Annotated in this window: 50 protein-coding genes, 2 tRNA genes and 1 rRNA gene; 32 read left to right on the top strand and 21 right to left on the bottom strand. The window is 44.2% G+C overall.

What is annotated here, in order from left to right; all coding sequences use genetic code 11:
- Positions 1-114: 114 nt before the first annotated feature.
- Entirely contained in the window at positions 115-564 is a 450-nt protein-coding gene (gene rnhA / locus BQ5375_RS01670; RefSeq protein ID WP_022133096.1) for a ribonuclease HI, read from the bottom strand.
- Positions 565-1,185: 621 nt separating this feature from the next.
- Here rnhA and BQ5375_RS01665 point away from each other — a divergent pair.
- The 8 genes from BQ5375_RS01665 (at position 1,186) to BQ5375_RS01630 (ending at position 11,858) form a co-directional block, all read left to right on the top strand.
- A complete protein-coding gene (locus tag BQ5375_RS01665) occupies positions 1,186-3,132 on the top strand; it encodes a ribonuclease J (protein WP_076917333.1) in 1,947 nt (648 codons plus the stop codon).
- Between the two features lie 40 nt (positions 3,133-3,172).
- Positions 3,173-5,227: a DHH family phosphoesterase gene (locus tag BQ5375_RS01660; protein ID WP_083687465.1), complete on the top strand. Its 2,055-nt coding sequence runs from the start codon at positions 3,173-3,175 to the stop codon at positions 5,225-5,227.
- Between the two features lie 39 nt (positions 5,228-5,266).
- Positions 5,267-5,707 carry a 50S ribosomal protein L9 gene (gene rplI, locus BQ5375_RS01655; protein ID WP_022133100.1) on the top strand — a complete coding sequence of 147 codons (441 nt, stop codon included), beginning with the start codon at positions 5,267-5,269 and terminating at the stop codon, positions 5,705-5,707.
- An 86-nt stretch (positions 5,708-5,793) separates the two neighbouring features.
- Entirely contained in the window at positions 5,794-7,143 is a 1,350-nt protein-coding gene (dnaB, locus tag BQ5375_RS01650; protein ID WP_022133101.1) for a replicative DNA helicase, read from the top strand.
- Positions 7,133-8,515, top strand: coding sequence for a tRNA lysidine(34) synthetase TilS (gene tilS, locus BQ5375_RS01645; RefSeq protein ID WP_022133102.1), 1,383 nt, complete (start codon positions 7,133-7,135; stop codon positions 8,513-8,515). Before dnaB ends, tilS begins: the two co-directional genes overlap by 11 nt.
- Positions 8,512-9,060, top strand: coding sequence for a hypoxanthine phosphoribosyltransferase (gene hpt, locus BQ5375_RS01640; protein WP_022133103.1), 549 nt, complete (start codon positions 8,512-8,514; stop codon positions 9,058-9,060). Before tilS ends, hpt begins: the two co-directional genes overlap by 4 nt.
- 83 nt (positions 9,061-9,143) lie before the next feature.
- Positions 9,144-11,105, top strand: coding sequence for an ATP-dependent zinc metalloprotease FtsH (ftsH, locus tag BQ5375_RS01635; protein WP_235849969.1), 1,962 nt, complete (start codon positions 9,144-9,146; stop codon positions 11,103-11,105).
- A gap of 60 nt (positions 11,106-11,165) precedes the next feature.
- Positions 11,166-11,858, top strand: coding sequence for a tyrosine-protein phosphatase (locus BQ5375_RS01630; protein WP_022133105.1), 693 nt, complete (start codon positions 11,166-11,168; stop codon positions 11,856-11,858).
- 276 nt (positions 11,859-12,134) lie between these two features.
- Here BQ5375_RS01630 and BQ5375_RS01625 read toward each other — a convergent pair whose 3' ends face one another.
- The 3 genes from BQ5375_RS01625 to rpmB all read right to left on the bottom strand — a co-directional run bounded on the left by BQ5375_RS01625 (position 12,135) and on the right by rpmB (position 12,972).
- Positions 12,135-12,452, bottom strand: coding sequence for a YbjQ family protein (locus BQ5375_RS01625; RefSeq protein ID WP_022133106.1), 318 nt, complete (start codon positions 12,450-12,452; stop codon positions 12,135-12,137).
- Complete coding sequence (locus BQ5375_RS01620; RefSeq protein WP_022133107.1) at positions 12,433-12,636, bottom strand: hypothetical protein; 204 nt, start codon at positions 12,634-12,636, stop codon at positions 12,433-12,435. Before BQ5375_RS01620 ends, BQ5375_RS01625 begins: the two co-directional genes overlap by 20 nt.
- Before the next feature lie 147 nt (positions 12,637-12,783).
- Entirely contained in the window at positions 12,784-12,972 is a 189-nt protein-coding gene (gene rpmB, locus BQ5375_RS01615) for a 50S ribosomal protein L28 (RefSeq protein WP_022133108.1), read from the bottom strand.
- A gap of 242 nt (positions 12,973-13,214) precedes the next feature.
- Here rpmB and BQ5375_RS01610 point away from each other — a divergent pair, with 242 nt between their 5' ends.
- Genes BQ5375_RS01610 through BQ5375_RS01590 form a run of 5 tightly spaced genes read left to right on the top strand, consistent with a single transcriptional unit; the run spans position 13,215 to position 16,414 of the window.
- Positions 13,215-13,847, top strand: coding sequence for a site-2 protease family protein (locus BQ5375_RS01610; RefSeq protein WP_022133109.1), 633 nt, complete (start codon positions 13,215-13,217; stop codon positions 13,845-13,847).
- A gap of 12 nt (positions 13,848-13,859) precedes the next feature.
- The gene (locus tag BQ5375_RS01605) at positions 13,860-14,555 is read left to right on the top strand and encodes a segregation and condensation protein A (protein WP_022133110.1); all 696 of its coding nucleotides are present in this window, start codon (positions 13,860-13,862) and stop codon (positions 14,553-14,555) included.
- 21 nt (positions 14,556-14,576) lie between these two features.
- Positions 14,577-15,119 (top strand): SMC-Scp complex subunit ScpB, encoded by a 543-nt coding sequence (gene scpB / locus BQ5375_RS01600; RefSeq protein ID WP_022133111.1) that lies wholly within the window; start codon positions 14,577-14,579, stop codon positions 15,117-15,119.
- Positions 15,120-15,140: 21 nt separating this feature from the next.
- The gene (locus tag BQ5375_RS01595) at positions 15,141-15,953 is read left to right on the top strand and encodes a hypothetical protein (RefSeq protein ID WP_076917331.1); all 813 of its coding nucleotides are present in this window, start codon (positions 15,141-15,143) and stop codon (positions 15,951-15,953) included.
- A gap of 50 nt (positions 15,954-16,003) precedes the next feature.
- Positions 16,004-16,414, top strand: coding sequence for a GerW family sporulation protein (locus BQ5375_RS01590; RefSeq protein WP_022133113.1), 411 nt, complete (start codon positions 16,004-16,006; stop codon positions 16,412-16,414).
- 102 nt (positions 16,415-16,516) lie between these two features.
- On the opposite strand, the gene BQ5375_RS01585 is transcribed toward BQ5375_RS01590, so the two are convergent.
- The 3 genes from BQ5375_RS01585 to BQ5375_RS01575 all read right to left on the bottom strand — a co-directional run bounded on the left by BQ5375_RS01585 (position 16,517) and on the right by BQ5375_RS01575 (position 22,896).
- The gene (locus BQ5375_RS01585) at positions 16,517-19,369 is read right to left on the bottom strand and encodes a doubled motif LPXTG anchor domain-containing protein (RefSeq protein ID WP_022133114.1); all 2,853 of its coding nucleotides are present in this window, start codon (positions 19,367-19,369) and stop codon (positions 16,517-16,519) included.
- A gap of 215 nt (positions 19,370-19,584) precedes the next feature.
- The gene (ppk1, locus tag BQ5375_RS01580; RefSeq protein ID WP_083687462.1) at positions 19,585-21,732 is read right to left on the bottom strand and encodes a polyphosphate kinase 1; all 2,148 of its coding nucleotides are present in this window, start codon (positions 21,730-21,732) and stop codon (positions 19,585-19,587) included.
- Between the two features lie 30 nt (positions 21,733-21,762).
- Entirely contained in the window at positions 21,763-22,896 is a 1,134-nt protein-coding gene (locus BQ5375_RS01575) for a M20/M25/M40 family metallo-hydrolase (RefSeq protein ID WP_022133116.1), read from the bottom strand.
- A 189-nt stretch (positions 22,897-23,085) separates the two neighbouring features.
- Between BQ5375_RS01575 and BQ5375_RS01570 the strand changes: the two genes are divergently transcribed.
- On the top strand, positions 23,086-25,056 hold the full coding sequence (locus BQ5375_RS01570) for an elongation factor G (RefSeq protein WP_022133117.1): 1,971 nt from the start codon (positions 23,086-23,088) through the stop codon (positions 25,054-25,056).
- A gap of 37 nt (positions 25,057-25,093) precedes the next feature.
- Here BQ5375_RS01570 and BQ5375_RS01565 read toward each other — a convergent pair whose 3' ends face one another.
- The 5 genes from BQ5375_RS01565 to BQ5375_RS01545 all read right to left on the bottom strand — a co-directional run bounded on the left by BQ5375_RS01565 (position 25,094) and on the right by BQ5375_RS01545 (position 31,860).
- Positions 25,094-29,248, bottom strand: coding sequence for a doubled motif LPXTG anchor domain-containing protein (locus BQ5375_RS01565; protein WP_076917330.1), 4,155 nt, complete (start codon positions 29,246-29,248; stop codon positions 25,094-25,096).
- Positions 29,249-29,433: 185 nt separating this feature from the next.
- Positions 29,434-30,351 carry a CobW family GTP-binding protein gene (locus tag BQ5375_RS01560; RefSeq protein WP_022131596.1) on the bottom strand — a complete coding sequence of 306 codons (918 nt, stop codon included), beginning with the start codon at positions 30,349-30,351 and terminating at the stop codon, positions 29,434-29,436.
- Positions 30,352-30,610: 259 nt separating this feature from the next.
- Positions 30,611-31,033, bottom strand: coding sequence for a hypothetical protein (locus BQ5375_RS01555; RefSeq protein WP_022131595.1), 423 nt, complete (start codon positions 31,031-31,033; stop codon positions 30,611-30,613).
- Positions 31,030-31,584 (bottom strand): hypothetical protein, encoded by a 555-nt coding sequence (locus BQ5375_RS01550; RefSeq protein ID WP_022131594.1) that lies wholly within the window; start codon positions 31,582-31,584, stop codon positions 31,030-31,032. The genes BQ5375_RS01555 and BQ5375_RS01550 overlap by 4 nt, the downstream gene beginning before the upstream one ends.
- 30 nt (positions 31,585-31,614) lie before the next feature.
- Positions 31,615-31,860, bottom strand: coding sequence for a hypothetical protein (locus BQ5375_RS01545; RefSeq protein ID WP_022131593.1), 246 nt, complete (start codon positions 31,858-31,860; stop codon positions 31,615-31,617).
- 304 nt (positions 31,861-32,164) lie between these two features.
- Between BQ5375_RS01545 and BQ5375_RS01540 the strand changes: the two genes are divergently transcribed.
- The 10 genes from BQ5375_RS01540 to BQ5375_RS01495 all read left to right on the top strand — a co-directional run bounded on the left by BQ5375_RS01540 (position 32,165) and on the right by BQ5375_RS01495 (position 43,394).
- Complete coding sequence (locus BQ5375_RS01540; RefSeq protein ID WP_022131592.1) at positions 32,165-32,650, top strand: metallophosphoesterase family protein; 486 nt, start codon at positions 32,165-32,167, stop codon at positions 32,648-32,650.
- Positions 32,651-33,412: a biotin--[acetyl-CoA-carboxylase] ligase gene (locus tag BQ5375_RS01535; protein ID WP_022131591.1), complete on the top strand. Its 762-nt coding sequence runs from the start codon at positions 32,651-32,653 to the stop codon at positions 33,410-33,412.
- Positions 33,413-33,428: 16 nt separating this feature from the next.
- Positions 33,429-34,232, top strand: a complete 804-nt coding sequence (locus BQ5375_RS01530; RefSeq protein WP_022131590.1) for a flavin reductase — start codon at positions 33,429-33,431, stop codon at positions 34,230-34,232.
- 71 nt (positions 34,233-34,303) lie between these two features.
- Positions 34,304-34,379, top strand: a tRNA-Pro gene (locus tag BQ5375_RS01525).
- 178 nt (positions 34,380-34,557) lie between these two features.
- Positions 34,558-34,938, top strand: coding sequence for a hypothetical protein (locus tag BQ5375_RS01520; RefSeq protein ID WP_022131589.1), 381 nt, complete (start codon positions 34,558-34,560; stop codon positions 34,936-34,938).
- 215 nt (positions 34,939-35,153) lie between these two features.
- The gene (locus tag BQ5375_RS01515; protein ID WP_022131588.1) at positions 35,154-37,355 is read left to right on the top strand and encodes an alpha-galactosidase; all 2,202 of its coding nucleotides are present in this window, start codon (positions 35,154-35,156) and stop codon (positions 37,353-37,355) included.
- A gap of 157 nt (positions 37,356-37,512) precedes the next feature.
- Entirely contained in the window at positions 37,513-38,865 is a 1,353-nt protein-coding gene (locus tag BQ5375_RS01510) for an MATE family efflux transporter (RefSeq protein ID WP_022131587.1), read from the top strand.
- A gap of 28 nt (positions 38,866-38,893) precedes the next feature.
- Complete coding sequence (locus BQ5375_RS01505; protein WP_022131586.1) at positions 38,894-39,826, top strand: DMT family transporter; 933 nt, start codon at positions 38,894-38,896, stop codon at positions 39,824-39,826.
- Between the two features lie 64 nt (positions 39,827-39,890).
- Positions 39,891-42,929, top strand: coding sequence for a glycoside hydrolase family 2 TIM barrel-domain containing protein (locus BQ5375_RS01500; protein WP_022131585.1), 3,039 nt, complete (start codon positions 39,891-39,893; stop codon positions 42,927-42,929).
- A 6-nt stretch (positions 42,930-42,935) separates the two neighbouring features.
- Positions 42,936-43,394, top strand: a complete 459-nt coding sequence (locus BQ5375_RS01495) for a methylated-DNA--[protein]-cysteine S-methyltransferase (protein ID WP_022131584.1) — start codon at positions 42,936-42,938, stop codon at positions 43,392-43,394.
- Positions 43,395-43,436: 42 nt separating this feature from the next.
- Here the strand turns inward: BQ5375_RS01495 and BQ5375_RS01490 are convergent, their stop codons facing one another.
- The 6 genes from BQ5375_RS01490 to BQ5375_RS01465 are packed head-to-tail and all read right to left on the bottom strand — an operon-like array spanning position 43,437 to position 47,302.
- The gene (locus BQ5375_RS01490) at positions 43,437-43,760 is read right to left on the bottom strand and encodes a TfoX/Sxy family protein (RefSeq protein WP_022131583.1); all 324 of its coding nucleotides are present in this window, start codon (positions 43,758-43,760) and stop codon (positions 43,437-43,439) included.
- A gap of 36 nt (positions 43,761-43,796) precedes the next feature.
- A complete protein-coding gene (locus BQ5375_RS01485; RefSeq protein ID WP_022131582.1) occupies positions 43,797-44,687 on the bottom strand; it encodes an MBL fold metallo-hydrolase in 891 nt (296 codons plus the stop codon).
- Positions 44,688-44,713: 26 nt separating this feature from the next.
- Positions 44,714-45,049, bottom strand: a complete 336-nt coding sequence (locus tag BQ5375_RS01480; protein WP_022131581.1) for a branched-chain amino acid transporter permease — start codon at positions 45,047-45,049, stop codon at positions 44,714-44,716.
- Between the two features lies 1 nt (position 45,050).
- Entirely contained in the window at positions 45,051-45,749 is a 699-nt protein-coding gene (locus BQ5375_RS01475; RefSeq protein WP_022131580.1) for an AzlC family ABC transporter permease, read from the bottom strand.
- 39 nt (positions 45,750-45,788) lie between these two features.
- Entirely contained in the window at positions 45,789-46,916 is a 1,128-nt protein-coding gene (mutY, locus tag BQ5375_RS01470; RefSeq protein WP_022131579.1) for an A/G-specific adenine glycosylase, read from the bottom strand.
- A complete protein-coding gene (locus tag BQ5375_RS01465; RefSeq protein WP_205409028.1) occupies positions 46,913-47,302 on the bottom strand; it encodes a metal-dependent transcriptional regulator in 390 nt (129 codons plus the stop codon). The genes mutY and BQ5375_RS01465 overlap by 4 nt, the downstream gene beginning before the upstream one ends.
- Before the next feature lie 68 nt (positions 47,303-47,370).
- On the opposite strand from BQ5375_RS01465, the gene BQ5375_RS14295 reads away from it, so the two are divergent.
- From BQ5375_RS14295 to glpK, 5 genes are all read left to right on the top strand, one after another.
- On the top strand, positions 47,371-47,535 hold the full coding sequence (locus BQ5375_RS14295; protein WP_022131577.1) for a hypothetical protein: 165 nt from the start codon (positions 47,371-47,373) through the stop codon (positions 47,533-47,535).
- Positions 47,536-47,549: 14 nt separating this feature from the next.
- Positions 47,550-48,536, top strand: coding sequence for a pseudouridine synthase (locus tag BQ5375_RS01460; protein WP_076917329.1), 987 nt, complete (start codon positions 47,550-47,552; stop codon positions 48,534-48,536).
- Positions 48,537-48,605: 69 nt separating this feature from the next.
- On the top strand, positions 48,606-49,145 hold the full coding sequence (locus BQ5375_RS01455; protein ID WP_022131575.1) for a histidine phosphatase family protein: 540 nt from the start codon (positions 48,606-48,608) through the stop codon (positions 49,143-49,145).
- Between the two features lie 59 nt (positions 49,146-49,204).
- Positions 49,205-49,735 (top strand): HdeD family acid-resistance protein, encoded by a 531-nt coding sequence (locus BQ5375_RS01450; protein WP_022131574.1) that lies wholly within the window; start codon positions 49,205-49,207, stop codon positions 49,733-49,735.
- Positions 49,736-49,771: 36 nt separating this feature from the next.
- Positions 49,772-51,256, top strand: a complete 1,485-nt coding sequence (gene glpK / locus BQ5375_RS01445) for a glycerol kinase GlpK (RefSeq protein ID WP_022131573.1) — start codon at positions 49,772-49,774, stop codon at positions 51,254-51,256.
- Positions 51,257-51,303: 47 nt separating this feature from the next.
- On the opposite strand, the gene fliB is transcribed toward glpK, so the two are convergent.
- The gene (gene fliB / locus BQ5375_RS01440; protein ID WP_022131572.1) at positions 51,304-52,407 is read right to left on the bottom strand and encodes a flagellin lysine-N-methylase; all 1,104 of its coding nucleotides are present in this window, start codon (positions 52,405-52,407) and stop codon (positions 51,304-51,306) included.
- A 195-nt stretch (positions 52,408-52,602) separates the two neighbouring features.
- Between fliB and BQ5375_RS01435 the strand changes: the two genes are divergently transcribed.
- The gene (locus BQ5375_RS01435) at positions 52,603-54,168 is read left to right on the top strand and encodes an alkaline phosphatase (RefSeq protein WP_022131571.1); all 1,566 of its coding nucleotides are present in this window, start codon (positions 52,603-52,605) and stop codon (positions 54,166-54,168) included.
- 97 nt (positions 54,169-54,265) lie between these two features.
- Complete coding sequence (locus tag BQ5375_RS01430) at positions 54,266-55,426, top strand: YibE/F family protein (protein WP_076917328.1); 1,161 nt, start codon at positions 54,266-54,268, stop codon at positions 55,424-55,426.
- Between the two features lie 56 nt (positions 55,427-55,482).
- Here BQ5375_RS01430 and BQ5375_RS01425 read toward each other — a convergent pair whose 3' ends face one another.
- On the bottom strand, positions 55,483-56,562 hold the full coding sequence (locus tag BQ5375_RS01425; RefSeq protein ID WP_022131569.1) for a linear amide C-N hydrolase: 1,080 nt from the start codon (positions 56,560-56,562) through the stop codon (positions 55,483-55,485).
- 378 nt (positions 56,563-56,940) lie between these two features.
- Positions 56,941-57,017 (bottom strand) — tRNA-Arg (locus BQ5375_RS01420).
- 584 nt (positions 57,018-57,601) lie between these two features.
- Between BQ5375_RS01420 and BQ5375_RS01415 the strand changes: the two genes are divergently transcribed.
- Positions 57,602-57,671, top strand: a 16S ribosomal RNA gene (locus tag BQ5375_RS01415); the annotation flags it as partial.

The following is a 57,671-nucleotide window of genomic DNA, read 5'->3' as shown; positions in this document are numbered from 1 at the left end:
GAAACATCCTGTTCCTCAGGATATCTTGATTATATACCAAAAAAGTGTATATTTCAAGAGGGAGAAGCAGAACAACCGCAAAAAATATGATAATTTTTTGTTGCAGAACGAAGGTTATGCTTTGAATTTCTGGGATTGGGCGACCGCAAGCTGATCACAGCGTTCATTTTCCGGATGACCGGCATGACCCTTGACCCAGACAAATTCGACGTTGTGAACTTCCAGAAGGGAAAGAAGCCTGTCCCACAAATCAGGGTTGAGAGCAGGTTCCTTTTTATTTCTCATCCAGGAGTTAGCCTGCCATTTTTTTGCCCATCCTTTCTGGATGGCGTCGATAATATATTTGGAGTCGGAATAGAGGGTGACATCACAGGGTTCCTTGAGTGCGGAAAGTCCGGCAATGACAGCGCTTAATTCCATCCGGTTATTGGTTGTGGAAGGGTCACCGTCCGAAAGCTCCTTATTTACACCCTTATATCGGAGAATAACGCCGTATCCGCCGGGACCTGGATTGCCTGAACAGGCACCATCGGTAAAAATCTCGACATGTTTTCTTTGTGACATGGCAAAAGTCCTTTCTGAAAGTCAAAAGATCGGAACCTGTTATAATCAGATTGTAGGCTTTATCAGCTGATCTTAAACCGATTCCTCTGTTTATTATATCTGATTCAAAACAGCAGCACAAGAGTAAACAGGAAAAAGCGGAGAATCGCGCATAGAAAAGGTCAAACTTCCCATACTGCCAAGAGAACAGTCTGGGGCAGGAAAGAAGGCTGCAAGAAGTACAGCAATACCTTGACATCTTTGGGTGGTCAGGGTACAATAAAAAAGAATACTTTATGATGGGTTATTTGCGCAGTAACAGGATATGAGAGGTATTTGCGCTAAAATAACAGATATGCTGATTACAGGGATGGCCCTGTTTTGATAAAAATATTATTTTTCAGAAAGGTTATTCTGAAAGCAAGACGAATCCGAAAAGCTTTTTTGAACGGATGCTTTTTCAGGGAACGGAAAATACATGAAAAAGCCAGATAAAAAGATATTGTTCGGAACAAAACAAATTACTTCCATGTTTTCCGTTTGGGAAAGAACAGAACAAGTACTGACAGGAACAAACAAGGTAAACGTATGAAAGAACGGACCAACGTGGAAACAACCAAGACAACTAGGAGGAATGGTTACATGAATGAAAAAAACACCAACGCTCCGGCTTCTGCACCAAAAAAGGGGCAAAAGCCGACTAGGCGTTATAACCGAAAACCAAAACAGCCGGCAGATATGCTGGAACAGGCTGTTCAGAGCGCGATTGAGCTGGTAAAAGATTCGGTGGGAAAAGGCGGAAAAACAGCTAAAACAAAAGACACCAACAAAAAATCCGCACAAAATAAGGGAAAACAGGAAAACAATAAGGAAAAAACCACTAACAATCGCACAGAAAACAGAGGACGCAAGAAAAAGGATAATTCCAAAAAGCCAATTGTCCGCATTATTCCACTGGGCGGCTTAAATGAGATTGGAAAAAACATGACCGTGTATGAGTGCGGAAACGATATGTTCATCATTGACTGCGGTCTTGCTTTTCCAGATGAAACCATGCTGGGTATTGATATCGTTATCCCGGATTTCACCTATGTTATTCAGAACAAAGAAAAAATTCGCGGTGTCTTTATCACCCATGGACATGAGGACCATATCGGCGGTATCCCTTATCTGATGAAGGAGATCAACGCCCCACTGTATGCAACTAAGCTGACAGTGGGACTGATTAAAAACAAACTCAAAGAGCATGGACTGAGTAATCAGGTTCGCATGACCGAAGTAAAACCAGGAGACGTTATCAAGGCAGGCTGTATGTCGGTGGAATTTATTCGGGTAAACCACTCGATTCCGGATGCTTGTGCGATGGCAGTTCATACTCCAGCCGGCATTATTGTACAGACTGGAGACTTTAAGGTCGATTATACTCCAATTGAAGGCGGCGTCATCGATCTGGGTCGTTTTGGAGAGCTGGGCAAAGAGGGTGTTCTGGCACTTCTGCCGGATTCCACCAATGTGGAGATGCCGGGCAGCACGCCGAGCGAGCGTACAGTAGGAGAGTCGTTTAACAAACTGTTCCAGATGGCAGGCGATCGCAGAATTATCATTGCGACCTTCGCTTCCAACATCCACCGAATCCAGCAGATCATCGATTATGCTGCAAAATACGACAAGAAAGTTTCAGTTTCGGGACGCAGCATGGTCAATGTTGTGGCAACCGCGATTGAACTGGGTTATCTGAAGGTTCCAAGTGGTGTTCTGGTGGATATCGACGTGGCAAACCGACTGCCGTTTAATGAAGTGGTGCTGATTACTACCGGAAGCCAGGGTGAGCCGATGTCCGCTCTGAGCCGAATGGCAATGAGTGAACACCGCAAGGTAAAGGTGACACCGAACGACTTTATCATTATTTCTGCCCGTCCAATCCCAGGAAATGAAAAATTTGTCAACCGTGTTGTTAACGAATTGCTTCAGCTGGGTGCAGAAGTCATCTATGAAAAGATGTACGACGTCCATGTATCCGGTCACGCATGTCAGGATGAACAGAAACTGATGATGGCTCTGACAAGACCAAAATATATCCTGCCGGTACATGGCGAATACAAGCACCTGAGAAAATATGCAATGGTTGCAAAACAGATGGGAATTGACGAAGATCATGTTATCATCCCGGCAATCGGACAGGTGCTGGAAACAGACGGAGAAGTATTCCGTCTGGGCGGTGAGGTTCCATCCGGTGCTGTCATGGTGGATGGCCTGGGTGTAGGTGACGTTGGAAGCATCGTACTGAGAGACCGCAAACACCTTGCTGAAGATGGACTGATTGTGGTGGTAGCTGCAATCAATACCAAAACCAAAAAGATCGTGGCTGGACCGGACATTATCTCCCGCGGCTTTGTCTATGTCAGAGAAGCTGAGGATATGATCAATGGTGCGAGGGATCTGGCAAAGAATACACTGGAAGAGTCGATGAACAACGGCGTTCGCGACTGGACCAGCCTGAAAAACCGCATGAAAGACGAGGTCAGCCGCTATGTTTACAACAAAACAAAGCGCAGCCCAATGATCTTGACCGTAATTCAGGAAGCATAGTGATTTACTTGTCCTTTGTGAAGGAAAGAAAGTATGTGACATGAGAAAACGATTATTTTTATTTGTACCACTGATGGTGGTACTGGGACTGGTCAATGTGGCAGCACTGGTCACAGCGCTTTTGTCCCAGAATCTGTGGATGTATGCAGGATTATTTATTCTGCTTGTGCTGACACTGCTGGTTTTCTATCTTTTGATGTCGATGAACAAGAGCATCAACAAGTTTTATCAGACGATGGAAAAACAGCTTTCTCCGTATACCAATAAGGCACTTCGAGATTTCCCTCTGCCGGTCCTGGTGACACGCCGCGGCGGTGAGGTCATCTGGTACAACAACCAGATGAGGGAAAAAGTGTTTGGCGGAGAGGACTGCTTTGGTCACGGTCTGGCAGAGTATTTTCCGAGCATTAACCTTCAGGCAGACTGTCCGGCACAGGGATATGGTGTCGAATATAAAGGTCACCAGTATACAGCATATCATGCGCCGACCGGTGAGGAAGAAAATCGCCTGAATGTAATTTATCTGATCGATGATGATAAGCTTAAACGCATAGCCAAAGAGTATTTCTCTTCTCGTCCGGTAGCGGCAATCATCCTGATCGATAACTACGAGGAGCTTTTGCAGAGCGCACGTGAAAACGAGCGCTCCCAGATCATGGGTGAAATCGAGTATCAGATCGAATGTTATGTCGAAAACTATAACGGTGTCATCAAAAAACTGGAGAAGGACCGTTATTTTGTAGCCTTTGAAGAGCGTTATATGCGTTCGATTGTGGAAGAGAGATTTACCATTCTGGATACTGTGCGCAAAATTAACGCAAACGATAAGATGCCGGCAACCCTCTCCATTGGTGTGGGCAGGGATGCCCAGAGCCTGCTCCAGGCAGAGAAATTTGCAAGTCAGGCGCTGGATATGGCATTGGGACGAGGCGGCGACCAGGCTGCGGTCAAGAACAAGAACGGTTACGAGTTCTATGGCGGCGTTTCCAAGGGTATCGAGAAGCGTACCAAGGTAAAGACCCGTATCGTTGCCGCAGCGCTGAGCGAGCTGCTCGACTCCTGTTCCAATGTCCTGATTATGGGACATCGTTTTGCCGATCTTGACTGTCTGGGTGCCGGAGTCGGATTGTATTACCCAATCCAGCAGATGGGCAAGCAGGTTAAGATCATCTTAAACAGCCGTGCAAACATGGTAAAACAGCTGCATGCAAGATTGCTAGAACAGGGATTTGAAACGGCGTTTATTGAGCCGGAGGTAGCGCTCGATTATGTCAGCGACGATACTCTTTTGATTATCGTCGATGTACATACCCCACACTTTATCGAAGCTCCGGAAGTTTATAAAAAGTGCAAGAACGTGGTGGTAATCGACCATCACCGTAAAATGGTGGACTATATCGACAATGCAGTTATTTTCCACCACGAGCCATACGCTTCCAGTGCGTCCGAAATGGTTGCAGAGCTGGTGCAGTATTTCGGCGATAAATTTAAACCGAACTCTGCCGCAGCAGAAGCGCTGCTTGCCGGTATGATGCTGGATACCAAGAACTTTATTCTGCGTACCGGCGTGCGTACCTTTGAGGCAGCAGCTTATTTAAGAAGGATGGGCGCAGATACCGTCGAGGTAAAACGCTTGTTTGCTTCCACCATGCAGGCTTATCAGGAGCGCTGCAAAGTGGTTTCTTCGGCGAAGATCTATCGTCGATGTGCGATCTGTTCTGTATCGCAGAAGATTGATGAAATCAAGATTGTTTCGGCGCAGGCTGCCGATGAGCTGCTTGGAATCGAGGATGTTGATGCATCCTTTGTATTCTACTATGAATCGGACAATGTGGTTGCCTATTCGGCAAGAAGTATGGGTAAACTCAATGTTCAGATTATCATGGAAAAACTTGGCGGCGGCGGTCATCTGACCATGGCAGGCGCCCAGACAAAGGGCATTGACCTGGAAGAGGGCAGAGCCCGCCTGTTACAGGCAATTGATGAATATTACGATACCCTGGAGAACAAGGATGAGCCAAAAGCACTGACTCAGTCTGAGCCGGGACCGGTACAGATGGTGCCGGAAGAGGTAAAGGAAGAGAAGAAGGCTTAGTTTGTTTTCAGGAAAATCGATGAAAGGAAGAAGAGGACAATGAAAGTAATTTTAACACAGGATGTAAAGGGAAGCGGAAAGAAAGGCGAAATGATCAACGCAGCAGATGGTTATGCAAGAAACTTCCTGCTTCCAAAAGGACTTGCAATTGAAGCAAACAACCAGGCAATCGGTGAGCTCAAAGCAAAAGAGGCTTCCAAACAGCACAAGATCCAGGTGGAAAAGGAAGCTGCTATGGCTTCGGCAAAACAGCTGGAAGGCAAAAAGGTCGTTGTAAAAGCAAAAGCTGGTTCCAACGGCAAGCTGTTTGGCTCGGTTACCACCAAGGAAATTGCAGATGCAATCGCAGCTCAGTACAAGGTAACCGTTGACAAAAAGAAGATCAGCGTCAACGAAATTAAAGCATTTGGCAGCTATACCGCAGAGGTAAAACTCTACACTGGAATTTCTGCAAAGATGACTGTTGAAGTTGGAGAATAAATAAGAAAAAGGGAAAGCCGTCTCGAGCTGTTTGAGACGGCTGCCTGTCTGTATAATACTTTTGAAGGAAAGGAGGAATCGGACAGATGGCAGAGGAAAATCTTGACTTTAACATAGAACAATTGCCGTTCAGTTTGGAAGCAGAACAGTCGGTGCTGGGTGCTATCCTGATTGAACCGGAGTGTATCAGCCGAGTTTTGGAGCTGCTTGTTCCGGAAAGTTTCTACCGTCCGCAGCACCAGCAGCTGTTTTCTATCATGCTGGGAATGTTTACCTCGGCTCAACCTATTGACTTTATCACAGTTTTGGAAAAAGCCAAGGCAGAACGAATCTTTGCAAGCGACGGAGATGCGAAGGTCTATCTGACCCAGCTGGTTCAGGTTGTTCCGAGTGCAGCAAACGTAGAAGCCTACGCCAAGCTGGTGCAGGAAAAATACTATATGCGTACCCTCATCAATGTGGCAAAAAGCATCATTACCAATTCGGAAAAGAGTGATGCAGATGCCAGAGGATTGATGGAATTTGCTGAGCAGAAGCTTTATGAAATCCGTCAGGGCAAGGATGCGACCGGTCTGGTTAAGGTTGACCGCGCAATTTTTGAACTGTATGACAAGCTTCAGAGAATATCGGGGGACGACAAAAAACAGTATGTCGGAATCCCAACCGGTTTTTCCGCACTGGACAGTTTGACGACCGGACTTAACCGCACCGACCTGATCCTGCTTGCTGCCCGTCCGGCAATGGGAAAATCCTCCTTCATGATGAACATTGCATCCAATGTGGCAAAACAGGGGCATGCAGTGGCAATCTTCTCGCTGGAAATGAGCCGGGAGCAGCTGATTACCAGAATGCTTTCATCCGATGCGCTCATTCAGGGTTCCCAGCTGCGAAGCGGAAACCTGAGTGTGGACGACTGGACCAAGCTTGCACTTTCGGCACAGACTATCGCCAAGATGCCGATGTACATTGACGATACCGCAGGCATTACAGTAGCGGAAATGAAGGCAAAGCTCAGAAGAATTCGCAATCTGGGTCTTGTTATCATCGACTACCTTCAGCTGATGTCTTCGGGCAGACGAATCGATAACCGTGTACAGGAAGTTTCTGAGATTACACGAAATCTAAAGGTAATGGCAAAGGAACTGGATGTGCCGATCATCACCCTCTCTCAGCTTTCCCGAAGCCCGGATAAGCGTACGGGAGATCATCGTCCGGTATTGTCCGACCTGCGTGAGTCCGGTTCTATCGAGCAGGACGCCGATCTGGTCATGTTTTTGTACCGTGATGAATACTATAACGAAGACAGTGAGGATAAGGGTGTCGCTGAGTGTATCGTTGCCAAAAACAGACATGGTGCTACCGATACGGTAAAACTTGCCTGGGATGGTGAGCACACCCGATTTATCAGCAGGGAGCTGTTCCGCGATGCGCCATAAAGTATTACAGACCATACAGCGGTACCAGATGGTACAAAAGGGAGATCACGTTGTGGTCGCGTTTTCCGGCGGAGCGGATTCGAGCGCACTGCTCACTCTGTTGTGGCAGCTACGAGAGGAGCTTTTCATCACGGTCAGCGCCTGCCATCTCAACCATCATCTGCGGGGAGAAGAATCCAATCGGGATGAAGCGTTTGTGCGTCAGTTTTGCACCGAGCATCATATCGAGCTTTCGGTACGGGAAATTGATGCACAGCGCCTTGCAAAAGAGCAGGGAAAATCAGTAGAGGCATTGTCCCGTGAAGAACGCTATCGCTTTTTTGAAGAGACAGCACAGGAGTTTGGGACTTCCACCAAGATTGCAACGGCGCATAATCTTAATGACAACGCGGAAACGCTGCTGTTTTACCTTGCAAGAGGAACGGGACTGAATGGTCTGGGAGCGATTCCACCGGTCAGGGGCAACATTATCCGTCCGCTGATTGAATGTTCCCGGGAAGAGATCGAGAACTTCTGTGACGAACAGAATATTTTGTTTGTGACCGACAGCACCAACCTGACCGATCTTTATACCAGAAACCGTATCCGTCACCGCATTATGCCCGAGATGCAGCAGTTAAATCCTGCCTTTTTAAAAAGCATTCTTCACTTGAGCGTTACGGCTCAGGCAGAAAATCAGCTGCTTGACCAGATGTGCAGCAAGGAATACCAGAGGATTGCGCTGCATGACCGGATGTATGCAGTGGACCGCAAGGAGTTTTTAAAACTTCACCCTGCCATGCAGAGGAGGATATTGCTGCACATGATGACAGAGCTTGGTCAGGAACCGGATTTCTGTAAAGTTCGGGAAATGCAGCAGAGAGCTTTGCAGGGAAGCGGCAAGACAGAACTTTGTTACGGGACGGCACTTTGTGCGGATGAGAAAAGTATTTGGATTGATACGGCGGTTTTTTACCCAAATCAGCGTCAACCTTATTTTGAACAGCCGTTTGCGGAAGGAGAAACCGTCTTATTTTCAGGAAAAAGTGTTTGGGTGAATTTTTATTCAGCAGAAGAATATAAACTTTTCTTTAAAAAAGACCCCAGCATCTTAAAAAATGCAATTGATTGTGATAAAATGAAGAATATTGCGGTATTCCGCCAGCGAAAGGACGGAGACCGCATTGCGGTATATAATAAACAAGGTTCCAAACCTTTAAAAAAAATGTGGAATGAGGCAAAAACGCCTCAGGAAAAACGATGGAGGAGCGTTGTGGTCAGCGACAGTGAAGGTGTTGTGTGGGTGGAAGGCTTTGGCGTATCCAAAAGAGCAATGCCGGACGAAAACAGCAAACGAATTGCGCTGATCGAGATTAAGGAGGATAACAGATGAAAAAGATGCAGGATGACATTCTGAAAGTACTTCTTTCGGAAGAAGAAATTTTGGCAAAAGTACAGGAAATTGGAAGACAGATTACAGAAGATTATCAGGACAAAAACCTGCTGATGGTAAGTGTACTCAAAGGTTCGGTTGTTTTTATGGCTGACCTGATGCGTTCGGTAGACTGCCACGCAAGAATCGACTTCATGTCCGTATCCAGCTATGGAAGCGGAACCAAAACCTCCGGTGTGGTTAAGATTATCAAGGACCTTGACCTGAACCTGGAAGGATATGACCTGCTGCTGGTTGAGGATATCCTTGACAGCGGCAAGACCCTTTATTATCTCAGAGAGATTCTCAAAGAAAGAAACCCAGCAAGTATCCGTATTGCTACCCTGCTCAACAAGCCTGCAAGAAGAGAAGCTGACATTGCACCGGATTATTCCTGCTTTGAAGTACCGGATGAGTTTGTGGTAGGCTATGGCTTGGATTTTGCAGAAAAATACCGCAATCTGCCATACATTGGTGTCCTGAAACCAGAAGTGTATGAGAAATAAATCAGGAACAGTAAAAATCATTTTGAGATAGGAGTGAATCATTCGTGCCGAGAAAGTCCAAAGGAATTATCATGTACCTGGCTATGTTCGGTCTGCTCATCGTGCTGTTGTTTGCGATGATGTCGATGGATAAGCCGGTTTCGACCATGAAATATTATGAGGTACTTGATTATTTCAAACAGGGAAAGGTGGAAGAGTACCAGATTGACTATGACAACGGCAATCTGACCATGAAAATCGAAGGCAAAAATCAGCCGGTTGAGTATCAGCTCGCAAGCATTTCCCAGTTTAATGAAGATGTAAAGCCATACATCGATCAGTATGAACAGACAAATGATACTACCTTTAAGAGAAACTATCTGCCGGCAAAAGAGCCATCGCTGATTTCTGCATTGCTGCCGACCTTACTTCTGTTAGGCGGTATGGCGGTGCTGTGGATTTTCATGATGCGTCAGGCTGGCGGCGGAGGCGGCAAGATGAATACTTTCGGCAAGGCAAAACCAAAGCCGGTCGAAGACGGACGCCGCGTCACCTTCCAGGATGTTGCTGGTGCAGATGAAGAAAAGGAAGAACTGGTAGAGGTTGTAGAATTCTTGAAGGACCCGAAAAAATTTAACTCTTTGGGTGCAAGAATTCCGAAAGGTGTCCTGCTGATGGGCCCTCCAGGAACCGGTAAAACCCTGCTTGCAAGAGCAGTAGCGGGAGAAGCTGGAGTTCCATTCTACTCCATTTCCGGTTCGGATTTCGTTGAGATGTTCGTCGGTGTCGGTGCATCCCGTGTACGTGACCTGTTTGATCAGGCGAAAAAGACCGCACCAAGCATCATCTTTATCGATGAGATCGATGCGGTTGGACGTCAGAGAGGCGCAGGCCTTGGCGGCGGACACGATGAAAGAGAACAGACTTTGAACCAGTTGCTGGTTGAGATGGATGGTTTTGGTGCCAACACCGGTGTTATCGTAATGGCAGCAACCAACCGAAGAGATATCCTTGACCCTGCACTGCTTCGTCCGGGACGTTTTGACCGTCAGATCGTGGTTGGCTATCCAGATGTAAAAGGCAGAGAGGATATCCTGAAGGTACACACTAAGAATAAACCACTGGGTCCGGATATTGACCTGAACGTCATTGCAAAAACAACCGTTGGCTTTACCGGTGCGGATCTGGAAAACCTGGTCAACGAGGCTGCACTGCTTGCGGCAAGACGCGGCAGAAAAGCAATCACCATGGTAGATATCGAAGAAGCAACCATCAAGGTTGTGGCTGGTCCGGAAAAGAAGAGCCATGTTGTTCCAGATAAGGATAAGAGACTGACCTGTTTCCATGAGGCAGGCCATGCAGTCAGCACCTATTACTGTGAAACACAGGATAAGGTACATGAGATTTCGATTATCCCACGTGGTATGGCAGGCGGATATACCATGAGTCTCCCAGAAGAGGACCGCAGCTATCAGACCAAAAAAGGTATGCAGGAAAACATCGTTACTCTGCTGGGTGGACGAATTGCAGAAAAACTGGTGCTGGATGATATCTCTACCGGCGCTTCCAATGACTTGGAGCGTGCAACCAAGATTGCAAAAGCAATGGTTACCCGCTATGGTTTCAGCGATCGCTTAGGTCCAATTGTGTATGGACAGAATGAGAGTGAAGTATTCCTGGGACGTGACCTGGGTCACTCCAGAGACTATTCCGAAACAGTTGCAGCACAGATCGATGAAGAAATCCGTGCTGTTATCGATGATGCTTACGATCAGTGTGAACAGATTCTGAGCGAGCATATGGATCAGCTGCATAAGGTGGCAGACTTCCTGTACGAGTTTGAGAAAATCAACGGTGCAGATTTTGACCGCCTGATGAAGGGTGATTTTGCAGTGTTTGAAGAACATCGCAGCAAGAAGGAGAAAGACTCCAAAAAGCCTGCAATTGAACAGAACAGTGCAGAACCTCAGAAAGAGCAGCCAAAGGCTTCTGATCCGGTTATCAATTTCCCATCCGGACAGGACATTGATGAAAAAGCAGCTTTTAAAGCAGACGAAAAAGAATAATACAAAAAATCAGCACAGACCGTAGCAGGCTGTGCTGATTTTGTATCTGGAGGGAAAGAGATGCAAAGAAGGATCAAAGTTGGCCAGATGCTTAATCTCAGGGATCTGGGTGGGTATGAAACAGAGGATGGAAGGATAACAGCATGGGGAAAATTGTTTCGCAGTGACCTTCCAGCAGGGCTGAAACAGGAAGATATTGAGCACCTGTTGTACTTAGGAATTATAACGGTGATTGACTTGCGAAGCGATATGGAAAGAGAGCGTCAGCCCGATCCTCTTTCCAGCGAGGGAAATTTCTCCTATTTTCCAATCCCAGCGTTTGGAAACGGAAGGCTGCCGACCGAGAATGAAGAAGTACCAGACACTTATCTGGAAATTGCCTTTGGAAAGGAAAGCATGTACCAGGTATTTAAGTGTATCCTGAAAGCAGAGCAGGCGGTATTGTTTCATTGTACTGCAGGTAAGGACAGAACAGGTGTGACGGCAGCACTGCTGTTGTTGCTGGCAGGTGTCTGCAAGGAGGATATTATTGCAGATTATATCCTGACAGGTCCATACCTTCAGAAAAAGATGAAAGCTTTATGTAAGCAGTATCCCGAGATTCCGATTCACTACCTGATGCCCAAAGCAGAGTATATGGAGACTTTTTTGGAAAAATTTGAAACAAGATTTCCCAATATTTGCGATTATTTTGCGTGGCTTGGTTTTAATACAGGTGAAATAGAGCAGCTGAAGAAAAAAATAAAGGGATAAAAAAGAAAGAGCGCCTCTTGAGAGACGCCCTTCCTTTTGTGGGAAACAGGTAATAACTGGTTGTCAAGAATTAAGGAGCTGATTTGGAAAATGAATTTGATCAGCTATATAAGTATAATCGAATCGGATAGGTCTTTCAATTGAAATTCACGAAAATCAGATGAATCACTAAAACATTCAATTTTTTCACAGCAAATTCACCTAAGAGAAGAAAAAATTGGCCATCCATTTGGATGGCCAGACCAGACTTTCAAGCTGGCCATATAATAGGCTATTTTAGTCTTCGATAAATTTTACAGCGGTTCCATAAGCAATGATTTCAGCAGCTCCCTGCATAATAGCGGAGGAAGCATAGCGAACATTTACAACTGCATCAGCGCCCAGACTTTCTGCTTCATCGACCATGCGCTTGGTAGCGATTGCACGGGCTTCGTTCATCATGTTGGTATAATCGCTGATTTCACCGCCGACAATGGTTTTCAGTCCGGAAAGGATATCGCGGCCAATGTTCTTGGAGTGAACGGTGCTTCCGCGCACCAGGGAAATGGTCTGCAGTTTTTTACCCGAAATGTAATCAGTATTTACGATAATCATCTTCGTCCTCCTCTTTCAGTTCCCGAATACGAGCAATAGCGACAACAATCATCGCGATGCTCAACGGGAGAAAAATAAACAGCAGAAGGGGAAGCAGCAGCATCACGATCAGAAAATACAGTAAAATAATCACGGTGATCACAATTGTAATGATAATCCCGGAACGTTTATGATTTTGTTTCATCAATCTCCCCCTCTAAACAAGGCAGAACCGAAAGGTTTCTGACTGTTTAAGCAGATGATATCACCGACTTTTATAAAAGTCAATATAAAACAAGAAAAAACAAAAAGCCGTCACCTAAAAGGCAACGGCTTGCTTGTTTTGTGTAAACTAGATAGCGCGGGTTACTTTACCAGAACGCAGGCAACGGGTGCAGGCGTGGATGTGGCATGGAGAGCCATTAACAATTGCCTTCACACGTCTTACATTTGGTTTCCAAGTTCTGTTAGATCTTCTATGAGAATGGGAAACCTTGATACCGAAAGTAACACCTTTTCCGCAGATATCGCATTTAGCCATTAGTCTGCACCTCCTTCTAACTCTTAACAAGTCAACATTCGTATTTTATCAGATTTCTTCTGAAAATTCAAGCCTTTTTTCAACATTATTTTAAAAAAAGGAAAATTAACAATTTTAGACGAAAGCAATCCCTTGTTTTTTACTATTTTGGAAGGTATAATGGGATTCAAAAGGAAAAGAATTGTTCTCCAAAAGGTCAATTCCTCTTGGAGAAAATGGGAGAAAAATAAGGAGTCGATGTTTTGTTAAGTATTAGTCCAACTACTATTATGATTCGAGCGCTGGTACTGTTTACCGCGATGCCTGTCCATGAGTGTGCTCATGGCTGGATGGCTGACAAATTGGGAGACCGTACAGCAAGAAGTTCCGGAAGATTAACCCTTAATCCGTTTGCCCATCTGGATTTGTTTGGAAGCATCCTGCTTTTGCTGGTAGGAGTAGGCTGGGCAAAACCGGTACCGGTCAATCCCTATTATTTTGACAAGGTAAGCCAGAAGGCAGGAATTGCCATTACCGCTCTGGCAGGACCGGTTTCGAATATTCTGATGGCACTGATCACCATGATTCTGGCAAAACTCAGCTGGATGCTGGGTTTGTCCTTTTTGTTTACGGTATTTTTGACTATGTGCAGCATTAATCTTGGACTTGCTGTATTTAATCTTATTCCAATCCATCCGCTGGATGGCTCCAGAGTGCTTTCCTACTTTTTGCCGTACAAGGCGATTCGTTTCTTGGAAGAGCATGAGCAGATTATTTATATGGTATTCATGGCAGTTATCCTGTTTACCGATGTGCTCAACGTCCCTCTGTCCTTTTTAAGCGGTATTTTGTTTAATGGACTGGATTGGTTTACCTCTTTGTTTATGCGCTTCTAGGAGGGCTCAGAGGTGGTAGAGCAGCTTTCATTTAAAATAGCCGAGGTGGAAGGTCCGCTTGACCTCATCCTTCAGCTGATCTCAAAACATAAACTGAATATCTATGATATCGAAATCACCAAGCTTCTGGAACAGTATCTTGCCTATATGGAGGAGGTACAGAGTCAGGAACTGGAGATTGCAAGTGAGTTTCTGGAGATGGCGTCCAGACTGGTATACATTAAATCGGTATCACTTCTGCCAAAACACGAGGAACTGGAAGAACAGCTCAAACGGGAACTGACAGGGCAGTTGATCGAATATACCCTTTGTCGTCAGGTGGCAGGGCTGCTTAAAAACCGCTATGTGGGTGATGAGTTGTTTTACCGTACCATGCAGCCAGTAACCAAAGAAGCACAGTATGAGCGTCACCACAAACCGCAGATCCTGCTGGAGGCGTATCTGTCCGCAGTAGGAAAGAAAAAACTCCCGGAAAACCCTCAAAAGGCCTTTGAACCAATTATGGCAAGAAGGGTAGTATCGGTAAATTCCAGAATCGTAATTATCATGAAGATGCTGTATAAACAGCGTCGTGCCCCATTTTTATCCCTGTTTGAACAGAGCAGTGACCGGGCAGATATTGTAGCGACCTTTCTGGCAGTTCTGGAGCTGGTTAAAAATAAGAGGGTTATGATTGAAGATGATGGAAAAACTGTCAGCCTGCTGTAAAAGCAACGGGGAGGAAACAGATTGACAAAACTTTCAGAATTGGAAAAAAGTATTCAGGCAATCCTGTTTGCGTCAGGAGAACCGTATGAAAAGGATCGTCTGGCAAAAATATTGGAGATCGACCGGGATACTTTGGAAAAAATTATCGAGAGAATCAATGAACTTTATAAAAAGACAGCGTTTGTAATCCTGGAACTTGACCAAAGCTATCAAATGGTAACTCGTGCAGAATATGCACAGGTGATCCAGAAAGCTTTGGAGGTTAAGAATAACACGCCGCTCAGCCAGGCTGCGCTGGAAGTTCTGGCAATCATCGCATATAACCAGCCAGTGACCAAATCGTTTATCGAGCAGGTCAGAGGAGTGGACAGTGGCTCGGTGGTAAATTCCTTGGTTGCAAAAGGGCTGGTTGAAGAGCAGGGCAGATTGGAGATCCCAGGAAGGCCAATTTCCTACGGAACGACCGAGCATTTTCTGCGCTGCTTTGGAATGAAAAATATCGAAGCTTTGCCAAAGCTGCCGCAGCAAACCCAGATGCAGCAGGAAGAATCGACAGAGCAATAGTTTGCAGCGAAGGAAGGGGAGGTGGCAGCGGTGATCGTGCTGTGGATAATTTTAGCGATACTGGCATGTATTTTGTTGCTGCTATGCTTTCCTGTGGGGATTTACCTGTCTTACTGGACACCAAAAGATGAGAAGAAGCAAACAGTTTCCTATAAAACAGAAGCTGTTGACAAGGAAATCGATGAGCTGGAGCTGTGTGAGGGCGACAAAGAGGTTTTGCGCCAAGCAGTAGAGGAATTAGGTTATTACGAAAAAGAGCCTAAAAAGCAGCTGACAGCTACTGTGCGCTATCTGTTTTTTAAGATAAAGCTTTATCCGATGAAGTTAAAACAAAAACCGGAAAAAGAAGAAAAGAAAAAGGAACCGAGTCCCCAAAAAGCAAATCAAAAAGGGTCCAAAAAGGAAGAAACCTCTTTTGATATCAAAGCAATGCTTCCAGCAATTTGGGAGTGTGCGAAAAAGCCTTTGACAATGATTTTAAATGGAGTCTGTGTAAAGACTCTGAAACTCTCTGTATTGGTTTCAAAGGAAGATACAGCACAGTCAGCGCTGGATGCTCAAAAACTTGTCACAGCAGTTTATACAGGGCTTGGCATTGTACAAAACCTAATTCAGGTAAAAAAAGCAGACATTCAGATAAAACCAGATTTTTCAGGACAGGAACAATCTGATTGGCAGGGTGAAATATTAGTTCAGATGCGTCCAATCATTGTGTTGGGTGCAGCTCTGCGCTTTGTTGTTTGCTTTGCAATCAAAGTGCTGGGAAAGGCAAAGAATCAAGAGAAATCTTCCACATCTCCCACCAAAGAATGTGGAAAATCAACTGCAAACTAATTCTTAAAAAATAGCGAAATTTTTATATTGTCAGGAAAGGAATGATATCCATGAGTCAGCATATCCATAACTTAATGGGCGAATCGATGAAAGGCCTGCGCGATCTGGTCGATGTGGACTGTATTGTCGGAAAGCCGATTGTAACTGCAAGCAACACCACCATTATCCCGATTTCAAAAGTAACTTTTGGTTTTGGCTCGGGCGGCAGCGATATCGCAAAATCGACAAAGGATGATTTTGGCGGAGCAGCCGGTGCAGGGGTTACCATCCAGCCGTTGTGCTTTCTGATTGAACGGGATGGAGATGTACGCATCTTAAACGTCAGCCCAAATCGTACCACTGCGGATGCTCTGGTCAACATGATTCCAGAAGCAATCGATCGTGTTTCGGCGATGGTTTCCAAGACTCAGCAGGAAAAGCCAGCTGAGGTTAAGGCAGATACTGTCATTGTAAACGAATAAAATTTATTTTAAAACAAAAAAAGGAAGCTCTTTTAAGAGCTTCCTTTTTTATTTACCGGAAAGTCCGGGATTTTGTTTTGAGAAAGAAGGGATCTTATGAGATTACTTCTTTTTGCGATTAAGAACGATCACGCCGCCCAGAGACAGTGCTGCTGCAGCCATTGCTGCGAATGGCAGAGAGTCACCGGTAGATGGGTTAGCTTTCAGAGGAACTTCACCGTCATCGATGGTTACGGTATCATCCGGCAGGTCAGCCAGCGGAACATCTTCATCGTCGATGATTGTGGTGTTGGTTGGACGATCATTCAGCGGAACATCGTCATCGTTGATGGTACGGGTAACGGTGTTGTCACCGGTGTAACGATCATCGTCGTCATCGTTGTCACCGCCGTTACCGCCTGGGTTTGTACCTGGGTCGGTTGGATCAGTTGGGTCAGTTGGATTAGTGTGCTGTACTTTGAGAACAATGGTATCTTCACCTAAAAGATCCCACATATATTCAGTAGAACGAGGTGCAGGATTACCAGCTAAAACAAAGATAGCATCAGGGTTATTTGCTGCATAGGTATGTACAGTATGGTCAGTATTATAGTCTTCGAGCAAAGAATTAGTTTTTACTCTTACCTGTGCGAAGTAGTGAGGAGTAGTCATATCGCCCTCGTAAGATAACGGCATTGGCGCTACATATGGTCCGACAATCTCGAAGGCGTCTGTCTCTAACAGTGCGTATGTTTTAGAGTCATGATGGTTCTGTTCTGTGATACAGTCTAAAACTACTTTAAGTTCATCACGAATATCTTCTACAGTTGGTTTGTCCGGTATATCTTCATCACAGGTTACATAAATCTTATAGGAATCCTGCTGTCCTTCTGTCTCAGAAGGAGCATACCATGTTTTTGTTGCTTCATCGTACTGTAAATCAATAGAAGAATCATCATAAGTATAGACATGTCCGGATGTATATTTACCTACCAGACTCAGATAATCTTCAATAGGGTTCTCGTCAAAATGAAGTGTAAGAGCACCAGTTTCAACTTCGTTCTCATCATATGTATAGGACAATCCAGATTCTTTTAAAGATATTGTTTTAAGGACGGTACCTTTTTCATGTTGTACCTTTTCATTCTCGCAGACAAACGCAACAGGAATATTATCAAAAGAATCTGGTTTAACCTCAGGGACTTCTGTTGTAGGTGTTTCCAAAGTCATGTATAGAGTAGTGCCATCTACATATGCCTCAGAAATGTATCCACAAGAAATAGACTCTGTGTGATTAAGCCAAAGGTTTTTGAAAGTAAATCCGCTGAAGAATTTTTGAGCTTTGGTAGGATCATTAACGTCAGTTCGCAAATTCTCTGGAATAGGTCCACCTTCAAAGGCTTCTATTACAAGTTTTTTTAAATCTTCCGGTAAGAGTTCAGTAATTAATGTAGTAGTAAATTTAGTATCTTTTGTACCGCTCAGGAAAATATATTTTCCATCATACTCTGCGTGCAGATAGAAAGGATAAATTTCAAGGTCTTTGAGTTCTTTTTTCAGGTTGTCACCGATCTTAACTTCGATATGTCTAATTTTTTCAGCAGGCACTTCTTCATACTGTGCGATATAAGTGATGCCTTCTGTAACATATTCAACTGGTGTTTTTACAGAAACTGTTTCGATTTCACTAGAACCCTCACGTTTCCAGCCTACCAGTTTATAGCCGTCATCAGGAGTAACTTCTGGGAAAGCGAGATAAGCGAGGTTGTAGTCAGAAGTGATAGTGCCTGTAGATTTAGAAGAATCAACTAATGTTCCATGATCACCAGGATTAAAGGTGATATTTACCAATGGATTAAAATGTGCTGTTGAATAAAATTCGACATTTTTGTTAAGGTTGTCAAGACAAAGACCAGTTTCTACCAGCACCTGATTTCCTGTACAGCCTGCAAAACCATAGCCCTCATTTGGAACAACATAGAGAAAATCGTCTTTACCATTGTTTAATGCTTCGACTTGCGTCTTAGTGAAAACGATAGAATCTTTAGGAGCTTCGTCATTCAACTGTACTTTACCATTCTTATCAGCTTTAAATGTCCAGAATGGTTTTTTATCTTCATATTTTGCTTCTACTTTGATTTGGTTATTTTCGTCAGCATAAGCAATAATATCTTCAGTTAAAGAACCTTCAAGTTTTATATCACCAACATACCAACCAACAAATTCGAGGTCTGGGTTGTCTTCAGGGTCCTTTAAAGAGATAGTGTCTCCTATTGTAGCAGTGCCTAAAGAATGACCTTCTTCATCAATAAATTCGTATTCGATTTTTGCTGTCTCCAGACTAAAGGAAACTTCTTTAAAATCAAAACCGGATTTATCAGTAAAATGGAATTCATATTGATTATTACCGAGTACGGTAAAAGCATTTGTTTCTACATTATCACCGGTTAAACCAACAAGCTTATAGCCTGATTTTGTAGTAACAATGAAAGTAGTTGTGTTTTGGTGGATGAGTGTTGATTCAGTAGTGATGGATTTTCCTTCCGAGATGGTTCCAGAATTACCATATTTATCATAATAAGAAACAGATGCAATACCTGCATCCCCTTTTTTGTATGTAAAGGTATGCTCAGAATAATTGAATTCTTTTGCATCTAAAGTTGCAGGTGTTGTTACTGGAGCAGCAGGTGCAGGCTGTTCGGTAGTTGTTGTTTCCTCTGGAGTTGTGGATTCCTCAGTACCAGTGGTTTCCTCAGATTTCTCAGAAGTTGTAAGTTCTTCTTTACTTTCCTCGGTTTCTTCAAAAGTTGTCTGTTCGTTTTTTACAACCGTTTCCACGCTCTCCTGTACAGGAGACAAATCGGATGCATCCGATTTACTTCCATAATCAGCGAACGCAATAACACTCTGGGAACTGAACAGCAGGGAAGCTGCCAGCAGAACAGAGGTCATAGAACGCCTGAATTTGTTCTTCATAAAAATCTCTCCTTGCATTAATTTGTGACCTTAATTAAAAAGGTGACTTTGCATGCCCAAATTATAGCATACCAGTTTTATAAAGTAAAGATTTTTGCAAATGAAAAATGAAAAAATTACAACTAAAGAAAATAAAAACTTAAAATATGACCAAAGCGAAACAAAAAAACAGACCGAATGAACAAAATTCGGTCTGTAAAAGTGTAAAATAGATTTTATTTATGATGAAAGTGCTCGAACAATCTTTCTCGCAGGGAGTGTTTCTTTGCCGGAAGCTCCAGCGGCTTTTCAAAATATTCGTGCAGATACTTGTGAGAATCCAGTGGTTCTGCATGGTCGCTGGTGTCCTTCAGATAGCTTCCGTCTGCAAGCATCTGCCAGGAATTCTGGTTGTCCATGCGGATTGCATCGACCAGACGCTTGATATCGCGGCGCGCATCCGCAGATTTAACTTCGGTGAACACCTCAACGCGACGGCGGGTATTGCGGTTGAGCAGGTCACCGGAGCCCATAAAGATACGCTGGGTATCTTCATCTGCTCCAAAGATAAAGATGCGGGAATGTTCCAGATATCGTCCAACGATGCTCTTGATACGGATATTGTCGCTGTAACCTTCAACCCCTGGGCACAGACAGCAGATACCGCGGATGACCATTTCGATCTTGACGCCTGCCTGGGAAGCTTCGATCAGCTTTTCCATGATTTCCATGTCGTTGAGGGAGTTTACCTTAATGAAGATATAACCTTCCTTTCCGGAACGGCAGGCTTCAATCTGTTCATCAATATACTTGATGACATTTGGCTCAAAGCAGTTTGGAGCGACCCACAAACTCTTGGTGGAATCTACGACCTCACCCATGCACAGTGCCTGGAAGACGTGGGTTGCATCCTCACCCATGGCCTGATCGGTAGAGATAAACGAGAGGTCAGTGTAAAGTTCAGAGGTTTTTTCGTTGTAGTTTCCAGTTCCCACTTGGGTGATATATCGAATCTGATTATGGACCTTGCGGGTAATCAGGCAGAGTTTTGCGTGTATTTTATAATCACTGAGTCCGTAAATGACGGTACATCCTGCTTCCTCGAGCATGGTTGCGTAGTTGATGTTGTTCTGTTCATCAAAACGAGCGCGCAATTCCAGAACGCAGAGAACTTCCTTTCCTTTTTCCGCAGCATGAGCGAGAGCGGAAGCGATTTTACTGTGATTTGCAAGTCGATACAGAGAAATCTTGATGGAAAGAACGCTTGGATCATCTGCTGCTTCATTGAGAAGATCCACAAACGGCTTTGTGCTGTGGAATGGAAAACTCAGGAGCAGATCATGGTTTTGCAGATAGTTGATAGCACCACCGCCATCGCCGTTTGCAAAATCGACCGGTACAAATGGTTTGGCTTCATGATAGTACCACTGTTTTTTATCCTTGTGTGGGTCAAGTGCAGACGGGAGTGCAAAACCAAAGGAAAAATCCAGAGGAATGGAGCGAACCAGAATACAGTTCGGAGAAACTTTCAATTTTTTACAGAGAAAAGCGGATAACTTTTCTCCAGGCTGGGAGGAGAACTGAAGGCGTACCACATCCAAACGACGGCGCTTTTTGAGCATTTCAGTCATGATACCACGAAAATCGATGTCAAAGTCGAACAAACCTTCATCCACAGAGATATCAGCATTTCGGGTTACACGCATGACATGCTTTTCCTGAATCTTCTGTTTGCCGAACAGCTTCTGAGCAAAGTGCAGGAGGACGTCAGCGGTAAACAGAATTTTTCTGCGCTGGTTGATATTAAAAATGAAATAAGGTGGAAGCTGAGAGAAAGGAACAATGCCAAGACAGATATTTTCATCCTTGCTTTCCAACACGCTGACAATAAAAGATTCCTTGTTCTTTAAGAAAGGAAAAGGATGCTGACGGTCGATAATCTGCGGAGAAAGCAGTGGGCGCATTTCTTCGCTGAAATATTTCTGGACAATCTGCTCGTCCAGTTTGCTCAAGTGATGAAGATCGAGGATATCAATATCCTGATTGCGAAGTTCCAGACAAATAGATTCCCATGCCTTTTGTGCGATAGGGTTAATCTGATTTGCTTTATTAAGGATTGCATCGATTTGATCTGCAGCGTTTAGTCCGGTTTTGTCATCCAGTTTGTCCGGCTCAACGATGCTCTGGTCGTGCAGGGAACCGACACGAACCATGAAAAATTCGTCAAGGTTGGAAAAGTAGATGGATAAAAATTTTAAACGCTCCATCAGGGGAATTTTCGGATTTAAAGATTCACTCAGAACGCGGAGATTAAACTCCATCCAGCTTAATTCTCGATTGACAAAGATTTTAGGTCTGGAAATATTTGGTACGATTTCTTGCATAATGATTCTCCTAGATACAGGTTGTGAGGCTTAACAGCACATTTCACTCAGCAGCACTTCGGAAAGAATTTTCATACCGTCGCGGGTAGATTCCACATCGACCCATTCTTCCCGGGTATGTGCTCCTTTTCCTTCATAAACACCAAAGCATACTGCCGGAATTCCCATCGAAAGCGGAATGTTGCAATCGGTGGAACCACATTCTTCGGTGCGGTGATATCCATACTTTTCAGAGGCTTCCATGACAATCTTGGTTAAACCGGAAGGATCGACGTCTCCTTTGCAGGGACGATCTCCCAGAGCTTCGACTGTAACCTCAATTCCGAATGTCTGGAACGATGCGATAACCGAATCAAAGAATCGATCCATAAAGGCAAGGCCTTCCTTTTTATTGGAGCGATATTCATACATCATCGAGCAGTTTTGTGCAATGGTGTTAACAGAAGTTCCGCCCTCGATCACACCAACATTGTAGGTGGTCTTTCCGATATCAGGAACCTTCAAACTGTAGAAGGTATCGATCATCTTTGCTGCATAATAGATGGCGTTTCGATTTCCGAATGCACCAAAGGAATGTCCACCTTCGGTTTTGACAGAGATGCGGTAGCGTTTGGAACCCACTGCATCGTTGACAACAGTTTTCATTCCGCCGTCGATAGCATACAGTCGTTTGATTTTATCGCCAAAGTCTTTCATCAGCTGGCGTGTACCTTTTAAGTTTCCAAGACCTTCCTCACCGCTGTTGAGGACAAACAAAATTCCTGTTTTAGGCTTTAAGCCCAGTTTGATTGCCATGCCTGCCATTTCCATGACAGCAACGGCATTGGTGGTATCGTCCCCGATTCCCGGAGCATAGTATCTTCCGTTTTCCTCTTTAAAAGGAAGAGGAGTCGTGTCTGGAAAAACAACATCGGTATGTCCTAAAATGGCACACAGATCACCACTCATATCACCATAAGGGAAAATAACATTGAGAGCCTCATCAATATATACACCGGTTGCACCAAGGGATTCCAGATATTGTTTACACCACTGTGCACGCAGTTCTTCCTGTCCTGAAGGAGCTGGGATCTGAGCCAGTTCCCTGATCGCGCTTAAAAAACGCGGACGATTATTTTCCAAATATTCTAAAACATCCTGCTGTAATTTTTGAGATCTGGACATGGAAATACCTCCTGAAAAGATATTATAATATGAAGATATTAGATAACATTACTACATCTTATGATAGCACATCTAAGTAGAGGGTGCAAACTTTAAACGAAGATTTTACATAAATGCGATTAGATTTTACATAAAGCTTGGTGATTTTTGCAGAAATATGATACAATAGGCAGGAAAAGGGGAGATGATATGGGAAAACGATTGACAATAGGCGTTCTTGCCCATGTGGACGCGGGGAAAACAACCTTTTGTGAACAGCTTTTGTATCACACCAACAGTATCCGAAAACGCGGAAGGGTAGATCATCAGGATGCATTTTTGGACAGTGATCGTTTGGAAAAGGAACGGGGAATCACCATCTTTTCTAATCATGCGGCATTTGAAATGGGAGAGAACCGTTATTTTCTGTTGGATACTCCAGGACATATGGATTTTAGTGCAGAGATGGAACGGGCGATTTCCGCAATGGATTATGCTGTTTTGGTAGTCAGCTGTGTAGAAGGAATTCAGGCACATACCGAACAGGTGTGGAAACTTCTAAAAGAATATGAGGTACCGACCTTTTTCTTCCTGAATAAAACAGACCGCACAGGAGCAGATGCTCAAAGGGTGCTTTCTCAGCTGCAAAAACGGATGAGTTCCGGTGTTTGTGATTGCAGTGGTTCTTTTGAAAAACAGGAATGGAAAGAAGAATTGATCGAACGGATAGCGGCGGAAGACGATGGATTGCTGGAGCGCTATCTGGAAGGAGAGTATGATGAGTCATTGTGGTGTTATACTCTGCAAAAATTGGTAAAGCAGCGCAAGTTATTTCCTTGTTTCCAGGGTTCTGCTTTGCAGGATGAGGGGATTGACAGTTTCCTTACTGGATTGGATCAGATTACCTGTCCTAAAGAGGATGATGGAAATTTTGCAGCGACGGTATGGCAGATTCGACACGACGCAAGAAAGGAAAGAATTACCTTTTTGAAGGTGCAGTCCGGAATTCTTCATGCGCGGGAAGAGGTCGATATCCTGCTTGCGGATGGGACAAAGGCAAAAGAAAAAGTGAATGAACTTCGTATCTATCATGGAACCCGATTTACGACGGTACAGCAGGTATATGCAGGAGAACTTTGTGCAGTAACTGGCTTTACACAGGTTCATCCTGGAGATAGAATTGGTGAAAAATGTTTTCATCAGGATTATCACCTAGTTCCGATGCTGGGCGCCAAGGTGATTGTTCCAAAAGAAGTACCGCTGAGAACAGTGTTGGAAAACTTAAGGCAGCTGGAAGATGAAGACCCAATGCTTGGAGTCAGCTTTGAGGAAAGTTTGCAGGAAATCCAGATTCGGGTCATGGGAGAAATTCAGCTGGAAGTTCTTCGGGAAGTGTGTAAAGAACGCTTCTCGCTGGATATTTCGTTTGGAGATTGCCAGGTATTGTATCGGGAAACCATCGCGGAAGAAGTGGTAGGTTATGGGCATTATGAGCCATTGCGCCATTATGCGGAAGTACATCTGCGCTTGTCTCCGGCTCCAAGAGGAAGTGGAATCAGTTTTGACAGTGAGTGCCCAACCGATATTCTTGCCCAGAACTGGCAGAATCTGGTTCGAACTCATGTGTTTGAGAAAAAACACAAAGGGGTACTGACTGGTTCGGAACTTTGCGATGTCAAGGTTACACTGCTTACCGGACGCTCTCACTTAAAACATACCGAAGGAGGGGATTTCCGGGAAGCAACCTACCGCGCTATCCGTCAGGGGTTGGAACAATTGCTGCATCAGGATAAAATGATACTGCTGGAGCCTTATTACGCCTTTTCCATCTCGCTGGAATCAGAGCAGGCAGGAAGACTCATGGCAGACCTTCAGCGAATGGAATGTTCTTTTGGCTCTCCGCAGATGGAGGAAGAACGGATGATTCTGGAGGGAAGAGGACCGGCAGCAGTTTTATCCGGATATGGAAGGGAGTTTATCTCCTATACACGCGGCAAAGGTGTAATGAGTTTTTGGTTTGATGGTTATGAACCTTGTAAGCATCAGCAGGAAATTGTAGAACAGATTGGATATCAGAGAGAACGTGACCTTGAAAATCCTTCCTGTTCTGTTTTCTGTTCCCACGGAGCAGGATTCCCGGTACCTTGGGATGAGGTGCAAAACTATATTCACTGTAAATAAAAAAGGAAGCTCTTTTAAGAGCTTCCTTTTTTATTTGTTATTTATGTTTCTTCATCAGAAGAGCGATACCACCAATAGAGATTACAGCTGCAACCATTGCAGGAACTGGAATCATATCACCGGTATTCGGGATATCCTTGAGAGGAACTTCTTCATCATCGATGGTAACAGTATCCTCTGGAAGGTTGGTCAGTGGAACATCCTCATCGTCGATTGTGGTGGTTGGAACTGGTGTTTCATTGATGATGGTTGGTGTATCATCATCTTCGTCACCGCCGCCGCCCGGACGTGGGGTTGGATCTTCTGGGTCAACCGGTGGGTCTACAGGTTTGCCGTTACTGATTGTGTAGCTTACGGTTGGTTTCTGGAAATATTCTGCAACACCAGAATTATGATTAGTATCTACTGGGTAAAGAATAGCTTCTTTATTGGTGTATAGGCTGGTATATTTTTCACTACCATCTTCGTCATATTGTCCGTAGGTTCCGTCAGTAGTCTGAGGGTTGGTCAGCTGTACAGTATAAGTCAGCTGTACAGGTGCAAAGTTGGAAACTGCTGTATTCATTTCCCAAACAAAACATTCATCAGACTTTCCGTCTCTACCGTTTGCATAATATTTTACGACAAAGTCATAATTAGGATATTGGGTAGCCTCTTCATGATTGTTATCGCTGCCATCTCCAAAGCCATAAGCAGTTGTGATATAAGGGTCACTAAACTGAGGATCAGCAATACGTTCTTTCGAGATAATTTCTCCACCAACTTTGACATCGATATTTTCAATTTTATCAACAAAATCAAAGTTGTACTCGTTGCCAGCATTGTCAACACCTTCACCAATCACGTCAACTACCTGGCTTCCAGCATCCAGCAGATAATAGATATCATTCTGGATATCATTAAACGAAACTTCTTTACCACCTGCAAGATAATTCATGAAAGCAGGTCCCCAAGGATAATTGGTAATATTAGTTTGAGCCAGAACAGAATAACAATGATAACCATTATTCTGCATCTGTTTGAAAACTTCTTGGGTCTTATAGAGCGCCACATCTACTGTAGTAGGTAATTCAGTATTTCCTTTAGAAATATAATTGGTTTTATCCATATTGTCATAAGGTTGGATGTATTGCTCTATTTCAGTTAACTTAGAACCGACATCCTGTAAGTAAGACGTCCAATCTTCTGGAATAAAGGAATCTTTACCTTCTAGATAGTGACGAATGCCCCAACAATCAGTTCCAGCCATTACTTCGTTTTCACCATTTGTAGCTTGAATGGAGTTGATTGCTTGTGCAGGTTCATCAAACATATAGGTCATGCCATCACTAACGAGAATCATATATTTGCGGTTGGCATCTACAGAAGTATCAGCATCCAGCATTGCTTTGCCAGCGAGCAGACCTGCGTGTGTGTTAGTACCACTGGAGATAGTTGTTCCGATTGCTTCTTGAATCTTACCCATATTGTCAGAGTTAAGTTCGGTTAACTCAAGAACAGAGTGTGCTTCTTTGTTAAAAATGATGACACCAACTTTAACTTTTGCACCAGTTTCAGTAACCTGATCTTTCAAAGAGCCTAACATATCGAGCATCTGCTTTTCTACTGTTGCGCTGGTTGATTTATCCAGAACAAAGACAACATCGGATACCAACTGTTCTTCTGCCGATGGCAGTGACAGAGTTACCTGAGACTGATAGTTTTTATCCAGATTAGTTGCAGTTTTAGATTTGGAATGTTCCCACTCTGTAGTACCTGGATCACCAGGGTTGATAGGATCTACACCATGAGCTGCCTTTAGGGAAAGAAGACCTTTAACGGTTGTCATTCCGTTTCGTTCGAATTTAACAAACTCATTAATATGATATGGTTTTTCATGAGCTTCCCAACGACTGTTATCAGAGTCATCATACCAACCAGTAATTTTATGATTACAGTCATCCAAAGTCCAGTCAGTTCCAACACGACTAAAGGTGATTTCACCAGTGTTGTAAATATCATCACCGCCTGTAACAGCGTGATTGTTATAGATTACAGCATCGGATGGGAGAGTAAGGTGTGCAGTGTCTTTTGTATTGTAGATACCGCCACCATAACTAGCACTGCCCTTGTCATTGTAGTTACCAGTAATGGTAAGTTTTGAACCTTCTTCAAAGGTGCACACACCTCTGCTCGAAAAGCCGCTGCATTTGTTGCCAGTGATGGTGACAACAGCGCCTGCTTCAACACGACCGTCATTCACAGCAGCAGTCAGGTTTACACCTGCGCAGTCGCCATCGTACGAGTTGTTTGTAACGGTCATCGTGGAATCTTTATCTACCAGGAATTCACCGCTTACATACACGCCGTAAAGGCCATTATTATCGGAGAGGAAATCAGTGTTTTTGAGAATCACATCTCCAGCAGAAAGACCGTGCCCTTTGTTATTCTGATAGGTAACCTTGGAATTAGTTGCTGTAAAGTTACCGCCATTCGATGCATTGGAGGTACAATTTTGGACTGTAAATGTAGAATCTTCAACATTGATAACAGGACTGTTTACATAACCACGATTGGTACCGTCAATCAGGAAAGTACTGCCAGCGCTAACATTAATTGTAGATTTTCCAGTTTTGTCCAGCTGAATACCCTGACCAGCTGTTCCCTCAGTACCAACACCAAGAATCTGGAAAGTAGAAGCATTGGTTACGTTTAGTACTGCGCCCTCATTCATATAAATTGCATTTCTTGTTTTAGTAGTTTTACTATCAAACTTAAATGTTAAGTTAGCACCATTGGTAACATTAAGCGTTCCAGAGAGTGACAGCATTAACCATGGAGCAGAACCATCAGAAAGCCACTCAACCTCAACACCATCAAATGTTAGAACTCTGGAAGGGTCACCTAACCCAAAACACATCCAGCCTTCACCATTACTTTTCAACTGTTGTGGAATAGTAATTTTACCAGTACCGTTGAAAGTCAGTGTTTTATTAAAGCCTTTTGTGAGTTCACAATCTTTAAGAAGTGTGATTGTAGAGCCTTCTTCAGCTTTTTCTACAGCATCATCTAAAGAGGTATATGGTTCTGTACCAATCATTGCAACAGGTTCGCCTTCCGGCAAAGTGTTAACTGCCTGCATGATGTAAGCAATGTTTTCTTCCATAGCTGTGAGCAAGCTGTAGTTTGTTACCTGTGCTTTTTCTTCCTCAGTAGCAAGTGCATCGTATGCCTGTCTTGCAGCAAGCTGTGCGTTGGAGAAACCTTCGCTCAGGTATTTTGCTTTGGCATCTTCAAATGCTTTACGTGCATCAGAAAGTTTAGCAGCTTCTTCGTCTGTCAGAGCTGGCTGATTTTCATCCTGCTCATGAGCTGCTTCTTTGTCAATGAGGGCTTTGAGCTCTGCATTGTTTGCAGGGTCGAGGTCCTTGAGCATGGTAATGTGTGTTTTAGTGACAGTTGTTCCATCGGTTGCAGAGATGGTTTCTGTTGTGTAGTCGATCTGTTCAACCGCAGCATCGATTTTCTCGATGACATTCTGTACTGCTTCAGAAGATTCAGTTTCCTGATTGCCGGATTCCAGCTCAGAAATTTTAGCTTCCAGCGCAGTCAGTTTCTCCAGAGTAGCAGCATCAAAGGCAGCTTTCTGGTCATCAGACAGTGCATCGTATGCAACGCGAGCAGCATTAACCTGATCTTTCAGTGATACAAGGTCAGTCTCCTCGGTGATTGTTTCTGCTGCAGGCAGAGCATTGATAGCATCTACAACAGCCTGCACTACATCGGAAGGTTTTGTCTCCTGGTCATTGGATTCCAGCTCGGAAATTTTAACTTCCAGAGCAGTCAGTTTGCCCAGAACATCAGCATTAAAGGCAGCTTTCTGGTCATCAGACAGCGCGTTGTATGCAGCGCGAGCAGCATTAACCTGATCTTTCAGTGATACAAGGTCAGTTTCCTCGGTGATTGTTTCTGCTGCAGGCAGAGCATTGATCATCTCAACGACATCTTTGACTGCGGCATCTTCACCAGTACCATTTTCAGTCGATTGATCGGTTCCGTTGTTGTCTACCTCGTTCATCTGTACAGATGAAGATTCGGACATGTCCGAATGATCTCCGCCATCAGCAAAGGAGGTTACAACACCCTGAGAACTAATCAGCATTGTAACTGCAACGACCATTGCAGTCACGGAACGCATGAACTTGTTCTTCATTTTTACTTCTCCTTTTTTAAAAAAGATAAAATTATAAAAAACTATAATTTTTAATCATTATAGCACCTATTTCCGATAATGTAAATCATAAAATGTTCACATTTAAGAAAAATTTTTTTGACACTTTAGTCTAATTTATAAAAAAACACAACCGCAATATGCGGTTGTGTAAAAAAAGACTTATTTTAATCGTGCAGCTGCATTGGAAGATCGAATACCTGATCCCAATACTCGCTCAAAGCATCTGAAAGAGCATGTCCAATCTTGGAAATGAAGATCAGACGGGAAGAGGAGTGCGGCATACATGGGGTAAAATTGATGTGGGAGCCTACAACATCAATCTGATTCCATCCGGTTTCAAACAGACAGAAACCTTTGATTCGGTAAGTGTCCGGAACAAAGTGTTCGATAAACTGGATCACCTTCTGTTTTTCCAGACGGTGGGTACAGCTGAGAACGATTGAGTCCGGAGTTGGTGCATCTTTGGTACATTCTTCCTCTTCAGCAGCAACGCTCTGCATTTCATGCTCCAGAAGGACAAGGTTGAATCCGCCAAAGGAACAGCTTGCGATTTCGCAGTCCGGGTTGATGCGTCGAATGCTTGCCTGCAGAGCGCTGAGCAGTTCAGGAGAAACCAGGTCGGCTTTGTTGATGACCGCCATATTGCAGTGGGACAGCTGATGTTTTACCATCTCTACACTCTGGATCTGTTCCATAAAGTTGTCCGCATCCACCAGGCAGATAATACCCTGAATATCATAACGGCGAAGTGCGTTGGCGTTTTCTTCTTTTTCCAGAATCTTTTTGATGTGGATTGGGTCAGACAGACCGGATATTTCCACAAAGACCATTTCCGGCTGACACTGGCGCATATAGGTCAGTGCCTGAGGTAAAGCTTCTTCCTCGCAGGTGCATTTAAGAGAACCGCTTTCCAGACATTCGATGGAAATATCGTCACTTTCTTTAATGTAAGCTGCAGGTTCGGTAAAGATGACACCGATCTTTTTTTGCGGATACTGTTTTAAAATACTTAAAAGGACGGTGGTTTTGCCTGAACCAACAAAACCGGTCAGGCAATATAAAGGAATCAGTGCTTGTGTCATAATATTCCTCCTCTATTTTAACAGAGTTTATTTTGTTTTATTAACATCACAATATTTTCTGGCAAAAACAAATATAAAAAAACACCTATAAACTCAGTTTACTGTTCTTTTTGCCAATTGTCAATCAAAAATAGACAAACGAAACGATTTTTTTATACTTTTATTGATGTCAGTTAAAGTGAGGGCAAAAGTTTGTCGAAAATGAGGGAAAAGTATTAAGAAATTGTGTCAGGGAAATAATTTATATATAAAAGGAAGATTACTCGAAGAATAAGTATAATAAGGCAAGAAGCAGAGTCTGATCAGCGCCATCTGTATAAAGAAGAAACAGCAAAGCCAAAATCAACAAACGTTCTTTGTCCAGATTGAGTGCGGAAAGGAGCTGCTCGATGGAAGGCTTTGTTTCATCAGGAGGGGTAGGATGAAAACTGCTGGAAGGATGAGATTCCTGTACAACATGCGGTGTGGATGGAGAAGGTGATTTTCTCTCTTCCTTGTAGGCTTCCTGATGATTCTGCAAATGATGCTGAGAGCTATCTTCAATAAAAAAGGAAGGTATTTTAGCAGAGCGGCGCAGTACCTGCTCGGAGCGCTGCTGCATTTGCCGTACCCGTTCGATAGCATCCTGCTGCATAGCTTGGATTTCTTTTTGTGAATATTGGCGGGTTTGTTCCCATTTCATTTCTGTTCACCCCCAAAACCAAACAGACCGCTTTCCTTGAGCATGGGCAGGATCTGGATTAGCTGCATGATACGGATGGCATCATCCACCTTCTTGGCTCTCTTTTGAGAAAGCAAGGGACGAAGTGCGCGCAGAAGGTCGACATTAGGATTGGACTGGGAAAACATCTGCATCGCATTTTGGATTTTTTCTATCATGGAAAAATCCAGAGTAGAAGAATTTTGTGTGTTATTGTTTCCGTTGAGAGAAGATAAAAGGCCGGAAAGATCGAGAGCAGGAGGATTTTGCTGGGAGGTTGTACGTTCCTGCGGTGTATTTTGAGAAGCAAGATTTTGCAGCAGCAAAGAAAGATCCGGCGCAGGAGCAGAATTTTGGGGATTGGTCGAAAGCAGAGAAGAAAGGTCTGGAGCAGATGGAGAGTTTGTCTGCTGGGAATTTCCGCCCAGTCCCAGGGAGGATGCCATCTGACTGAACTGCTGCATTTTTTGCGGGTCAGAGAGCAGCTGAGAGATCATATCACTGAGATTTGGGGTGTTTTGATTCTGGGACAAGGCAGATTCCCTCCTTTTAATAGATGAAATTTATTTGAGGTTTTGAAGTAGTTGCTGGAGGTTTGTCTGGGACAGAACCTGCTGCATTTTTTGTGGATCTGAAAGCAGAGAATTGAGCTGGTTTCCCATATCATTGCCCAGACGAGCACTGATGGAACTGAGGTCTCCTCGCTCCAATTGCTGTTTTAATGCCTTGGGATCGATATGAAGCTGTTTGCCTGCCATTTTTAAAAGAAGATCCAGTTGAGCCTGACTGAGTGGATTTTGATTTGCCATGAAAAATCGCTCCATTTCCTGCCGCATGTGCGGATATTAACCGGAAAACACCGTTTATTTTAACTATATGAATGAGTATCATAAAAGTTTCCCCGAAAAGGCAGCAAAGTAATATTTGAAAGAGAAAAAAATAGTGCGAGTGCAGTATGAAGAAAATCTTAGGAGGAAATGAAGAAAAATCGCTTGCTTTTTCTTACTTTTTTGTAGATTGGTGAGAAGGTAAGCATAATTTTAACAAGGTGCTTGAAAATAGACCAATTTTGTACGATAATAAGAATAAGGTGAATGGAAGAGAGGTTAGGGTATGAGAATTGTAGTGATGTCGGATTCCCATGGACGAGTAGACAGAGTAAAGCAGGTGATTGAACAGCAATCGGACGCAGAACTGTTTATCTTCCTTGGAGATGGAACAAAGGATTTCCATCAGGCAATGCGTGGAGTCCCAAAAGAGGACTGGTGTGTCTGCGGAAACTGCGATTATTCTTCCAACGATGAATACACCATTCTTGCTTATGTGAAAGACATCCTATTTTACTGCACACACGGACATCAGTGGAATGTCAAGTATGATCTGGATCAATTAGTGAATGAAGCGATCAGAAAAGAAGCAAAGGTTGTCCTGTTTGGGCACACCCATGAAGCATATTATGAATATCGGGATGGGATTCATGTTTTAAATCCCGGAAGCTTGGGACATCCTCGCGGAAGTCTGTATCCAACCTATGCGGTAATTGACATTCAGGGAAAGAATATTGTGTGCAACCACATTCGCCTGGAGGAACAGCATTAAATGGAAGAACAAACCAAAGTTATCTGTCTGGATGAGGTAGACTCTACCAATCAATATCTAAAGGAACACGCAGAGAATCTTCCGGATAAATGCGTTGTGACAGCACTGCATCAGACAGCGGGAAAAGGAAGACTGGGAAAGCAGTGGCATGACAGGGAAGGAAAAAGTTTATTGGCTTCCTGGCTGTATAAAAATCTGACGGTAGAGCAGATGACCCTTTTGCCATTTTTATCGGGCATCTCAGTGCGTCAGGCTTTAGAAGAAATGGGATTTACATCTATTTTTCTGAAATGGCCAAACGATGTTGTGGCTTTCAAAGATGGAGAATTCTTTAAAATTGCAGGTATTCTTTGTGAGAGCCGGATCATGGCAGAACAGACTTTTGGAATCTGTGGAATCGGAATTAATCTCATGCAGACAAAAGAAGAGTTTGAACAGCAGGGGCTGTTGTATGCAGGATCGCTAAAGAGCATCTGGGGAAGAGAAGCAAGTAAGGATCAGCTTTTAAAAAATCTCTCCATTTGTTTAGGTGATAATCTGGAAAGATTAAAACAGAATCCACAGGAAATTTTAACCAGATATTCCGCATGTTGTATTACACTGGGCAGAGAAGTCAAAATAGAATCGGGAAATGAAAGTTTTTTGGCAAAAGCGGTATCGGTTTCTTCACAGGGAGAACTGATTTGTCAAACCGAGAATGGGCAGCAGAAGGTACGTGCCGGAGAAGTTTCGGTACGTGGACTTTTGGGATATATTAAATAAGAAGGAGATGAATCAAATGGATATTAAAGAAAAGAACCTAAGAAAACTGTCCTATGGATTGTACCTGATTGGAGCGATGGATGGAGAGCGTCCATGCGGCTGTATTGTTAACACTGTTTTTCAGGTAACCAGTGAAAATCCGATTATTGCAACAAGTATCAATAAAAACAACTATACTTGGGAATTGGTTCAGAAAAATGGAAGATTTTCTGTTTCTATTCTCTCGGAAAAAACAAGAAAAGAAGTTATTCAGAAACTGGGTTTTGTTTCAGGAAAAGATCACGATAAATATGAAGGAATTGACTACCGGATGCAGGATGGACTTCCGATCCTGAACGAAAAATGCTGCGGTGCGCTGATCTGTAAAGTAGTATCGGTAACAGAAACACCAACTCATATGGTAGTGCTTGCATCGGTAGAGGATGCATTTGATATTGCAGATACCGTTCCAATGACCTACCGCTATTATCACGAAGTAATTCGTGGCGGTGCACCAAAGAATGCACCATCCTATATTGCACCGGAAAAAAAAGAAACCAGCAACAAGCAGACATCTGCACAGCGTTGGGTATGCGATGTATGCGGTTATGTGTATGAGGGAGACCTGACACAGGAACCGGATGATTATACCTGTCCATTGTGCGGTGTAAATAAAACACATTTTATCAAGGAAACAAAGGAGGAAACAAAAATGGCAGAGACAGAACGCTGGGTATGCGACGTATGTGGTTATGTATACGAAGGTGATCTGACACAGGAGCCAGACGATTATGTTTGCCCACTGTGCGGTGTTGATAAATCCCATTTCACCAAAGAGTAATCACAGTCATTCGGTCGACGGGATTCGCTATTGATTTTTAGGGAGGCCTATGGTATAATTTTCCCTATCATCTGGGTGTGGCGCAGCTGGTAGCGTGCTACCTTGGGGTGGTAGAGGCCGTGGGTTCAAGTCCCGCCACTCAGACCAAAAAGCAGTTCGTAGTTTTTCTACGGACTGCTTTTTCTTTTTGTGTTTCAGTGGGAAAATTACTGTTTGGATAAATGGGGATGAAGTCAGGTACAGAAAAAGGTTGTGGAAATTTGTCACACAATGTCGGGCAGTGCCATAGGATAGAGAGAAGCCAAACAAAAGGAGGAGATTAAAAATGCTTCAAACAACAAATACTTTGCTCGAGGAAAACCAGACCTGCCCAGCAGTCGGATACCAGTCCGTATCTGTTTGTGTTCCAGTTACCGTTACTCCATTTGCAAAAACCGGAGTAACCATGACAAAATGCTGCGGTACCCCATTGGTAACACCAGGCAGAGAAACCTGCGGAGGAGTTAAAAATGGCTCCTGCTTCTTTACCATCAGTCAGGATGTCTGTGTGGCAGTACCGGTAGAGTTTGGTGCAGTAGCTACAGTTGGCGACACCTATGTTGGCTGCAACGAGGTTTCCAGCGAGGATATCTGCACTGGATGTGAAGCAGTAAGCACACCAGTTATTCCAGAGGTTCTAACAGTTCCAGAAATCCCTCAGTTATAAGATAGATCATAAAAGCCCTAAAACAAAAAGCTGTGCAAACGCACAGCTTTTTGTTTTTTTATATTTTTGTGTATTGTAAATCAAAACAGGAGTAAATTTTTTCACAAATAAAAAAATTACACATCTTGTTGATTTTGTGAAATCTGATTGATATAATGTTTGTGGGTGAAATGCTTTTGGCTTTTTTGACTTTCAAGATGAAATGAGGGTGAATCATGGGGATCGAATTTCTAAAAAACGAAAATATTTTTCATTTAAGTGGTGGAGATGTCAGCTATATTCTGAAAATATATAAAAATGCTTTTCCAATGCATCTGTATTGGGGAAAAAGGCTGTCAGATCCGGCAATCAGCTGGTATCTGGAAGCACCTTACCGCAGAAAAAAACTGCTTGAGGGAACAGAACCGGATGATCCGATGTTCCTGCATGAGTTCTGGCCATATGAATATCCGGAATATGGAATGTCTGATTATCGTCCAGCAGCTTTAGAAGTGGTTGGACAAGATGGATGCTGCATTTCGGAACTGCGTTATGAAGGCTATGAGATTCTGGAAGGTTCGGTTGAGCTTCCAGGTCTGCCGTCGGTTTGGGCAGAAAAAGAAGATGCTCAGACCTTAAAATTAATTTTAAAGGATCAGATTCTCCAGCTGCAGGCAGAGCTGTATTATACTGTATTTGAAAAGACCGGTGCAATTACCCGCCATACGGTACTGAAAAATCTGGGTAAAGATAGTTTGAAGATTAAAAAAGCACTTTCGATGAGCTTGGATATGAAGCACGCACCGTATGAAATGCTTCAGCTTTCCGGTACAGCATTGCGTGAACACTGGATCGAACGCAGAAAGCTTGGCATCGGGGAAACCTATCTGGAAAGTACCAGAGGAATTTCCTCCCACCAGGAAAATCCGTTTTTTGCACTGGTAGAAAAGGAAACGACCGAACAAAACGGCGATGCTTACGGTGTAACGCTGGTTTACAGCGGAAACTTTTTAGCAGGGGTATCCTGCGATATGTACCGCAGTGCCAGAGTACAGATTGGAATTCATCCGGGAAACTTTGGATGGAGATTGGAAGCAGGAGAGGAATTTGTAACCCCACAGGCAGTTCTGTCTTACTCTCAAAAAGGACTTAACGGGATGTCCTCAAAATTCCATGATTTGTTTCTCAACCATCTTTATAAAGGAAAGTTCCAGCATGCTCCCCGCCCAATCGTTATCAATACCTGGGAAGCTGCCTACTTCAATTTTGACCATCAGACAGTTCTGGAGCTTGCAAAAAAAGCAGCAAAAGCAGGAATTGAAATGCTGGTACTGGATGATGGATGGTTTGGTCATCGCGATGACGACACCACCTCGCTGGGAGACTGGTTCGAGAATAGTAGAAAATTGCCTAAAGAACTGAAAGGTCTTGCAGAGGATGTCAATGCGCTGGGAATGCAGTTCGGATTATGGTTTGAGCCGGAGATGGTATCGCCGGACAGCGAACTGTATCGCAATCACCCTGACTGGTGCATCCATATCAATGGACGAAAGAGAAGCCAGTGGCGTCATCAGCTGTATCTGGATCTTTCTCGCAAAGAAGTGCAGGATTATATCATTGACAGCTTAAGTAATGTGCTGTCCAGTGCAAATATTTCCTATGTAAAATGGGACTGCAACCGCCGCATTAGCGAGCCAGGTTCTGAAGGTCTGCCGCCGGAACGTCAGGATGAATTGCTGCACCGCTATGTTTTGGGATTGTATCATGTCATGGATGTGTTGACGAAACGATTCCCAGATGTCCTGTTTGAAAACTGCGCTTCGGGTGGAGCAAGAATGGATGCAGGTATGATGTACTATTTCCCACAGACATGGGCAAGTGACAACAGCGATGCTGTCTGCCGTTTGAAGATTCAGTACGGAACCTCTCTGTGCTATCCGCCGGTTATGACCACTTCTCATATTTCGGCATCTCCAAATCACCAGATGCTCCGTCAGACACCGCTGGATTTCCGTGCAGCTGTATCCTATCCATTTAATCTGGGATATGAACTGAACCTGTGCAAGATGAGCGACGAAGAAATCGAAAAGATTTCGGAACAGACAGCGCTGTACAAAAAGATCAGACCATTGGTACAGGGAGGAAAGTTCTATCGTTTGCTTAGCCCGTTTGAAGGAAATCAGACTGCGTGGATGACAGTTTCTCAGGATGAGACAGAATTCCTGGTTTGGTATTACAAGGATTTTGCAGATCCGGAAGAAGCTTATATCAACGTACGTTTGACCGGTCTGGAGGAAAAAGCACATTATCAGGCTGAGGAAGGAAACGTTTACAGCGGTGATATGCTGATGAATCTGGGACTTCCGATTCAGTGGAAAAATGGGGACTGTTTCTATCAGATGTGGCATTTTAAACGACTTGATGGGATAGATTTTTAGAAGTATTATCCAAATAAGTGACAGTGTTTTTAGAGAATTGACTTGAAAAATAACCACTCTCTTGCAGCGGACAGATGCTTATGATAGCATAGTAACGTGTATTATGAGTAACCTGGCAGAAAGAAAATCCGGGGAGAAAAGGAAAGAGAGTGGTTATATGAAAGAAAACAAGGGACTGATGACCGAGGGTGTGATCTGGAAGCAGCTGTTTTGGTTTGCGCTTCCCTTGCTGCTTGGAAATTTGTTTCAGCAGTTTTACAACACGGTAGACTCGATCGTTGTTGGAAACTATATTGGTGCAAACGCATTGGCATCAGTAGGTGCAAGTACGCCGATCATTAACCTTCTGGTTGGTCTGTTCACCGGACTGGGAACCGGTGCCGGTGTTGTAATTGCGCGATTTTTTGGCGCGCAGGATGACAAAGGGGTGCATGATGGAGTGCATACCACCATTGCATTGTGTCTGGTTTCCGGTGTTGTGATGGGTGCAATTGGCGTTTTGTTTTCACCTCAAATTCTGCAATGGATGAACACGCCAAGCGAAGTTATGGAAGGTTCGATTACCTATTTACAGATCTATTTTATGGGAATCATAGCGCTGATGATCTACAACATGGGATCGGGAATCCTGCGTGCAGTGGGAGATTCCAAATCGCCGCTGTATTTTCTGATTGTATCCAGTGTGGTCAACATTATTCTGGACCTTGTTTTTGTTATCAAAGTACAAATGGGTGTTGCAGGGGTGGCTTGGGCAACTTTGATTGCACAGGTGATCTCTGCCTGCCTTGTTTTGATTCGTCTTTCGATGAGCAGGGAAAGCTATCGGTTGGTTTTGAAAGAGATTCGTTTTCATAAGGATGTTCTGCTGGAAACCATCCGGATTGGTCTGCCGGGCGGAATCCAAAATGCGGTTATTTCATTTTCCAACATTATTGTGCAGTACAATATCAACAGCTTTGGAGCCGCAGCAGTAGCGGGATGCAGTGCTTATACCAAGATTGATGGGTTTGCCATCCTGCCGGTTATGAGCTTTTCCATGGCAATTACAACCTTTACCGGACAAAATGTCGGTGCGAAAAACTATGAGCGCGTGAAAAAAGGTGCCAACACCTGCCTGAAGATGTCCTGTGCAGTTACCATAGTGATTTCAGTTGTACTGTTTTTGTTTGGCGGAAATCTGTTAAAGGTCTTTTCGTCGGATACACAGGTGCTGCACTATGCAACACAGATGATGCATTTTCTGGTTCCGGGATATCTGTGCCTTGCAATTGCACACACCTATTGTGGTGTTGTCAGAGGTGCAGGTATCTCAATGGTTCCGATGCTTGCTCTGATCGGAAATATGTGTGTCCTGCGCATGATTTGGATTACGCTTGCTATGCCGTTTGCACACAGCATCATCATCGTTTTTCTGGGATATTCTCTGACATGGCTTACCAGCGCGCTGACCATGCTGATATATTATCACAAATCGGGCTGGCTTGAAAAATATCAGCTTGCCCATTCATAATTTTTTTAGGATAGAAGGAGAAAGAGCAATGGGTAAACAAAAAATACAGGTGCTGAGCAACATTTCGCTGCTTCTGGTTGCAATTATCTGGGGGTCTGGATTTGTTGCATCTCAGATGGCACTGGATGCTAACTTGAGTTCCGCTTTTATTATGTTCGTACGTTTTGCGATTGCGACCATCATCATTGGCGTGGTTTTTTACAAGGACCTGAAAGCGAACATGAAAAAGGAACATTTAAAGGGCGGTATCGTAATCGGACTGTTTTTGTTTTTGGCGTTTTATGTTCAGACCGTTGGATTACAATATACGACTCCATCCAATAACGCATTCATTACCGCATCCAATGTTGTAATGGTACCATTTTTGTGGTGGATCATCAGCAAAAAGCGTCCGAGTCTTAAGATCTTTATTTCTTCCTTTTTATGCCTGCTTGGAATCGGAATTTTGTCGTTTAACTTTTCCACCGGAATTTCGTTTAAACTGGGAGATCTGCTGACGCTGCTTTGTGCATTGCTGTTTGCCTGCCAGATTATTACAACCGGTGTTCTGGCACAGAAGATGGATGCTAAGGTTGTTGTATTTTTACAGTTTGCCGTTGCAACTGTTTTAGGATTTATCACCTTTATGCTGACCGACCGCAATTTTGGAGCATTTGGTTCCGCAAGCGGTATGGCAGCAGTTGCTTATTTGGGAATTTTCAGCACCTGCCTGTGTTACTTTTTGCAGACCACAGCGCAGCAGCATGTCGAATCAGCAAAAGCAGCGATTATCCTGGCAACCGAATCGTTGTTTGGAACAGTATTCTCGGTGATTTTAGGTTATGATAAGCTGACAGTGAACATGGTTTTGGGAGGATTGATCATTCTGATCTCTATCCTGATGACCGAATTAAAACTGCCGAAGAAGGGTGAAAAGGAACTGCCTGAAGCAGAACTTTTGTTTGAAGAAAAGGAAAAATAACCGGCAGGAAAAATATTTAAATTCCAAAGCCTGACGGGAAAAATAAATGCAGGGAGGTACATTCATGCACAAGCAGTATACCTATATGGATGCAGACTGGAACAATCTGGAAGTGCTGCAGAGAAATCGACTGAAAACACGTCCGTTTCTCTGTGGATTCTCCAACTTGGATGAGGCTTACCGAAAAGAGACAGCAAATCTGCGGTCTTTAAACGGTCAATGGAATTTTATGGGTTTTGACAGCCCATTTGACAGTGATGACCAGTGGGTTTTTCCACAGTATGATGACAGCAGCTGGGGAAAAATGCCGGTTCCGGGATTGTGGCAGCTTAACGGTTTTGGCAAGCCGCACTACACCGATGACATCAGTATTTATCCGATTTTAGATCGTCCACAGCTTCCGGCAGACAATCCGACTGGCGCTTATCGTTACCGCTTTGAGGTAAAGAAGGATGAGCAGAGGGAATATCTGCTGCGCTTTGACGGAGTGGAGAGCGCATACCATGTTTGGCTTAATGGAAACTTTGTTGGTTACAGCCAGGGTTCCCATCTTACCGCAGAGTTCGATGTCAGCGACCTGATCTGTGATGGGGAAAACCTGCTGGCAGTTAAGGTATACAAGTTCTGTGATGGAAGCTATCTGGAAAATCAGGATATGTGGTTTTTATCCGGTATCGTGCGGGATGTCAGCCTGATTTCCCGAACCAAGGTTCATTTAAGCGATTATCGGATCGGAAGCGAATACCACTGGCAGAATGGGGAAGGAATTTTTACCCTTTCGGCTGAGATTGAAAACCATTATGACGATGAAAGCACTGTCGTTCTGGAAGCAAAACTGTTTGACCAGGGACACCTTATGTGGGAAGATTCGGTTGAGACACAGGTACAGCCAAACAGCGGTGTCGTCAGAAAGATGCAGACAGAGTTTGCAGGTATCACACCATGGTCAGCAGAACAGCCAAAACTGTATGATCTGCAGATGATTTTAAGCGACGGAAAAGGAAATGTTCTGGAAGTATACAACCAGAAAGTAGGATTCCGGACCATCGAAATGAAGGATGGATTATTCTTTGTAAACGGCAAGGCGATTAAACTCAAAGGTGTAAACCGCCATGACTGGAATCCAGAGACCGGCCGCTGTGTTACCCACGAGGATATGGTAACTGACCTTACCATGATGAAACAGAACAATATCAACGCTATCAGAACCTCGCACTATCCTCCGTATGTTGATTTTCTGGATCTGTGTGACGAATATGGCTTCTATGTCATGGAAGAGACCGATGTTGAAACTCACCAGATGATGCATATAGGAAAACTGAGCAAACTTTCCTCCGATACCCGCTGGGAAGCAAGCTATGTGGATCGCGCAGAAAGAATGGTTCGTCGAGACAAGAACCATCCGTGTGTTCTGTTCTGGTCTTTGGGAAATGAGTCCGGCTTTGGCACAAACTTTGTAGCAAGCGGACGCTTTATCAAGCAGTATGATCCATCCCGACTGGTACACTATGAAGAGGACCGCGATGCTTCGATTGCGGATGTTTATTCCACCATGTACACAAGACATCATCAGCTGGAACTGCTGGGACGGGATACCTCTCTGGAAAAACCACATGTTGTTTGTGAGTATGCTCACGCAATGGGAAATGGACCTGGAGGACTCAAAGAATACTGGGAAATCTTTAACCGTTATCCACGCCTTCAGGGTGGATTTGTATGGGAATGGGTAGACCACGGCATCAAAGTAGATGGCGGATTTGCTTACGGCGGAGATTTTGACGATCAGCCAAACAGCGGTTCGTTCTGCTGCGATGGTCTGGTTCAGGCAGACCGCCGCCCGACACCGGGACTTAAGCAGCTCAAAAAGGTGTTGGAACCGGTTCGTGTTACAGCATACAACAAGGAAAAGGGCAGCGTTACAATAGAAAATGCGTATGACTTTATCAGTCTTGCACACATCCGCTGTGAAGCCGAGGTAACTTCTTCGGATGAGTCGGTTCTGCTCAGAAAGGAAGTTTTGTTGGGTGAAATTCCGGCAGGAGAGAGCGCAGAGGTAACTCTCTTTACAGAGGGTGAACTTGTTATTCCAGAGGATGGACGCGAATATCTGCTGAGCCTGTATTTCTATGACACCAGAGAGCTTTGCTGGAACGATCATTCCCAGTACTGCGCATTCTGGCAGGAAAAACTCAAAGAACAGGAAGGCTTTTTGCTGCCAGTTCAGCCAGCAGAAGGCAAACAGGAACTTTCTGTCTGTGAAAAAGGTTCCAGATTGCTGATTCAGGGAGAGGGCTTTGAAATTGAATTTGACCGGGTGCGCGGATTTATTTCGGGTTATCAGGTCGGAGCAGATAAGCTCATCGAAAAAGGTTACCCATTAAATCTCTGGAGAGCACCGGTTGACAATGACCGCAACACCGAGAGACTCTGGAGAGACGAAATGGTGTATACCGTGCAGAATATCGTGCAGCGTGTTGAGGTAGAGGAAAAAGATGGAGTTGTTTTAATCTGCTGCCATCAGGTTTGTGCACCAATCTCCAAGGATTGGAAGATTGCGTACCAGACCCTGTATAGCATTGAGAAAAATGGTGTGGTTACCATCGAGTTAAATGGTGTTCCAACCGGAAAACTGCCAGAATGTCTGCCAAGAATCGGTCTCCGCTTTGGCCTTGACAATGCTTGTCAGCAGCTTTGCTGGTACGGCAGAGGTGTAGAAGAAACTTATGCCGACTGCAAGGAAGGCAATCCATTTGGTGTTCACCGCAGAACGGTGGAAGAAAACTACTTCCCTTATGTTACTCCACAGGAAAACGGAAACCACGAAGATACCCGTTGGCTGATGGTTAAGAAGGAAAACGGTGCAGCTTTGTGCGTTGCAACAGAGAAGACTCTGGGATTTGCAGCTCTGCCTTACAGCCAGGAACAGCTGACCAAAGCGACACACAGCGCACAGCTTGAGAAGGAAGAACTGGTCAGCCTGACCCTTGATTACAAACAGATGGGATTGGGAAGTGCAAGCTGCGGACCGGATTGTCTGGAAAAAGACCGTCTGAAACCGGAACCATTTGCTTTTTCCTGGAAGCTGTTTGGTATCAAAGAGTAAAGCGATATGAAACACTGTATGATGATACCGTCTGTTCTGGGAAAGCTGCTGCTTGAAGAAGAGGACGGAAAGATTGTACGCCTATTGTTTGAACGTGACACACCAGCAAACGTGGAGCAATCAGATACGCCGACCCTGCGAAAGGCAGCACAGGAGCTGTCGGAGTATTTTGCAGGTAACAGAAAAGAGTTTGACATTCCACTCAATCCCAAAGGGACCGATTTTCAGAAATCAGTGTGGAATGCGCTGTGTACCATCCCTTATGGAAAAACCATGAGTTATGGGCAGGTAGCGGCTCAAATTGGTAATCCAAAGGCAAGCCGTGCGGTGGGAATGGCGAACAATAAAAACCCGATTCCAATTTTGATTCCATGCCATCGAGTAATCGGTGCAAACGGAAAATTGGTTGGATATGGCGGTGGAATCTGGATTAAGCAAAAGCTTTTAGAGCTCGAGCAAAAATAGCCAAAAGAAAAGACCTGTACTGATTATTCAGTACAGGTCTTTTTACTGCTTTTTCTTCTTTGGCTTTGGGGTGGGAAGATCATCATAAATAGTTTTGATTAGAGAAGTCAAAAAGTCTTTGTCTTCCAATTGCTGAATCAGCAGCATTTGTTTTGCACCCGGATAAGGAGTTTCATACACAGGATCTTTCAGTAGAGAAAGAGCGGACTTTACCGGTTTTATCAAAAGGCGGTTATCATAGATGCCGCCGATAATCTTATCCTGATAATACAGGATATATTCTCCCATCATGGGACGCCAGGCAATGGAAGGAAGATCAGAAAGCTGCTCCAGAACAAACTGAAGATATTGCGGAGAGGATGACATAAGAAGGCTCCTTTTCTAGAGAAGACAAGCTGGCTCTTATAAAAACAGCACATCGCCGGTGCGGACATAGGTGATCTTATCCTTGAGAATATCACCCAGAACAGAACAGCCAACCTCGCCGGTACAGTGACAGGTATAGATATGTCCGGTAACGTGCTGGTCAAGATGCCGTGCGGTCTGATGGGCAAAGTCGAGTGAGCAGTTGATAGTTTCCTGCATCACGCCGTTTTGGTCAGGGCGGTGTGCCTTAAGGTGGAAGCCGCCAATGACATAGCGGATGGTATCCTGTGGGAAGAGAGTGCGTACCGTATCGATGATATTGATGATTCCGTTGTGGCTGCACGAGGTAAAGATGGTGTCACCATTCGGATCACGCATGAGGAGAAATTGTTCATGGCAGAAATCGTCCGGAACCGGAACACCGTCCTTCTGATAGTAAAAGCGCTGACGGTCATGGCAATAAAAATCTTCGCGGTGAAGGTGATTGTTGAGGATAAAAAATCCCGGAGCAATTTCAACGTCAGCAGAAATCTGGTCGATAAAATGAAAGCAGCTGTTCTGACTTAAAAAGGTATCCTGAGGTTCTCCATGGTAGTTAAAGTGATTGTCCTTCTTGCGGTAGAAGCGGCGTTTTGCTTCGGCACGAAGATAGATCGGTGTATCAGGACAGTTTTCGAGCAGTGTGAGGATGCCTCCGGTATGGTCGTAGTGGTTATGGGAAAACACGATTGCACTAAGACCTTCCAGTGAAACCCCAAGCTGTTGTGCGTTTTTAAAAAATGCTCCGCTTGCTCCGGTATCCATCAGGATGCGGGTATCGCCTTTTTCGATGAGCATGGAAAGACCATGTTCATTGGACATCTCCTCGGTACATCCGGCACCGCGCTCGTTCTCAATTAAAATTGTTACCTTTCCTTGGTTGTTCATGCCGCTTTCTCCTTTCCAAAAAGCCATCATGCAGAGAAGATGGTCTGTACCATAATCATGTATAACACTGTGGAACACAAAATACTCAGCAGGTTGTTGTGTTTATATTTTTGAAGTCCTGCCGCTGTCAGGACCGCAATGATTTCGGGGATTCCAAAGGGAGACGCTGTCGGGGTAATATTTCGCAGACAGTAGATAACCAAAATGGCGATGATGGCGGGTGGAAGTACTCTGCCGAGAAATAGAATCCAGGGAGGAGAAGTTTTTTTGCCGCCAAAGAATAAAAATGGAACTGCGCGGGTCAGAAAAGTAAACAGTGCAGTGACTGCGATGATCAGCAGTGCCGTCATAGAAGAAACCATATTATTGTTCCTCCTTTGCAGTTAGACGTTTACGGGAAATCAGCAAAATTGCCGCAGCGCAGATTAGAGCTGGAATCAGGAAACTGTCACGACCAAACATGATCAGTCCCACAAGGGCACAAAGAGCACCAATCAGTGCGGGAGAACGGTTTGACTTTTGTTCCAATTGCTCTACCAGGATGACGGTGAACAAAGCTGTCATGGCAAAATCGATTCCGGTGGTATCAAAGGTGATGAGTGCACCGGCAACACAGCCGGCAAGCGTTCCAGCAATCCAGTAAAGCTGGTCAAAAAGTGCAATGCAGAAAAAGAAGGAGTTTTCTTCTACACCTTCGGGAACTTTTGCTGAGCACAGGAGAGAATAGGTCTCATCGGTGAGCGAAAAAATCATATAGGGCTTTTTCTTTCCCATTTTAGAAAAGCGGTCAAGAAAGGAGATTCCATAGAACATGTGCCGGATGTTGACTGCAAGGGTCATCAGGGCAATCTGCAGCAGTGAAAAACCACCTGCAAAGAAATTGACCGCAACAAACTGCATGGAACCGGCATAGATAAAAATACTGCACAAGGCAGCCCAGTACCAGGGGTAACCCCCACTGTACATTAACAGACCAAACGCCATGCCGGTAAAAAAATATCCGCATAAAACGGGAATGGTGAGAGGAAAGGCAGCTTTTGCTGCTTTTAATTTGTTTGACATGAAAAAATCTCCCCTTTCCGGGAAATATAGAAAAAGCAATTAAAAAGAGGAAACAAAGCGCTTTCGATATGCTTTAAAGGCAGAAGGCAAAGCAATGTTAGATTGTTCTGTATCTCCAATCTGTGAGGCAGGAATTAGAAGAAAGCCATCCGGCAGATTTTGTGGAAGCGTTTTTGCAAAAGCACGAACCTGCCATGCTGACATTTTCCACTCGATGTGGGTGAAAATGTGGCGGGATGGTTTTTCAGGAGAGACGCCTTCAAAATCCAGCCCCATCAACGAACACAGTTTGTGAGCAGCGCAGTCTGCCTGAGCTTTGGAAAGAGCAGATTCCTCAGCAGGAAATTCCCACATTCCGGCAAGAACGCCCTTTGCTTCCCTTTGGTGGAGAAGGGTATATTTTTCCTGCTGTGTCCCGATTTGACAATCAAACAAAAATAGGGTTCGTTCCTGAATTTTGCGTTCTTTTTTAGGAGGCTTTACTGGAAAGAAAAGTTCCTTTCCTTCCAGGTGAGCCTGACAAAGGGAAGACAGCGGGCAGACAAGGCACTGTGGTGCACCGTTTGGCAGGCAGACCATAGCACCCAGTTCCATCAAGGACTGGTTGAAATCACCGGCTCCCGGAGAAGGTTCCACTTCGAGCAAAAGCTGGCGAAAAGTTTCCTTGGTTTTAGGCAGAGTAATATCCTCATCACAGGAGAGAACACGGGTCAATACCCGAAGAACATTTCCATCCACAGCAGGGACGGGAAGATCAAACGCAATGGAAGCGACAGCTCCAGCGGTATAGTCGCCGATGCCGGGCAGTTTTTTGAGCAGTGATTCGTCGGCAGGAAACTGTCCCTGATAGAGCGAAACGACCTGCTGTGCACATTTTTGCATATTTCTGACGCGGCTGTAATATCCCAGACCTTCCCAGAGCTTTAAAAGCTTTTCTTCTGGACATTCAGCAAGATCCTCAATGGTGGGAAGCTCCCGAAGAAATCGTTCAAAATAAGGTTTTACCGCTTCCACGCGGGTCTGCTGGAGCATAATCTCCGATACCCAGACGCGATAGGGAGAAGGATTATCTCGCCAGGGAAGCTGACGGTGATCCTTGCGGTACCATAACAAAAGCGGCTCAACGATTTGTTTGAGCCGCTTGCAGTGATCGGGATTATATCTCATCTGTGTTCCTCACCTTGTTTGAGGTCATGTACCCGAATGAATTCCTTGATTTTCTGGAAGGTTTCGACGCTGATAACGTGCTCGATGCGGCAGGCATCGGCGCTGGCAGTATCGTGGTCGACGCCCAGAATTTCTTCCAGAAAACGGCTGAGCAGACAATGGCGTTCATAAACCGATTCTGCCTTCTGGCGGCCTTCCGGAGTCAGAAGGATCTGATTGTTTTTATCCATAGTAATAAAGCCGGCAGTTTTTAAGATACTCATGGCGCGGCTGACACTTGGTTTGGAAAATTCCAGTTCATTTGCAATGTCAATCGAGCGCACAGAGCCGTTTTTCTGCTCCAGCATCAGGATGGTTTCAAGATAGTTTTCACCGGATTCCTGTATTTTCAAAGCAGGATGCTCCTTTCATATCAAATGATTGATTGGAAATATAGGATTGAGAAGGAATCATAATGTCACAAATCAAAAGATTTATGCAGTTATTTTACCATATTTGCCCCCCTCTTTCAAGGGAAGAAAAGTTAGAACAGATTGATTGTATCGATGCAAAATGGATTGACAGTACAGATACTTTCGCTTACAATAAGAGTAATATCAACAAGGATCCGATTTTGTAAAAGAGGAGTTTAGAATGGAAAAAGGAACCAGAATACAGAAAGTTCTTTCGGAGCAGAGAATTGTATCCCGCAGAAAAGCTGAAGAATGGATTGAGCAGGGAAAGATCAAGGTAAATGGACGCCCTGCATTATTAGGCCAGAAAATCAACCCGAACCGCGATGTCGTTACCATCGACGGCGAAAGGGTATATTTCCAGAAGAGCAGCCAAAAGTACTATATCATGCTGCACAAACCGCGTGGATATGTCACCACCATGAGCGATGAGCTGGGCAGAAAGTGCGTAGCGGAGCTTGTGGAAGATGTACCGGAGCGAGTTTATCCAATTGGCAGACTGGACAAGGACAGTGAAGGTATGCTGCTCTTTACCAATGACGGTGAGTTTGCAAACCTGATCATGCACCCAAGTCATCATGTATCCAAAACCTACCGTGTAACGGTTCGTCCGGATGTCAGCGATGCGCAGGTAGTACAGCTTTCTACTGGCGTTGTGATCGATGGCAAAAAGACAAGTCCTGCCCATGTTACCGTTCTGGAAAAGGAACCTGGCAGAGTGGTTATGCAGGTTGTAATCTATGAAGGAAGAAACCGTCAGGTCAGAAAGATGTGTGAAGCAGTAGGTCTGGAAGTAGCAAGACTGAAACGTACTGCAATTGGTCCGCTTAAATTAGGAATGCTGGCTCCAGGAAAATGGAGAGAGCTTCGCCCGGGAGAAATCGGAATGCTGCGCAATGCAATCAAAGCTTCTTCCGGTGCACCGGAACTGTTAAACGATCTGGATGACGAAATTCTGGGCAGAAATGCAAGACCGCGCAAACCACAGGTAGAAAAAGCAGCCTTTGTTTCTTCTGACAGAAGTGCAGGCAGAAACTTTCAGATGCGGGAGGAAAACCGCAGAGGAACACGGGGACCGGGACGCCCATTTGATGCAGGCAGAAAAGGAAAACCATATTCCAAAGGTGCCGCAGGCAAACCGTTTACCAAAAAAGGTTCCGGAATGTAAAAAATATCAGATTTTTGAAAGAGCGCAGGAAACCGCCCTGCGCTTTTTTTCTTATCGGGGGAATGGAAAATGAAAGTGACATTTGTGCGCCATGGAGAAACTGACTGGAACAGTCAGGGCAAACAGCAGGGAAAGGCAGATATTCCATTAAATGAAAAGGGCTTGCAGCAGGCACAAAAAACAGCAGAGCTGTTAAGCAATATGGAGTTTGATCATGTCTATTGTTCTCCCCTGATGCGTGCCAGACAGACAGCGCAGGTAATTTGTGAAGGAAGAAAGGTTCCAATTACCTACGATGAAAGAATCTCAGAGCGTGATATGGGAGAATTTCAGGGAAAGCGCTGGGAAGAATTCGATACCAGAAAGTTTTGGGATTACAATGCGGATGTTCACTATGAAAAAGCAGAGAATATCCAGGATTTTTACAAAAGAGTATATGATTTTCTGGACAGTCTCAAAGATAAAGAGCAGAAGGATGAAAGCGTTTTGATCGTATCTCATGGCGGTGTTTTTGCTCCGGTAAGCAGTTATTCGGGACGCTCCAGAAAAGAGGATAATTTGATCGACAACCTGCTTGCAAACGCGCAGGCATATACCTTTGAGCTGTAATTTTAAGCAGAAAAAGGGGAAAGATAGAAAACGAAAAATCTATCAGGGAGGAATGAAAGATGAAATCTATTCACATTGAGTTAGACGAATATGTTATGGCGGGAATTGGTATTATAGCAGGACTTCTTCTGCTTGTTTTTCCGCAGCAATCCTTGAACGTGATTACCTACGCAATCGGGGCAGTGGCGTTAATTTATGGCATTTTAAAAATAGTGTCCTATTTTAGAAACCGTGAATACTCTCCTCTGTTTACCTGGGAATTGATTCTGGGAATTATTCTGGTGGGAATCGGTATCTTTTCTTTTACAAATCCGGGTGGTATCTTTGCAATTTTGCCGATTATCCTGGGTGTGCTTGTTCTGATTGAGGGAATTTCCAAAGCACAGCGTGCGATGATGCTGCAAAAATATGGTTACCCAAAATGGCGGGCAGCATTACTTGCAGCAGTACTGATTGCACTGCTTGGTGTACTTTTGATTCTCAATCCATTTGGTGCACTGGTCATCACGGTAAGAGTGCTGGGAGGCGTCATTTTGGTGGATGGTATTATGGGAATCTGGGTCGGACTGACAATGAAAAAGTTTTCCTAAGGAAGCTTTCTAAAGAAGAATACGGGAGGAGATTTTGTGGCTCAGTATATTCTTGCGCTGGATCAGGGAACAACCAGTTCGAGGGCAATTCTGTTTGACAAACAACAGAATATCATTGGAATTTCGCAGAAGGAATTTACTCAGCACTATCCCAAAGAGGGTTGGGTAGAGCATGACCCGATGGAGATTTATTCGTCACAGTATGCAGTGATGATGGAAGTAATCGCACAAAGCGGTGTGGATGTCAAAGACATCAAGGGAATCGGCATCACCAATCAGAGGGAAACAACCATTCTTTGGGACGCAAAGACCGGACGTCCGGTATACAATGCCATTGTCTGGCAATGCCGCCGGACAGCGGACCGGATTGATCAGTTAAAGCAGCAGGGCTTGGAAGAATATATCCGCAAAACGACCGGTCTGGTGCCGGATGCTTATTTTTCTGCCACCAAGATTGCATGGATTCTGGATCATGTACCGCAGGGCAGAGAACGTGCGAAAAAAGGAGAGATCCTGTTTGGAACGGTAGACAGCTGGCTGATCTGGAAACTGAGCGGTGGAAAGGTTCATGTTACCGATTACACCAATGCTTCCCGAACAATGCTGTTTAACATCAATACCTTAAGCTGGGACGAGAAACTGCTGGATGCGCTGGATATTCCGGTGCAGATGCTGCCGCAGGTAAAAAACAGCAGCGAAATTTATGCTTATACCACTATCCAGGGGGAAGAGATTCCAATTGCAGGAATTGCAGGAGATCAGCAGGCAGCGTTGTTTGGACAGTGCTGTTTTGAACAGGGACAGGCCAAAAATACATATGGAACAGGCTGCTTTTTGCTGATGAATACCGGCGATAAGCCATGTTTTAGTCAAAATGGATTGATCACGACCATTGCGATCGGGATGAATGGCAAAGTGCAGTATGCACTGGAAGGAAGCGTTTTTGTCGGCGGTGCGGTGATTCAGTGGATTCGTGACGAGATGCGCTTTATCAACGAATCAAAGGATGCGGAATATTATGCCCAGAAGGTGGAGGATACCGGAGGAGTTTATCTGGTTCCGGCATTTACAGGGCTTGGTGCTCCGCACTGGGATATGTATGCGCGCGGATGTATCATCGGCATCACCAGAGGAACCAAACGGGAACATATTATCCGTGCAGCGCAGGAATCCATCGCATATCAAAGTTATGATCTGGTCAAAGCGATGGAAAAGGATACCGGTGTGTCGATTCGGGAGCTGAAAGTGGATGGCGGAGCAAGCCGCGATGCTTTTCTGATGCAGTTTCAGGCAGATGTGCTGGATTGTGAGGTTCGCAGACCGATGATTCGGGAAACCACCGCATTGGGTGCAGCTTATCTGGCCGGCCTTGCAGTGGGTGTCTGGAAGGATACTGATGAAATCCGAAAATTATGGAATTGTGATACGGTGTTCCAGTCTCAGATGAAGGCAGAACGTCGGGAAAAGCTGCTGCGTGACTGGCACAGAGCGGTTGAACGCAGCAAAGGATGGGCAATGTAATCAAGACAAAATAAAAAGGACTGCAGATGCAGTCCTTTTTATTTTGTCTAAAACAGAGCAGAGATCAAATCTATCAGTGCAGCGGTAGAAAAGGCTGGCAGATTCCAACTTTGCTCCAAAACAGATTCCAGATTTTCGTCGCAGTACTCGATTTCTTTGGAGTATGCTTTGGTGTTTTGAATTTGATCAAGAAGGGAATATTGTCCATTTTTGGAAAAATCATAAAGTCCCAACAGAAAAATTATGCTGACAGAAAAGATCGCAAATTTTACGCGGGAAAGGATATCCTCATCCCAAGTGGCTTTGAGCAGGTAGCGGTAGAGAAAATAGACACACAGATGTTCATATTCATACATTCTTTCATGGAGGGCAGAAAGGAATTGTTCCCGATTGCTTAACAGGGCAGGAAGTTCCTTTTGAATGCAGGAAAGGCGATCGGGCCAGCCAAGATCGATGGGTTCGAGGGTCTGCAAAAAGGAAAGGAGAAGATCAAGATTTTCCACAGGATTGGTGCCAAAAGTGGAAAAGGAAGGTGTCTGTGAAAATGAAGAAGGAAGATCTCCGTTATCAAGCTGTTGTTGTGCCTGCTCAGCAAGGAAAAGGAGATTAGAGAGGCGGGAAGAAAAAGTTTTTGTTCGGTCCTGCAAAAGAGCAAACATTTCTTTTCTCAGACAAAGCAGCTGATCAAGGAGTACCTTATCAAAAGGAGTTTTATCCTCTTCTTCCTCTATCACAGTGGTACGGAAGGTCAAGGGTTCAGGAGAAGAAAGAAGAAGACGTGCTGCCTCTTCACAGCAAAGACCGAGACCACTTTCCTTATAGTTGCCGAACCATTCGTGAAATCGGGGATGCTGGGTGCAGATTTCACATAGATGTTCTTCTCCAAGATGGATATAGATATCACAGAGATTTTGGTGGTTTAAAAAAGGGCAGCGTTCATTTGGGGTCAAAATGAAGTGCGGAATATCTTTATAGGATATTTCTTCTTTTAAGCGTTTTCCGAAGGAAAAATCCTCTTTTTGAGAAAGTGTATGATAATAGGATGCAGTCTTTTGATCAATATCAATTTCCCAGCCGATGCAGCAACTGTCAGAACAGTTGGATGCGGTGCAGGCAAAGGAAGAGTAAAAAAATGGCGTGGTATGTTTCATAAAACACCTCCAAAAGAGAATGGGTCTGGTAGAAAGTAAAGGAATTTTTGCCATTTCTGTTCATATTTTACCAAAGTGTGACGGAATCGTAAATAGTTTAACATAGCTTTAACGCGTTCTACAATGCGACTTTTACAAAAATTTATTAAGATATAGGAGCAGAAACAAAGCAAACAAAAATGAGGAGAGTGTACTATGAAAGCGAAAAAAATCATTTCGAAAGTGGCTGCTGCTGCAGTAGCAGGTACCATGCTGTTAAGCTGTGTATATGCTGCATCTCCAGACGTAAAATCTGCAGGTATTTCTTCCACAGTATCTGGTATGCAGACAAACGGCGGTCGCGTTTTGAGCAACAAAACAACAACATCTACTTCCAAAAAACCAAAATATGTATTCCTGTTCATCGGTGATGGTATGAGCTACCCACAGTTCCAGGCAGCTTCTGACTATCTGGGTGCAGTAGCAGACACAGATAACGATGATATCCTGGACGGCAACAAAGCACTGACCTTTATGAACTTCCCAGTAGCAGGTTCCGCAGTAACTTACGATTCCACATCTTTCTGCCCAGACTCTGCTTCTACAGCAACTTCCATTTCTACCGGTCACAAAACATACTCCGGTACCATCAACATGGATGAGACCATGACAGTAAAATACGAAACAATTGCAGAGCAGCTCAGAGATGAAGGCTATGACATCGGTGTTGTATCTTCTGTAAACCTCAACCATGCAACCCCAGCTGCTTTCTACTGCCATCAGGCAAGCAGAAACAACTACTATGAAATTGGTGAAGAACTGATTGCTTCTGACTTTGATTACTTTGCAGGCGGCGCACTGCTTAAACCAAACGGTGCTGACGGTGACAAAGAAAGCCTGTATGACAGAGCAGAAAAAGCTGGATATAAAGTAGTAAACACTCAGGCTGAAGCAGAAAAAATCAGCGACAAAGATGAAAAAGTTCTGCTGATCAGCGAAAAACTGGCAGATGGTGACTCCATCTCCTATGAAAATGACCGTGCAAACGGTGAATGGGCTCTGTCCGATTATGTAGACAAGGGTATCGAAGTTCTTTCTGACAACGAAAAAGGCTTCTTCATGATGGTTGAAGGCGGTAAAATCGACTGGGCTTGCCATGCAAACGATGCTGGTTCTGCAATCAACGACACCATCGCTCTGGCTGATGCAGTAGATGAAGCAGTTGAATTTGCAAACGAACATCCAGACGAAACTCTGATTCTGGTAACCGGCGACCATGAAACCGGTGGTCTGACAATCGGTTATGCTGGTACAGACTATGACACTTATCTGACCAACCTGACCAACCAGAAAATTTCTTACGCTAAATTCGATACAGACTACGTTGCAAAATACAAAGAAAACCAGACTTCCTTCGAAGATATGATGAAAGATGTTGAAGAACTCTTTGGTCTGAAAATGTCCGGCGCAGAAGATGACAAACTGGTTCTGACAGAGTATGAAATTGGCCTGCTCAAAGATGCTTACGTAAAAACACTGGCTGATGAAAAAGCAGACTCCGAAAACCAGAAAGAATATGTTCTCTACGGAACCTATGAACCACTGTCTGTAACAATTACCCACCTGCTCAACAACAAATCCGGTATCGACTTTACTTCTTACTCCCACACAGGTCTTCCGGTAGCAGTATTCGCAAAAGGTGTTGGACAGGATCAGTTCGGTGGATTCTATGACAACACTCAGATCTACCACAAACTGGCAGACCTGATGGACATCAAATAAGAGATATTCCAAACACTCCTGTGAGGTTTCTGAAAACAAAAGCAAAAAAGCGGATGGATTGCCGTCCGCTTTTTTGTGATGGGAAAGGGTTTCTTGTATGAAAGATCATTTTACAAAAGAAAAAATCCAATATAATGCGCCGGTTTGGGCATGTATTCTGTTTATTCTGTTCCTGTTCTTTCTGCCGACAGGATATCAGGAGATTTACCGTGAAGCAGATCAGTGTGTCGCAAAAGTTTTGGAGACCGATGACAGTGCGATCATTGATACCGGTTTGGTTCGTTCGGGAGAACAGAGATGCAAACTGGAAATCATCAGCGGTAAGTTTAAAGGGGAACAGACCGAAGGAGTCAATATGCTAAACGGTTCTTTGGAGCAGGATAAAATGTTTTACCCTGGGGATACTGCTCAGGTTGTAGTCAGCTATGACGGCGACGAGATTTTGATGGTAACAATGATCGATCACAATCGAATTCCGATGGAACTGGTCATGGGAGCAATCTTTATTCTTTTCCTGATTCTGTTTGCAGGCAGAACCGGTATCCGTGCGGTACTCAGCTTCCTGCTTACTATCCTTGCTTTATGGAAGATTCTGGTTCCAAGTTATTTGAAGGGATACAATCCAATCTGGATGGGGTTGATTTTTACCCTGATCCTGAGTCTTTTGATTATTGCTCTGGTCTATGGATTTGACCGCAGATGTGCTTCGGCAGTTTCGGGAACATTTCTTGGTGTTCTGGTTACCTGCGTCATGGGCGCCGTATTTACCGATCTGTTTAAAATACACGGTGCAGTTATGTCCTCCTCAGAAAGTTTGCTGTATGCAGGATATCAGGATTTGAACCTGACAAGAATTTTTATGGCTTCCATCTTTATCGGTGCTTCCGGTGCAATTATGGATCTGTCGGTAGATATTACATCGGCAGTTTATGAAGTTGTAGAAAAAAGGCCGGATATCGGGTGGAAAGAAGCAGTAAAATCGGGCATGAACGTTGGACGTGCGGCGATGGGTACTATGACGACCACTCTGCTGCTGGCTTATTCAGGCGGTTATATCGCTTTGCTGATGGTATTTATGGCACAGGGAACCCCATTGATTAATATTTTAAACTATAAGCATGTAGCGGCAGAGATGATCCATACAGTAATTGGTTCATTTGGATTGGTGACGGTAGCGCCGTTTACCGCGCTGTGTGCTGGTGTTTTCCTTACACATAAAAAAGAGGCAACAGAATCTCAGGTACAAGAGACAAAGTAAAATAGATAAAATAAAAAGAGCTGCTCTTAGAGCAGCTCTTTTTTTGCAGCAAAGTTTTAGGAACGACAGATAAACTGTGGAGTACGCTGGAAGTCAAATTGTTTGGGCTGCGTACAGGAAAGAAGATGGTTTAAATCGACATACTGAATCTGCTGGTTTTCATAACTTGTCCAATAAAAGCGGAGAGACTCAGAACACATGATGGAAGTGTAGATGGTGTAATCGAAAGGAACAATATCAGAATCCAGTTCGGTTACATGACCTGGTTGGCTGACGCGAACCATTCCCAAAGGAAAAACGGCACTTTGGAAGAGGTGGAACATCTTTGCAATGCCATCCTGCTCGTCAGAGCCTTTTGTACAGAACTTTTTCAGGAAGGCAAGGCGAATGAATCGGGAAGGGGAACTAAAGTCGCCTGGGAGTCCCTGAGCGCCATTTCCGGAGAAGCACTGTTCCAGATGGTCACACTCTATCTCCAATGTATCGTAGTCCAAATCGCGGATACCAGCGTAGTTGAGAAGGTTTAAGCGATGCCAGGAATAACCGGGACTGTTAGTCATTACACCGATGGTGTTTCGGTAAATGCTGATACCGGTTTTATCCGGTTCGATTACGATGGATTCACCGCTGCGGTCGCTGAACGACCAGTGCAGAGTTGGTACGGTTCCGAAGAGAGGAATATTCAGCAAAGTGAGGTTATTCTGAAGCATTGTGACAACTTCATTGACGCTGGAACACTGTGATAACATGTGATAGACCAGAAATGGTGGTTGTAGCGGAAGTGTTCCGGAACGAACCTGATCTTCAAAGTGGGCAAATCCACGGTAATAAAGCTGTCCGCCCATCAATCCTTTTTCATTGATTCCTTCATAGAGAATTGGGGAACAACCCTCTGTGAGCAGACCGGTACCCAGAGAAGCATAGAGTGAAGTTGTTTTGCATTGTGGATTTTCAGAGTTTTCGAGAGAGGTTCCACAAAAACAATATTCCGTGCCACGGGGAACATAGGTGACTTTGGTTTCTGCGGCAAGTCGATTAAAATCGAGGTTGCGCCCCCAAAAGTGTTTTTGATCCAGTGTGCTCCAGGAAAGAGCGCTGCATCCGGCATTCAGTTCTTCCAGTAGATTTTGATGCATAAGTTTAACCCTCCTTTTACTTACAGGTAAAATGCTTATATATCTATTATAGCGTGTACCCAGAGAAATATAAGGTGTTTTTAAGAATAATGTGAGAATAGATTCTAAACAATACAAAAAGGGACTTAGGGATTATGTTATCTACGGATGAGAATAAAAACTGAGGTGTAGGAAATATTTGTCTTAGAAATGAGAGGGTATCTATCAAAGAGAAAATCGACAGCACAGGTAAAGAAGCTTAAAAAAGAAAAATCTGCGGGACGCAAAATGCTCACCGCAGGAATAGGGGGGTATTTATTAAAGAGAAGATCAACGACGCGGGCAAAGAAAGTTTAATAAAAAGAAAACCTGCGGAGCGCGAAATGCTCACCGCAGGTGTGGTATGCCCGATGCGATTCGAACGCACGACCTTCAGAGTCGGAGTCTGACACTCTATCCAACTGAGCTACGGGCACATAAAAGAAATAACTCATTTATTATAGCATACAGGATAAGAAAAAGTAAAGAGAAAAGTTGGAGGCACAAAGCTATTTTGCTTTTAGAAAGGAATACTCAGAATCGAAGAGTGACTGAAAAGTTCGAAAACCCGCATAGATAAGGGAAAAAGTGGGAGTTTCCCACTTTTTTGAAAAAAATCTGGATTTTTTTCAAAAAAGGTGTTGACAAATCAGTTTGAGCATGATATTATATATGAGCTGTCAGCGAGACAGCGACACACGAGAGCTCAAAAAGCTCATAAGTAAGCCAAAAACAAGCGATTTCGATTGAAACTTCGGTTTCAAAAAGAAATTAAAAAACTTTGAAAAAAGTGCTTGACAAGCTGAAAACAGTGTGATATAATAAACGAGTTCACTTCGGTGAACAAAGCGCAGGACCTTGAAAATTGAACAACATGAAAGCAAACAATCATGATGATTGCAAAGAATCAAGTTAATTTCTTTGAAGCTTAAAGTACTTTACGAACGCAAGTGATTTCGTTTGAAGGTTAAGTTTCAAATTCTTTTATATGATTAAAACAACGAAAGTTGTTGTAATACCATTTACAAAGAGTTTGATCCTGGCTCAGGACGAACGCTGGCGGCGCGCCTAACACATGCAAGTCGAACGGA

The sequence above is a fragment of the Negativibacillus massiliensis genome (genome assembly GCF_900148495.1).
Lineage (GTDB): Bacteria > Bacillota > Clostridia > Oscillospirales > Ruminococcaceae > Negativibacillus > Negativibacillus massiliensis.
This window is presented reverse-complemented; position numbering and strand designations above follow the sequence as displayed.

Coding starts and splice junctions, on each gene's coding strand:
- rplI (WP_022133100.1), top strand. CDS start 5,267: ATGAAAGTAATTTTAACACAGGATGTAAAGGGAAGCGGAAAGAAAGGC.
- BQ5375_RS01590 (WP_022133113.1), top strand. CDS start 16,004: ATGAGTCAGCATATCCATAACTTAATGGGCGAATCGATGAAAGGCCTG.
- BQ5375_RS01620 (WP_022133107.1), bottom strand. CDS start 12,636: ATGAAACAAAATCATAAACGTTCCGGGATTATCATTACAATTGTGATC.
- BQ5375_RS01495 (WP_022131584.1), top strand. CDS start 42,936: ATGAAACACTGTATGATGATACCGTCTGTTCTGGGAAAGCTGCTGCTT.
- fliB (WP_022131572.1), bottom strand. CDS start 52,407: ATGAAACATACCACGCCATTTTTTTACTCTTCCTTTGCCTGCACCGCA.
- BQ5375_RS01515 (WP_022131588.1), top strand. CDS start 35,154: ATGGGGATCGAATTTCTAAAAAACGAAAATATTTTTCATTTAAGTGGT.
- rnhA (WP_022133096.1), bottom strand. CDS start 564: ATGTCACAAAGAAAACATGTCGAGATTTTTACCGATGGTGCCTGTTCA.
- BQ5375_RS01555 (WP_022131595.1), bottom strand. CDS start 31,033: ATGAAATGGGAACAAACCCGCCAATATTCACAAAAAGAAATCCAAGCT.
- BQ5375_RS01450 (WP_022131574.1), top strand. CDS start 49,205: ATGAAATCTATTCACATTGAGTTAGACGAATATGTTATGGCGGGAATT.
- BQ5375_RS01500 (WP_022131585.1), top strand. CDS start 39,891: ATGCACAAGCAGTATACCTATATGGATGCAGACTGGAACAATCTGGAA.
- BQ5375_RS01625 (WP_022133106.1), bottom strand. CDS start 12,452: ATGATTATCGTAAATACTGATTACATTTCGGGTAAAAAACTGCAGACC.
- BQ5375_RS01535 (WP_022131591.1), top strand. CDS start 32,651: ATGGAAGAACAAACCAAAGTTATCTGTCTGGATGAGGTAGACTCTACC.
- BQ5375_RS01530 (WP_022131590.1), top strand. CDS start 33,429: ATGGATATTAAAGAAAAGAACCTAAGAAAACTGTCCTATGGATTGTAC.
- BQ5375_RS01490 (WP_022131583.1), bottom strand. CDS start 43,760: ATGTCATCCTCTCCGCAATATCTTCAGTTTGTTCTGGAGCAGCTTTCT.
- BQ5375_RS01505 (WP_022131586.1), top strand. CDS start 38,894: ATGGGTAAACAAAAAATACAGGTGCTGAGCAACATTTCGCTGCTTCTG.
- hpt (WP_022133103.1), top strand. CDS start 8,512: ATGAAAAAGATGCAGGATGACATTCTGAAAGTACTTCTTTCGGAAGAA.
- tilS (WP_022133102.1), top strand. CDS start 7,133: ATGCGCCATAAAGTATTACAGACCATACAGCGGTACCAGATGGTACAA.
- BQ5375_RS01485 (WP_022131582.1), bottom strand. CDS start 44,687: ATGAACAACCAAGGAAAGGTAACAATTTTAATTGAGAACGAGCGCGGT.
- BQ5375_RS01460 (WP_076917329.1), top strand. CDS start 47,550: ATGGAAAAAGGAACCAGAATACAGAAAGTTCTTTCGGAGCAGAGAATT.
- ppk1 (WP_083687462.1), bottom strand. CDS start 21,732: ATGCAAGAAATCGTACCAAATATTTCCAGACCTAAAATCTTTGTCAAT.
- mutY (WP_022131579.1), bottom strand. CDS start 46,916: ATGAGATATAATCCCGATCACTGCAAGCGGCTCAAACAAATCGTTGAG.
- BQ5375_RS01510 (WP_022131587.1), top strand. CDS start 37,513: ATGAAAGAAAACAAGGGACTGATGACCGAGGGTGTGATCTGGAAGCAG.
- BQ5375_RS01585 (WP_022133114.1), bottom strand. CDS start 19,369: ATGAAGAACAAATTCAGGCGTTCTATGACCTCTGTTCTGCTGGCAGCT.
- BQ5375_RS01545 (WP_022131593.1), bottom strand. CDS start 31,860: ATGGCAAATCAAAATCCACTCAGTCAGGCTCAACTGGATCTTCTTTTA.
- BQ5375_RS01430 (WP_076917328.1), top strand. CDS start 54,266: ATGAAAGATCATTTTACAAAAGAAAAAATCCAATATAATGCGCCGGTT.
- dnaB (WP_022133101.1), top strand. CDS start 5,794: ATGGCAGAGGAAAATCTTGACTTTAACATAGAACAATTGCCGTTCAGT.
- BQ5375_RS01475 (WP_022131580.1), bottom strand. CDS start 45,749: ATGTCAAACAAATTAAAAGCAGCAAAAGCTGCCTTTCCTCTCACCATT.
- BQ5375_RS01425 (WP_022131569.1), bottom strand. CDS start 56,562: ATGCATCAAAATCTACTGGAAGAACTGAATGCCGGATGCAGCGCTCTT.
- BQ5375_RS14295 (WP_022131577.1), top strand. CDS start 47,371: ATGTCACAAATCAAAAGATTTATGCAGTTATTTTACCATATTTGCCCC.
- ftsH (WP_235849969.1), top strand. CDS start 9,144: ATGTTCGGTCTGCTCATCGTGCTGTTGTTTGCGATGATGTCGATGGAT.
- BQ5375_RS01630 (WP_022133105.1), top strand. CDS start 11,166: ATGCAAAGAAGGATCAAAGTTGGCCAGATGCTTAATCTCAGGGATCTG.
- BQ5375_RS01455 (WP_022131575.1), top strand. CDS start 48,606: ATGAAAGTGACATTTGTGCGCCATGGAGAAACTGACTGGAACAGTCAG.
- BQ5375_RS01575 (WP_022133116.1), bottom strand. CDS start 22,896: ATGTCCAGATCTCAAAAATTACAGCAGGATGTTTTAGAATATTTGGAA.
- BQ5375_RS01540 (WP_022131592.1), top strand. CDS start 32,165: ATGAGAATTGTAGTGATGTCGGATTCCCATGGACGAGTAGACAGAGTA.
- BQ5375_RS01520 (WP_022131589.1), top strand. CDS start 34,558: ATGCTTCAAACAACAAATACTTTGCTCGAGGAAAACCAGACCTGCCCA.
- BQ5375_RS01480 (WP_022131581.1), bottom strand. CDS start 45,049: ATGGTTTCTTCTATGACGGCACTGCTGATCATCGCAGTCACTGCACTG.
- BQ5375_RS01435 (WP_022131571.1), top strand. CDS start 52,603: ATGAAAGCGAAAAAAATCATTTCGAAAGTGGCTGCTGCTGCAGTAGCA.
- rpmB (WP_022133108.1), bottom strand. CDS start 12,972: ATGGCTAAATGCGATATCTGCGGAAAAGGTGTTACTTTCGGTATCAAG.
- BQ5375_RS01570 (WP_022133117.1), top strand. CDS start 23,086: ATGGGAAAACGATTGACAATAGGCGTTCTTGCCCATGTGGACGCGGGG.
- BQ5375_RS01665 (WP_076917333.1), top strand. CDS start 1,186: ATGAATGAAAAAAACACCAACGCTCCGGCTTCTGCACCAAAAAAGGGG.
- BQ5375_RS01565 (WP_076917330.1), bottom strand. CDS start 29,248: ATGAAGAACAAGTTCATGCGTTCCGTGACTGCAATGGTCGTTGCAGTT.
- BQ5375_RS01660 (WP_083687465.1), top strand. CDS start 3,173: ATGAGAAAACGATTATTTTTATTTGTACCACTGATGGTGGTACTGGGA.
- BQ5375_RS01560 (WP_022131596.1), bottom strand. CDS start 30,351: ATGACACAAGCACTGATTCCTTTATATTGCCTGACCGGTTTTGTTGGT.